Origin of the sequence: Brevibacillus choshinensis, assembly GCF_001420695.1 — a bacterium.
Classification (GTDB): Bacteria; Bacillota; Bacilli; order Brevibacillales; family Brevibacillaceae; genus Brevibacillus; species Brevibacillus choshinensis.
The window spans coordinates 346,030-403,700 of the sequence record NZ_LJJB01000010.1 but is presented as its reverse complement, the minus strand read 5'-3'; the positions used below and the strand labels follow the sequence as shown (position 1 = coordinate 403,700).

50 protein-coding genes and 3 pseudogenes (2 of these 53 only partly in view) are annotated in these 57,671 nt (G+C 47.3%); 36 read left to right on the top strand and 17 right to left on the bottom strand.

Annotation, left to right across the window (positions count from 1 at the left end):
• The 3 genes from AN963_RS12215 to AN963_RS12205 form a co-directional block, all read left to right on the top strand.
• Positions 1-704, top strand: the 3' portion of a protein-coding gene (locus tag AN963_RS12215) for a putrescine aminotransferase (RefSeq protein WP_055744873.1). Its footprint begins 673 nt before the window's first position; the window shows 704 of its 1,377 coding nt (coding positions 674-1,377); its start codon lies off the left edge, out of view; the stop codon is at positions 702-704.
• 111 nt (positions 705-815) lie between these two features.
• Positions 816-2,954 carry a sigma 54-interacting transcriptional regulator gene (locus AN963_RS12210; RefSeq protein ID WP_055744872.1) on the top strand — a complete coding sequence of 713 codons (2,139 nt, stop codon included), beginning with the start codon at positions 816-818 and terminating at the stop codon, positions 2,952-2,954.
• The gene (locus AN963_RS12205) at positions 2,938-3,168 is read left to right on the top strand and encodes a biotin/lipoyl-containing protein (protein ID WP_055744871.1); all 231 of its coding nucleotides are present in this window, start codon (positions 2,938-2,940) and stop codon (positions 3,166-3,168) included. Before AN963_RS12210 ends, AN963_RS12205 begins: the two co-directional genes overlap by 17 nt.
• 279 nt (positions 3,169-3,447) lie before the next feature.
• Here the strand turns inward: AN963_RS12205 and AN963_RS12200 are convergent, their stop codons facing one another.
• Complete coding sequence (locus tag AN963_RS12200) at positions 3,448-4,341, bottom strand: AraC family transcriptional regulator (RefSeq protein WP_055744870.1); 894 nt, start codon at positions 4,339-4,341, stop codon at positions 3,448-3,450.
• Between the two features lie 166 nt (positions 4,342-4,507).
• Between AN963_RS12200 and AN963_RS12195 the strand changes: the two genes are divergently transcribed.
• The 3 genes from AN963_RS12195 to AN963_RS12185 all read left to right on the top strand — a co-directional run bounded on the left by AN963_RS12195 (position 4,508) and on the right by AN963_RS12185 (position 8,244).
• Positions 4,508-5,713, top strand: coding sequence for an MFS transporter (locus tag AN963_RS12195; RefSeq protein WP_055744869.1), 1,206 nt, complete (start codon positions 4,508-4,510; stop codon positions 5,711-5,713).
• Positions 5,714-5,732: 19 nt separating this feature from the next.
• Positions 5,733-6,584, top strand: coding sequence for an aldo/keto reductase (locus AN963_RS12190; protein WP_055744868.1), 852 nt, complete (start codon positions 5,733-5,735; stop codon positions 6,582-6,584).
• Positions 6,585-7,311: 727 nt separating this feature from the next.
• Entirely contained in the window at positions 7,312-8,244 is a 933-nt protein-coding gene (locus tag AN963_RS12185) for an aldo/keto reductase (protein WP_055744867.1), read from the top strand.
• A gap of 186 nt (positions 8,245-8,430) precedes the next feature.
• Here the strand turns inward: AN963_RS12185 and AN963_RS12180 are convergent, their stop codons facing one another.
• From AN963_RS12180 to AN963_RS12160, 5 genes are all read right to left on the bottom strand, one after another.
• Positions 8,431-9,321: a hypothetical protein gene (locus AN963_RS12180; protein ID WP_236707969.1), complete on the bottom strand. Its 891-nt coding sequence runs from the start codon at positions 9,319-9,321 to the stop codon at positions 8,431-8,433.
• Between the two features lie 248 nt (positions 9,322-9,569).
• The gene (locus tag AN963_RS12175; RefSeq protein ID WP_055744866.1) at positions 9,570-10,016 is read right to left on the bottom strand and encodes a ribosomal maturation YjgA family protein; all 447 of its coding nucleotides are present in this window, start codon (positions 10,014-10,016) and stop codon (positions 9,570-9,572) included.
• A 376-nt stretch (positions 10,017-10,392) separates the two neighbouring features.
• Complete coding sequence (locus AN963_RS12170) at positions 10,393-10,848, bottom strand: putative iron-sulfur cluster-binding metallochaperone (protein WP_055744865.1); 456 nt, start codon at positions 10,846-10,848, stop codon at positions 10,393-10,395.
• 253 nt (positions 10,849-11,101) lie between these two features.
• On the bottom strand, positions 11,102-12,481 hold the full coding sequence (locus AN963_RS12165; RefSeq protein ID WP_055744864.1) for a TcaA 3rd/4th domain-containing protein: 1,380 nt from the start codon (positions 12,479-12,481) through the stop codon (positions 11,102-11,104).
• Between the two features lie 27 nt (positions 12,482-12,508).
• Positions 12,509-12,991: a DUF3574 domain-containing protein gene (locus AN963_RS12160; protein ID WP_236707968.1), complete on the bottom strand. Its 483-nt coding sequence runs from the start codon at positions 12,989-12,991 to the stop codon at positions 12,509-12,511.
• Positions 12,992-13,505: 514 nt separating this feature from the next.
• Here AN963_RS12160 and AN963_RS12155 point away from each other — a divergent pair.
• The 3 genes from AN963_RS12155 (at position 13,506) to AN963_RS12145 (ending at position 16,069) form a co-directional block, all read left to right on the top strand.
• Positions 13,506-14,063 carry a nitroreductase family protein gene (locus AN963_RS12155; RefSeq protein WP_055744862.1) on the top strand — a complete coding sequence of 186 codons (558 nt, stop codon included), beginning with the start codon at positions 13,506-13,508 and terminating at the stop codon, positions 14,061-14,063.
• A 167-nt stretch (positions 14,064-14,230) separates the two neighbouring features.
• Positions 14,231-15,151 carry a helix-turn-helix transcriptional regulator gene (locus tag AN963_RS12150; protein WP_055744861.1) on the top strand — a complete coding sequence of 307 codons (921 nt, stop codon included), beginning with the start codon at positions 14,231-14,233 and terminating at the stop codon, positions 15,149-15,151.
• A gap of 72 nt (positions 15,152-15,223) precedes the next feature.
• Positions 15,224-16,069, top strand: a complete 846-nt coding sequence (locus tag AN963_RS12145) for a DUF2785 domain-containing protein (RefSeq protein ID WP_055746265.1) — start codon at positions 15,224-15,226, stop codon at positions 16,067-16,069.
• Between the two features lie 113 nt (positions 16,070-16,182).
• Here the strand turns inward: AN963_RS12145 and AN963_RS12140 are convergent, their stop codons facing one another.
• On the bottom strand, positions 16,183-16,974 hold the full coding sequence (locus tag AN963_RS12140; protein WP_055744860.1) for a DUF2935 domain-containing protein: 792 nt from the start codon (positions 16,972-16,974) through the stop codon (positions 16,183-16,185).
• Between the two features lie 383 nt (positions 16,975-17,357).
• Positions 17,358-18,854: a MocR-like pyridoxine biosynthesis transcription factor PdxR gene (pdxR, locus tag AN963_RS12135; RefSeq protein ID WP_055744859.1), complete on the bottom strand. Its 1,497-nt coding sequence runs from the start codon at positions 18,852-18,854 to the stop codon at positions 17,358-17,360.
• A gap of 201 nt (positions 18,855-19,055) precedes the next feature.
• On the opposite strand from pdxR, the gene AN963_RS12130 reads away from it, so the two are divergent.
• The 7 genes and pseudogenes from AN963_RS12130 (at position 19,056) to AN963_RS12105 (ending at position 25,693) form a co-directional block, all read left to right on the top strand.
• Positions 19,056-20,255, top strand: coding sequence for an aminotransferase-like domain-containing protein (locus tag AN963_RS12130; protein ID WP_055744858.1), 1,200 nt, complete (start codon positions 19,056-19,058; stop codon positions 20,253-20,255).
• On the top strand, positions 20,252-20,812 hold the full coding sequence (locus AN963_RS12125) for an NADPH-dependent F420 reductase (RefSeq protein WP_055744857.1): 561 nt from the start codon (positions 20,252-20,254) through the stop codon (positions 20,810-20,812). Before AN963_RS12130 ends, AN963_RS12125 begins: the two co-directional genes overlap by 4 nt.
• A 234-nt stretch (positions 20,813-21,046) precedes the next feature.
• Entirely contained in the window at positions 21,047-23,095 is a 2,049-nt protein-coding gene (locus AN963_RS12120; protein ID WP_236707967.1) for a peptidoglycan D,D-transpeptidase FtsI family protein, read from the top strand.
• 239 nt (positions 23,096-23,334) lie between these two features.
• Positions 23,335-23,439 (top strand): annotated as a pseudogene (locus AN963_RS32275) (TetR/AcrR family transcriptional regulator); the annotation flags it as partial.
• 12 nt (positions 23,440-23,451) lie between these two features.
• On the top strand, positions 23,452-23,904 hold the full coding sequence (locus AN963_RS12115) for a TetR family transcriptional regulator C-terminal domain-containing protein (protein ID WP_236707966.1): 453 nt from the start codon (positions 23,452-23,454) through the stop codon (positions 23,902-23,904).
• Between the two features lie 10 nt (positions 23,905-23,914).
• Entirely contained in the window at positions 23,915-24,778 is an 864-nt protein-coding gene (gene cyoE / locus AN963_RS12110; protein WP_055744855.1) for a heme o synthase, read from the top strand.
• Between the two features lie 150 nt (positions 24,779-24,928).
• Positions 24,929-25,693: a GNAT family N-acetyltransferase gene (locus tag AN963_RS12105; RefSeq protein ID WP_055744854.1), complete on the top strand. Its 765-nt coding sequence runs from the start codon at positions 24,929-24,931 to the stop codon at positions 25,691-25,693.
• Here AN963_RS12105 and AN963_RS12100 read toward each other — a convergent pair.
• Both AN963_RS12100 and AN963_RS12090 read right to left on the bottom strand, forming a co-directional pair.
• On the bottom strand, positions 25,680-26,534 hold the full coding sequence (locus AN963_RS12100) for a DNA/RNA non-specific endonuclease (RefSeq protein WP_055744853.1): 855 nt from the start codon (positions 26,532-26,534) through the stop codon (positions 25,680-25,682). The two genes, AN963_RS12105 and AN963_RS12100, sit on opposite strands and share 14 nt — an antisense overlap.
• A gap of 911 nt (positions 26,535-27,445) precedes the next feature.
• A complete protein-coding gene (locus AN963_RS12090) occupies positions 27,446-29,140 on the bottom strand; it encodes a PucR family transcriptional regulator (RefSeq protein WP_055744851.1) in 1,695 nt (564 codons plus the stop codon).
• A 397-nt stretch (positions 29,141-29,537) separates the two neighbouring features.
• Between AN963_RS12090 and AN963_RS12085 the strand changes: the two genes are divergently transcribed.
• The 9 genes from AN963_RS12085 (at position 29,538) to AN963_RS12045 (ending at position 40,592) form a co-directional block, all read left to right on the top strand.
• A complete protein-coding gene (locus tag AN963_RS12085) occupies positions 29,538-30,146 on the top strand; it encodes an ankyrin repeat domain-containing protein (RefSeq protein WP_055744850.1) in 609 nt (202 codons plus the stop codon).
• A 6-nt stretch (positions 30,147-30,152) separates the two neighbouring features.
• Entirely contained in the window at positions 30,153-31,061 is a 909-nt protein-coding gene (locus AN963_RS12080) for a DUF2877 domain-containing protein (RefSeq protein ID WP_236707965.1), read from the top strand.
• Entirely contained in the window at positions 31,043-32,587 is a 1,545-nt protein-coding gene (fdrA, locus tag AN963_RS12075) for an acyl-CoA synthetase FdrA (protein ID WP_055744848.1), read from the top strand. The genes AN963_RS12080 and fdrA overlap by 19 nt, the downstream gene beginning before the upstream one ends.
• 6 nt (positions 32,588-32,593) lie before the next feature.
• Entirely contained in the window at positions 32,594-34,018 is a 1,425-nt protein-coding gene (locus tag AN963_RS12070; protein WP_055744847.1) for a YlbE family protein, read from the top strand.
• Positions 34,019-34,123: 105 nt separating this feature from the next.
• Positions 34,124-35,596, top strand: coding sequence for a cytosine permease (locus tag AN963_RS12065; protein ID WP_055744846.1), 1,473 nt, complete (start codon positions 34,124-34,126; stop codon positions 35,594-35,596).
• Between the two features lie 62 nt (positions 35,597-35,658).
• Positions 35,659-36,609 (top strand): carbamate kinase, encoded by a 951-nt coding sequence (gene arcC / locus AN963_RS12060; RefSeq protein ID WP_055744845.1) that lies wholly within the window; start codon positions 35,659-35,661, stop codon positions 36,607-36,609.
• Positions 36,610-36,633: 24 nt separating this feature from the next.
• Positions 36,634-37,086: a nucleoside deaminase gene (locus AN963_RS12055; RefSeq protein WP_055744844.1), complete on the top strand. Its 453-nt coding sequence runs from the start codon at positions 36,634-36,636 to the stop codon at positions 37,084-37,086.
• A 220-nt stretch (positions 37,087-37,306) separates the two neighbouring features.
• The gene (locus AN963_RS31925) at positions 37,307-38,857 is read left to right on the top strand and encodes a SulP family inorganic anion transporter (protein ID WP_055744843.1); all 1,551 of its coding nucleotides are present in this window, start codon (positions 37,307-37,309) and stop codon (positions 38,855-38,857) included.
• A 166-nt stretch (positions 38,858-39,023) separates the two neighbouring features.
• Entirely contained in the window at positions 39,024-40,592 is a 1,569-nt protein-coding gene (locus AN963_RS12045) for a CehA/McbA family metallohydrolase domain-containing protein (RefSeq protein WP_055744842.1), read from the top strand.
• A gap of 254 nt (positions 40,593-40,846) precedes the next feature.
• Here AN963_RS12045 and AN963_RS12040 read toward each other — a convergent pair whose 3' ends face one another.
• Complete coding sequence (locus AN963_RS12040) at positions 40,847-41,764, bottom strand: class I SAM-dependent methyltransferase (protein ID WP_407922544.1); 918 nt, start codon at positions 41,762-41,764, stop codon at positions 40,847-40,849.
• A 769-nt stretch (positions 41,765-42,533) separates the two neighbouring features.
• Positions 42,534-42,665 carry a hypothetical protein gene (locus AN963_RS32270; protein ID WP_269084395.1) on the bottom strand — a complete coding sequence of 44 codons (132 nt, stop codon included), beginning with the start codon at positions 42,663-42,665 and terminating at the stop codon, positions 42,534-42,536.
• A gap of 156 nt (positions 42,666-42,821) precedes the next feature.
• Here AN963_RS32270 and AN963_RS12025 point away from each other — a divergent pair, with 156 nt between their 5' ends.
• The gene (locus AN963_RS12025) at positions 42,822-43,328 is read left to right on the top strand and encodes a hypothetical protein (RefSeq protein WP_055744838.1); all 507 of its coding nucleotides are present in this window, start codon (positions 42,822-42,824) and stop codon (positions 43,326-43,328) included.
• 12 nt (positions 43,329-43,340) lie between these two features.
• Here the strand turns inward: AN963_RS12025 and AN963_RS12020 are convergent, their stop codons facing one another.
• Positions 43,341-43,523, bottom strand: a complete 183-nt coding sequence (locus AN963_RS12020; protein ID WP_055744837.1) for a hypothetical protein — start codon at positions 43,521-43,523, stop codon at positions 43,341-43,343.
• 112 nt (positions 43,524-43,635) lie between these two features.
• Complete coding sequence (locus tag AN963_RS12015) at positions 43,636-44,328, bottom strand: Crp/Fnr family transcriptional regulator (protein WP_055744836.1); 693 nt, start codon at positions 44,326-44,328, stop codon at positions 43,636-43,638.
• 47 nt (positions 44,329-44,375) lie between these two features.
• On the opposite strand from AN963_RS12015, the gene AN963_RS12010 reads away from it, so the two are divergent.
• Genes AN963_RS12010 through AN963_RS12000 form a run of 3 tightly spaced genes read left to right on the top strand, consistent with a single transcriptional unit; the run spans position 44,376 to position 47,620 of the window.
• On the top strand, positions 44,376-45,515 hold the full coding sequence (locus AN963_RS12010) for an aminotransferase class V-fold PLP-dependent enzyme (protein WP_055744835.1): 1,140 nt from the start codon (positions 44,376-44,378) through the stop codon (positions 45,513-45,515).
• A gap of 10 nt (positions 45,516-45,525) precedes the next feature.
• Positions 45,526-46,161 (top strand): YitT family protein, encoded by a 636-nt coding sequence (locus tag AN963_RS12005; RefSeq protein WP_055744834.1) that lies wholly within the window; start codon positions 45,526-45,528, stop codon positions 46,159-46,161.
• A 46-nt stretch (positions 46,162-46,207) separates the two neighbouring features.
• On the top strand, positions 46,208-47,620 hold the full coding sequence (locus AN963_RS12000) for an amino acid permease (RefSeq protein WP_055744833.1): 1,413 nt from the start codon (positions 46,208-46,210) through the stop codon (positions 47,618-47,620).
• A gap of 51 nt (positions 47,621-47,671) precedes the next feature.
• On the opposite strand, the gene AN963_RS11995 is transcribed toward AN963_RS12000, so the two are convergent.
• A complete protein-coding gene (locus AN963_RS11995) occupies positions 47,672-48,481 on the bottom strand; it encodes a helix-turn-helix domain-containing protein (protein ID WP_055744832.1) in 810 nt (269 codons plus the stop codon).
• 165 nt (positions 48,482-48,646) lie between these two features.
• Here AN963_RS11995 and AN963_RS11990 point away from each other — a divergent pair, with 165 nt between their 5' ends.
• The 7 genes and pseudogenes from AN963_RS11990 to AN963_RS11975 all read left to right on the top strand — a co-directional run bounded on the left by AN963_RS11990 (position 48,647) and on the right by AN963_RS11975 (position 54,060).
• A complete protein-coding gene (locus AN963_RS11990) occupies positions 48,647-50,698 on the top strand; it encodes a copper amine oxidase (protein WP_236707964.1) in 2,052 nt (683 codons plus the stop codon).
• 37 nt (positions 50,699-50,735) lie between these two features.
• Positions 50,736-50,927: a copper amine oxidase gene (locus AN963_RS31920; protein ID WP_236707963.1), complete on the top strand. Its 192-nt coding sequence runs from the start codon at positions 50,736-50,738 to the stop codon at positions 50,925-50,927.
• Between the two features lie 39 nt (positions 50,928-50,966).
• Positions 50,967-52,438 (top strand): annotated as a pseudogene (locus tag AN963_RS11985) (aldehyde dehydrogenase family protein).
• 249 nt (positions 52,439-52,687) lie between these two features.
• Positions 52,688-52,861: a hypothetical protein gene (locus AN963_RS31160; protein ID WP_161827276.1), complete on the top strand. Its 174-nt coding sequence runs from the start codon at positions 52,688-52,690 to the stop codon at positions 52,859-52,861.
• An 86-nt stretch (positions 52,862-52,947) separates the two neighbouring features.
• A pseudogene (locus tag AN963_RS31915) lies at positions 52,948-53,051 on the top strand (NAD(P)-dependent alcohol dehydrogenase); the annotation flags it as partial.
• A 25-nt stretch (positions 53,052-53,076) separates the two neighbouring features.
• A complete protein-coding gene (locus AN963_RS11980) occupies positions 53,077-53,544 on the top strand; it encodes a DinB family protein (RefSeq protein ID WP_055744831.1) in 468 nt (155 codons plus the stop codon).
• An 87-nt stretch (positions 53,545-53,631) separates the two neighbouring features.
• The gene (locus tag AN963_RS11975) at positions 53,632-54,060 is read left to right on the top strand and encodes a small multi-drug export protein (protein ID WP_055744830.1); all 429 of its coding nucleotides are present in this window, start codon (positions 53,632-53,634) and stop codon (positions 54,058-54,060) included.
• 74 nt (positions 54,061-54,134) lie between these two features.
• On the opposite strand, the gene AN963_RS11970 is transcribed toward AN963_RS11975, so the two are convergent.
• Together AN963_RS11970 and AN963_RS11965 are read right to left on the bottom strand one after the other, a co-directional pair.
• A complete protein-coding gene (locus tag AN963_RS11970) occupies positions 54,135-57,263 on the bottom strand; it encodes a hybrid sensor histidine kinase/response regulator (protein ID WP_407922552.1) in 3,129 nt (1,042 codons plus the stop codon).
• A 127-nt stretch (positions 57,264-57,390) separates the two neighbouring features.
• On the bottom strand, positions 57,391-57,671 hold the final stretch of the coding sequence (locus AN963_RS11965) for an arginine--tRNA ligase (RefSeq protein ID WP_055744828.1). Its footprint extends 1,582 nt past the window's final position; 281 of the gene's 1,863 nt are visible here — the last part of the coding sequence; its start codon lies off the right edge, out of view; the stop codon is at positions 57,391-57,393.

Sequence of the window (57,671 nt, the reverse complement as noted above, 5' to 3'; positions counted from 1 at the left end):
CTTTTGAAGCGTGTGCTTTAGTCGGCGAAGAGATTGCAGGTGTGATTCTGGAGCCGATCCAAGGGGAAGGCGGCGTCAATCTGCCGCCGGAGAACTACCTGAAACAGGTTCGCGAGCTGTGCGACCAATACGGGGCTCTCTTGATCCTAGATGAAGTCCAAACCGGCATGGGACGCACGGGGAAAATGTTCTGCTGCGAGCATTATGATGTAGTACCGGATATTCTTTGCCTCGCGAAAGCATTTGGCGGCGGCATCATGCCTGCGGGAGCAGTCGTGGCTACCGAAGAAGTATTCAAAAGCTTTTTCCCCAACCCATTCGTCCAAACCACGACATTCGGGGGCAACCCACTGGCGTGCGCAGCAGCAATCGCGACTTTCAATGTCCTAATCGAAGAAAATCTACTGGATCGTTGTGTGGAAATGGGAGAGTATTTGCTAAAAGGCTTACGTGAAGCTGCTGCAGACCATAGCGACAAGGTGCAGGAGATTCGCGGAAAAGGATTGTTGATCGGTGTCGAGTTCCACAATGATGAGATCGGCTACGAGGTGTCCAAAGGACTCTTCGACAATGGCGTGCTCGTCGCGGGTACCCTGATCAACGCCAAAACGATCCGGATCGAACCGCCTCTCACCATCACCTACGAAGAAGCGGACCAAGTGATCGAAATGTTCAAAAAAGTGCTTCCACAAGTGAAAATATAAGCAGCTGCTAAGGAAAAGAAGACTGTCCACCCGGTCTTCTTTTCCGCTTTCCCGCCCATGGGAGCCCCGCGTATAATAGTAGAAACAATCCAAGCAACTTCGGGAGGACCTATGGTTTCGAAATGGTTTGTCAGAAAAGCGTACACTGTGTCGTTTGAATCTTCCGCCAACGATTTGTGGAGCATCATGTCACGCTTCAACGAACGCTACGTGTTTGTCACGGATGCCGAACAAGACGGAAATATTGTGGCTTATATACGAAATACAGACATCATGCCGTCCCTGGAAGATCCAGATTGGATGAAACAGCAGGTGCGCCAGCTACCGTATCACACAAATCTCACGTTTTTCCAACAGGAAGCGGACATGTTAGATTTTTTCAAAGTATTCGGGGAAGAAGTCGTCGTCATCCAGAACCGGGATGGCAAGCCAGAGGGGTATTTGCACCGGGAAGATATCCTCTATTATCTTTTGACCAATCAATCTGCCCATACCGACTGGATTCGCTCGCTGTTGAACTCCATCCCGATGGGCATTGTCATTGCAGACGTGCATGGACGGATCGAGAACTTCAGCTCCGAGGTGCTGAGGATGGTGCGGGTCACACCGGAGGAGCTCCGGCAGCAACGAGTAGGGGATTTGCTCGATCCAGACGTTTTCCATAAGGTGGTGGAAAACGGAGAGGCCATCCTGAACCATATCATCGTCAATGACCGAATCGGGGTACTGGCTGATTTCGGGCCGATCCGCAATCAGCATGGCCACGTGACAGGCGCTATCATCGTACTGCAGGATTTGCCTTTTATCGAAAAGATGGCGATGGAGATGGAGTATGTTAAAAATCTCAACACGGATCTTCAGGGAATCCTTTCTTCCATCTACGACGAGATCCTGGTTCTGGATGAAAACGGCGTCTTGCTGCGCTACAGCGGCAACTTGATCAAAGACTTCTGGGAGATCGACAAGGAACAGCTGATCGGACTCAACCTGATGGAGCTGGAGCATGAGGGGACATTTTTCTCGGCCATCGTCAAAATGGTGATCGAGCGCAAACGAAAAGTGTCTGTCACACAGGAAAGTCGATCGGGCAAGAACGTGCTGGCTGTCGGCAATCCGATCTTCGATGAGAAAGGGAAGCTGGAGCGGATCGTTATCGCTCTGAGGGACATTACTGAGACTGTCCAACTGAAGGAAGAGTTGTTGCATGCCAAAAAAATGTCCGAGAAATACAAGAAGGAACTCGAGCATTTGCGCGATATGAAACAGTACGGAAAAAACCGCCAGCTTATCTATGCCAGTGAAAAGATCGAAAAGCTGATGAAATACATCCACAAGATTGCCAATACCTCTTCGACCGTGCTATTGACCGGGGAATCGGGAGTGGGGAAAGAAGTGTTTGCCCGTACGATTTATGAATGGGGACCGCGCAGCAACAAACCGTTTGTGAAAGTGAACTGCGGGGCTATCCCGGAGACACTTTTGGAAAGCGAGCTGTTCGGTTACGAAAAAGGAGCTTTTACGGGAGCAAATACCAACGGAAAACCCGGCTATTTCCGAATGGCGCACAAGGGTGTCCTTTTTTTGGACGAGATCGGAGAGATGCCGCTCAATCTCCAGGTGAAGCTACTGCGGGTGCTGCAGGAGCGCGAAATCATCCCGATCGGCGGGTCCGAAGTGGTGGAAGTAGATGTGCAAATCATCGCTGCTACGAACAAGAATCTGGAGAAGATGGTGGAAGAGGGGACGTTCCGCGAAGACCTTTACTACCGTCTAAACGTCATACCAGTCGCGATTCCTCCGCTCCGAGAACGGTCCGAGGATATTCCGTTGATCGGGCTTCACTTTCTGCAAACCTTTAATGAAAAATATGAACGTGCAACCCAGCTGTCCCAGGATGCCCTCGACGTGTTGGAATCGTACTCCTGGCCAGGCAATGTGCGTGAGCTGCAAAACATCATCGAACGTTTGGTGGTCACGGCGGATGAAGATTTGATAGAAGCTCATCACATTACTCCCTTGCTGAAGAAAGGGAAGAAACAGTATCTGAAGCAGCGTTTGACCAAGATTATGCCGCTGAAGGAAGCGACCAGAGCGATGGAGGAGCAGCTCATCAAAATGGCGATGGACGAGTACAAAACGACTTCCCTGGCGGCAAAGATGCTGGGAGTGAGCCAGTCCACCATCAGCCGCAAATATCAGGAAATCCAAGAGAAAATAAGTCGGGGTGAGCAGATTGGCTTTAAAGTATGACGTCATAGCTCCCTTCGCCGGAACGATTGAACGCATTCGATTCCACGCAGGGGACAGGGTCGAAGAAGGGGAAGTGATCTTCACGCTGGTCGGGGTCGGCAAGTCGGTGGACATCCTCTCGCCCGTGACTGGCCATGCAGATGGACTCGAAGTGGAGCAGAGTGAAGTGGTGATTGCGGGGATGATTTTGATGTCGATCATGTGCTTGGAATGATGTGATAGGACATAATGAATCGGACTTGCGACAAAGATTGTCGGACTGATGAGTTTTTAATAATCTTATAAGAATTATCTTGTGAGTATATGTGTTCAGGGAATATAAAGTATTAGTCCGATCCCAAAAATAGAAACAGCGGCAGCCATGGATGAGAGAATAAAGTCCTAGACTGCCGCTGTTTTATTGAACTATCGAACCCGTTAGTTTAAACCTCGAAATTAATTTAGCCATGCTCACAGCCGTGCTGGACCTTTGCTATTGCTGGCTTCGTTTTTTTTATGCTTTCAAACGCTTAATATCCTGTCTAGGCGGAAAGCCAAACATTCGAGAATACTCGCGGCTGAATTGCGAGGGACTTTCATAGCCTACACGAAATGCCACATCTGTGGCATCTGCTGACTCGGTTAATAATAGACGTCGGGCTTCCTGAAGCCTCAGTTGTTTTTGGAACTGAATCGGACTCATGGCAGTTACTTCTTTAAAATGCCGATGAAACGAAGAAACACTCATATTCGCTATTTCGGCAAGTTCTTCAATCCGAAATGAACGAGCATAGTTATTGGTGATATGTTCGATAACGTCTTTGATTTGATTAGCGGAGCTACCTTCTACTGCAATTTGCGCGAGCGTAACGCCCTGCTGTCCTTGAAGTATCCTATACAGTATTTCTTTCGTAAACAGCGGCGCAAGTATTGGGATATCCTTCGGGGAGTCCAGCAAACGAGCTAACCTGATAACCACATCCAACAATGGCATCTCCATCCGACTCACAAACATACCACGTTTCGCATTCTCTCTCGGACGTATACCGATTTCTGAATTACCCAAAACCTCTAGAATTTGATTACTTGTAAATTCAAGTTTAAACCCTAGATAAGGAACATCGAGGGTGGCTTCAGTCACTTGGGCTGTAACTGGCAAATGAACGGATGCAACAAGGTAATCGGAAGGACTATACCTAAACCGCTCTTGGCCAAGCCATACCTCCTTCGCCCCTTGAACCACCATACAAAAGGAAGGTTTATAAATTCCGTGTCTTGGTACAGACGCATTTGAATCGCGCATGAAAAATAAGGACGGAATAGCGGTTTGGTGAACTCCGTCCGTTTCTGCATAACGCTCAATGATTTTTAGGATCTCGTTATACTGTTTAATAATCATTTCAGACATTTGATCCTCCCCGTTCCGTCATTCTTAATATTCGATTATAGACCGTATTTGTCTAATACATAAGAGGAAGTGAGAGGATTAGGCAAACATTTGGCACGAATGGGATAACGGTCGCTTTGTCATTCGGGGCATAATAAGAATGTAAAAGGGGGACAAATACAATTCAGTGAACAATTCTTGGAAAATTTATCTGCTGACACTAATCAGCTTTTTGGTTGGTACGTCCCAATTCGTGATCGCTGGTATTTTAGATGATGTCGCTACTTCTGCTGGCGTATCGTTATTGGCGGCAGGGCAACTTATCACGGCATTCTCGCTTGCCACTGCCATCGGTACCCCTGTAGTCATGGTAGCGACAGCAAAGATGGGACAGCGTATGCAACTATTGCTGGCGCTTACTATCATTTTACTTGGTACCATATTGACAATCGCTTTGCCGGGTTTTGGCTTCTTGTTACTATCTCGTATTGTACTCGGGGTCGGATCAGGAGTTTTTGTCGTTACCGCTTATGCTACAGCTGCGAATCTGGCACCTGTCGGACGGCAAGCAGGAGCAATGTCCAACGTGGCAATGGGATATAGCGCCTCACTCGTTCTCGGTGTTCCGATCGGTCGTGTTGTTGCTGCTGCGTATGATTGGAAGGTCATATTCTGGGGGATTGGATTATTCACCCTGCTTGGAATTTTCGCCGTCGCAAAGGCGATTCCATCCATACGAGGAGAAGCATCCGTCCCTCTTGGCAAACAACTTGCCCTCTTGAAAAACCCTAAGATCTCTACTGCGCTCTGCGTGACATTCTTCGTGTTTATCGGATACTCAGTGGTTAATACGTATATGGCTCCATTCCTCACCTCCGTTATGTCGTTTAATGGAGGAGTGGTGAGTGTCATTCTTTTCGTATTAGGCATAGCGAGCTTAATCGGTTCTAAACTTGGTGGTTTTCTTGCGGATCGTACTGGCACCGCGCGAACGCTCGTCATCAGCTTGATCATACAAGCACTTCCGCTTGGGTTGCTAAGTATAGCTTTCGGGTCAAACTTAGTAGCCATTCCTTTACTCGTCCTTTGGACAATAGCAACTTGGACGTTCGGGCCAACGCAGAATTTCAACCTTCTTTCACTCGCTCCTGAGGCATCCGGTATCATGCTCAGCTTAAACAGTACTTTCGTCCAGCTTGGATTTGCAGTTGGCGCTGGTATCGGAGGAGTTGCGGTGGGAGGATCGTCGATATTCTCGATTTTCTGGATTGGAGCTGCTGCGGTCGTCATGGCGTCCGTTTCCTTCGGGCTTACCCGTAAGTTCTCGAAACGAGCGACCACGGAGCAAGTCTACTATCGATCAAGGATAATCAAATTCACTTATAAAAAGTAAAAAAACAGGGGGCTTTTAAATGCAAAAAGTAATTTTGAACAATGGTGTTGAGATGCCTATACTCGGTTTTGGTGTTTTTCAGATGACAGATCAAAATGAGTGTGAACAGAATGTTTATGACGCTATTATGGCGGGCTATCGACTGATTGATACAGCTGCCTCTTACTTGAATGAAGAAGCAGTTGGCAGAGCGATCAAACGGAGTGGCGTCCCAAGAGAGGAACTATTTATTACTACAAAACTCTGGGTTCAAGATACAGGTTACGAGAAGACAAAGATGGCATTTGAAAAATCACTGCAAAGATTGCAATTGGATTATTTGGATTTGTACCTAATTCATCAGCCTTATGGAGACGTGTTTGGCTCTTGGCGTGCTATGGAGGAATTGTATCGTGAAGGGAAGGTCCGTGCAATTGGCGTTAGTAACTTCCATGAGGATCGTCTGATCGATTTAATTATCCATAACGAAGTTGCTCCTGCCGTAAACCAGGTTGAAACGCACCCTTTTAACCAACAAATCGAAAATGCAAAATTCATGAAAGAGAATAGTGTTCAGATCGAATCCTGGGCGCCTTTTGCGGAGGGGAAAAATAACCTGTTCCAAAACGAGGTATTGGTATCCATAGGTGAAAAGTATAATAAATCCGTTGCTCAGGTCGTTTTACGTTGGTTGACACACAGAGAAGTCGTTGTGATTCCAAAGTCTGTACGTAAAGAAAGAATTATCGAGAACTTCAATATCTTTGACTTTGAATTAAGCCAAGAGGATATGGAGTCGATTACTACTTTAGATACGAAACAAAGCCTGTTCTTTTCACATCGTGATCCTGAAATGGTGAAATGGCTTGGTACAAGGAAACTTGATATCTAACCGTACTACGCAAAAAAGAATTGAGACTTAAATGGTCGATAGTATGATAGTTAGTACTAAAAATGTGGAGCAGATGCACTTAGGCGATCTGCTCCCATTTCATTTGCAGTATCCGGGTATTATTAAGCAAATCTGCCCGTTAGTTGAGAAAAGGCAGCCAATCTCCTGATCGGTTGTCTTTGTTTATTGAGCTATTGCATCCCGTTAGTTTACTCTAAGTTGATTTTGATCGTAACAATAGAATACCAAAGAGGTTTTTTAGTGAAACATCCACATATGCAAATACATGAAAATCAATAGTTGGATTCATTTCTCAGATGAAGGCATTTAAGGACACTAGTGTTGCTAAAGGCAACATAATTTTCCCATGTACCAGGGCAAAGGGCCATTAGGCTCCAGGTCCCTAAAGAAAAACACCATTTTCATGCAAATATTCAAAAAAATCCATTTTGCACTTGAAACTTACGTAACGTAATGAATTATGATGTAGATACCGGTAAAAACCTCGCGCGAAAAAAAGGGGATGATCATGAAACGGGAGTGGAAAGTTGGAGAACTTGCGAACTTCGTTGAATACGTTGTTTACAGAGTTAAGATAGCACGTAAATAAAGTAACATTATCTGCGAAATTCGTTACTTTGTTTACTATGAATAGCATGGATTAAGCCAGTTAAGATAAACGCGGAAAACGTACGCTAAGCTTAAAAATGAGAGGGAGTTGAAGAGAATGACGAAACAAACACGAATTGGTAAAACAGATTTAGTTGTCGATCCAATCGGACTTGGAACAAGCGCTGTAGGTGGCCACAATATTTATCCTAATTTAAATGAAGAAGTAGGAAAAGATTTGGTGCGGGCTGCGATCAACCATGGAGTGAATTTTTTAGATACAGCGTTTTTTTATGGAACAGGACGTTCAGAGGAGCTAATAGGTGAAGTGATCAAAGAAGCAGGAAAGCGTCATGAACTCATCCTTGCAACAAAAGGTGGCCTTATACTTGTCGGCAATGATGTTACCATGGATAATTCGCCTGCTTATTTAAAACAAGCCGTTGAAGATAGTTTGAAAAGGCTACAAACAGATTACATAGATTTATTTTATATTCATGCTCCAGATCAGGATACACCAAAAGATGAGGCGGTTGGAGTCTTAAAACAGCTAAAGGACGAAGGTAAAATTAGAGCAATTGGCGTTTCTAACTTCTCACTTGAACAATTGAAAGAAGCAAATAAGGATGGTTATGTCGATGTATTACAGGGAAACTACAATTTGCTGCAGCGAGAAGCGGAACAAGAATTCTTTCCATATACGACAGAGAATAATATCTCGTTTATTCCATACTTTCCACTAGCATCAGGCTTGCTTGCCGGTAAATACAATAAGGATATGACATTCAATGATCTACGCAAAGATATGCCTCACTTCCAGGGCGATAAATTTATAAAAAATCTAGAAAAGGTAGAGCAGCTCCGTAAAATTGCAAATAAAAAAAATGCCGAAGTTGCTCATATAGTCCTTGCTTGGTATTTAACACATGATTCAATTGATGTTGTCATTCCCGGAGCACAAAGAGCAGAGCAAGTGCTGGATAATTTAAAAACATTAGACGTCCACCTGACAGAAGAAGAAATCAACGAAATTGATCGTATTTTTAAATAGGTTCTCTGTGGCGAACCTTCGTACTACTGCCCTTTCGTATTATGAGGTTACCCAGTTTTTACTGGTTGACCTCCTTAGTTAAACAACTTTACCGTTACTTGTGATACGGTTCACCGTACATGATCTTAAACTATTGAACCCGTTAGCTTAATGAACTGTCGTACATTCGGTTTAAACATAATCCGTTCACAGAATGCGTTGAAACGATCGAAAATCGGATGGACTGCGGCCCGACATTCGGCAAAGTCTCAGATAACTGTACGCATATTTATAATAATGGCCATGCCTGCTTTCAGCTAATGCCTGTTCCCAGAAGGAAGGTTCCAATGGATTCAACTCGGATTCCGTAACCGCCGAATCGGATTCAACCCGATTTTCCTCGAGTGTATTTGCATAAGTCAAAATGTTGATTCTTGCGTAAAAGGCCGGATCGAGGTTATCGTGTACATAATTGCGATAAGCTTGTTTCATTTCTACAATAGCGTGACCATGCGTTAGGATATGTCCCAACTGCATATCGCCTTTCTCCATTTGCAGCGGTCTCTGAAAGTTATGGAGTAAGTCAAGCACAGTCTCCGGAGTCAGTTGTAATCTTAAACCTGTATTTGGTATGCCGTCAGGATCAATGACGATATTCTCCCCATTCACAGTAACAAAACCAGGACCTGATTCTGCGAAACTTCTAACAATTTTTCCTATGGCATCAAACAATTCGGCAGTTGCCGGAATATCGGAACGAGAGAGCGTACTCAGCAAAAAGAAAGTGTAAATCACGTCATGACCAAGAGCATGGCATGAATGGTTATCTTGGACAAGCAGCCTCATCATTTGAGCAGTAAAGCCTTCGTATTCTTTGTTTACCCGATACTGCTGTTCGTTTGCATGTTCATCCACAATTTTGACAAGATTTTTACGAATCAAATCTTCCAACAAGGCAGGTACAAGTTTTTCTTCCAAGAGTTGAGTCAAGGCTATAACCGCACACGCCAAATGTCCTTCCCACATATTGCTTTGTGACGATTCGATCATTTTTTGGTAAGCCCATTTCCTATAGAAATCGATATCCAAATCAATCATCACCTCTCACTCTGATAGAGCCTATTTTGGTAAAAAAAGTTTTACAGTCATCTTATCAAAGATTTTATACTTAGTAAACAAATATGAATCTTAAGTCTGTTTTAGACTCAATTCAACTGCCCGTTAGTTGAATGCCAGTCTAATATACTTTATTAATCGGTCTAAAACTTTGTTATCTCTGCACACATGCTGGCATTGTAACTCATCCGGTAGCTAAAAGATTGAATTAATCGGACATCCGCCAAAAATCACGAGCGCTTACGCCAAGGCCAAGATAGGTCGAGCAGGGAAGAGACGGCAATTCCCGCAGTGTACCGCATAAGGTCCGCCGCCAAAAAGCCTTTTCCTAATACCAACGCCCCAAGGGTTGTCTCCCGGAGGTAATTGATCCAACCGGCCTGATACAATTGGCTACCCTCGATCGCAAAGCAAAACGAGAGGCTGCACCACAGCGCGAAAGAAATCTTTTTATGCGCAAAACAAGTGCGAAAGCCGAAGTAGATCATGCACGCCCATAATGCATCGCCAAAATGCTCAGCTACAAAGACAGGCAACATATCGGCGAACGCTCTGGACCCTAAGCCCAAAGCCATGACAGCAAAAACGGCCACGATATAGGCGACGCTGGCTCTCCATCGACGCACGGAGCGCTCGTTACATGTGCTCAGTCCGGTCAGGCTTTGTGCATACACCATCAATCTTCCTCTTTTCTTTATCAATTTTTTGATTAGGGTAATTCCTTAAAAGCGAGCCAGCTTACCCGGGTAGCAAAGCGGAGTCTATCCCCAGTTTCTTTCTATTAACCTGCCTATACAGAGAGATTATTTTTCATGGGTGTGTAATTGCTCGCAGTTAGTCTAATGTTCAGGAAATATAAAGTATTAGACCGGATGTGTTGATCCCAAGCGGCTCTTCCGATTACAAAACCGTCCAACTCCGTAAAATAAGTATTAGACTGATTCCAAAAATAGAAACAGCGGCAGCCATGGTTGAGAGAATAAAGTCCTAGACTGCCGCTGTTTTATCGAACTATCGAACCTGTTAGTTGAATCACACCATAATGTTTCCTACTTACACCTCTTTGAGACCCCGTACAAAAGCGTTCACATTACCTAAGCAACAAGCTCCTTGGGGGTTGTTTACCTCACACCCACATCGCCCCGCCTGAACATGTGCTTTGATTTGGTCAGCAGGTTTTTGATCATCGGTGCCATTGGCTTGAAGGAGCCGCTCTCTCGTCCAATCAAAGCAATAACACACAGGTACATCAGCACTCTGTTTTTTTGGGTAGACTGGCACCTTTAGGTCATTCTCCACAAACGTTTGCGAATGGTTCCCGGTGAAGTAGACGATAGGGCAAGAAGAGTTAGAACAAAAAACGTAAAAGTTCTCGGGTTCAATGGTTTCTAATGCCGACGCTTTAAGCTGGGACTTGAGCGTTATGAGTTGAACTTTCTTGCCATTTTCACCGCAGGAAGGGCACTCCGTTTTTACGTCTTCCGTATTAGTTGGTGCACAGCAATCCATTTGAAATCACTCCCTACGTAGATGAGTTAATTATAATTATTTTCGCAGTCTAATTCATTATTTTTAGTGAACAGTATGATTCAGCTGTCAGTAAACCTAATCCTATTTCGATGAGAGATACGTCGCCTAAATGCAGGCGGTTGGCATCGTGAACAACCATTCGTTGTCGTGCTGCTGTTATGGCCGCCAATGTTTCAAAAAAGAAAACAAGACCGCTCCAACTACTCGTGAAGTGGTCTTGTTATGTACCTTGCTACAGGATGCGCAGCACTACCCATTTGCCATTTTCGTACGTCACATGTATGTCGAGCATCTGCTGATTAGCGGTATCATCTACTCGCCCATCGGACATGGTCAATGCGTAAAGAGTGTACATGTTGTCGATTTCCACTACGAATCTTTTCGATTCATGGTCATAGGATACGCTGACATGCTCCAATGGATTTTCTCTGTATCCAAATGAAGCTTCCTTCAACGTAACTGCTTTTAGCGAATAATCCGAAATGCTGGCAAAATGATGGAGAGCACCAAGCTTTTTCTGTGTTTCTTGCAAGATATCGCCACCATAGCTGCTATGATGCATTTTTTGCAATGCGTTTGTATCTTTCGTTTCGTATGATTTTGCCCTTGTCTCCAAAAACTGGCGGACAAAAGCAAGCACTTCCTCTTTTGTTTGATCAAGCAACGGTGGTGTCAGACTATACGAATCGGATAAATTGGTAATGCTTACAGCCTCGCTTCTCGACTCTCCCCAAGGGAATTTTGCCACTCCTTGAATGGTTTGAGAGCCGTTGGAAAAAGCAGGGTAAAAATACTCACTATCTTCATCGCCCAGGACAAAAGGAGTGGGTTTATCGTTTACATAGACTTCTACTCCGTCAAGTGAGCTCGTAATCTGTACTTGATCGCCTGTAATAAAATAAGACTTCTCGGCAACAGGTTCAAATCCAAACAAGCTGACCGTCTCGTTTTGCGTAATATCTTGATTCGCGTAATCGAAATGGGTCACGAGGCTGACATCATACTCACCTGGGAATAAGGGGCCTAACTTTGCTTTATGGTTATCCTTACTTGCCTTCATGACCTCCTTGTTATTCACTTTCACGATTCCGTTGTCGTTTTCCAGCGTAATCTCCAAGTATTGAGGACGTACCCCAATCGCATAGGAATCGGAAAAAAGCCCGGATTCTTTCTTCAAATAAAACTCGCCTGCGCCGAGCACTTCAGCGGGAGAGTGTTTATCCAGTAACCCCGTATTGATATTTTCCGCATTCTCGTGAAGAGCTTGTTGGGCAACCATGAATTCCAAGGTTTGGTTCAAATACTTTGGATGTTCTTTCGCATACTTTATGAATTGCCCTAAGTACTCAGTTTTTACTTCCATTTGCCGATCATCAACAGACACGAGCTGTTTTAATGCATCCACATCTTCTGCAGCGACTGCATTTTGGAACTTTCGCAGCACCTCTTTTGAATTCGAACCGTTTGATGACGCAAACAAAGCGATGACAAGGACCACCACCGCCAATATAGCCAATACGGCGATAAGAGGTTTTTGCCTTGTTATTTGAGCCGCTTTTCTGAAAAATTCACCAGCATCAAGTTTTGCACTTTTTTGCGGTTCCAGCACCATCCTTTTCCTCCTCAATAAACTCGCCTATTATTCTATGAAATACATTTTGCCGTCCACTTCGAGGGAGACAGAGGATTGCGTCATGTCTTTCTTCAATTGTTTGGCGTAGGCCACGACTTCATTCAGCGACTGATTGTCGAGCTTCTCGGCAAAGCTGTAGACGATTGTTACCTTTTCCTTAATCAGCTTCTTGTCTTCGTCCACCCAAGCGCCGGTTCCGGCAATCGCGGTCCCTCCGCCAAAAAGATCGGAGAATTTCGTCAGTGCCTGGTCGACAAATTGGGCATGAACTTCATCCGTAACTGGTGTGCTTCCGTTCATCGTGGAGGGGACATAAATTTTGACTACATGACCCAGGTGGAACTGACTCTGCAAAGCATTGTTTGCCTTTTCCGGTGGTTGTGCCTCGGTTGCAAAAGCCTGCAACGGGTTTGCTGCCGAATACAGAGGGAGAATCAGAAGCGCCGCCATACACATACAGAACATTCCAACCATCCATTTTCTTCTCACTTGAACACTCACTCCCATTGTTTGGATATAAAAACCAATTTATATTGTAAATTATAAAAGTCACCAATAAAATACTCCTATGGTATTAAATTGAAATATGGAGAAAAACGAGCCGCTCCTTGTTCCATGCAGGGAGGAGCGCCACGTTTTCTTATAAGTGTAAAAAGACGTTTGTTGTTCAGGAAGAATACACTGTTCTATGGGTCTATAGTACAATTGGAGTGATTTTGTGTGCGTGCATTTATTCAGATTGAAACAAGCTTGTCGTTCTTCCGTATACCGTAGTAAATGGAATAGGAGAAATTACCAATGAGTCTGTTCCAATTTTTATTTTCGAGACACAAATGCCTGCTCAGTACGATATCTATGTTATGTTACAAAAGAGGATGAGCACAAAGCCCAGATCGCGATTCATTCCAACTAAGATTTGGAAGAGATTCTATGCTTGTAAGGGTAGCTTGTATATAATGGGTGTAAAATTTGCCCTGTTTTGAATCAGAGGAGGAGCTACATCATGTCAGTACGTCAATTATTGAAAGAAAGAAGAGCCGTGAGAAATTACCTCCCCAAAGAGGTGGAGACAGAAAAGATTCAGGCTTTGCTAGATTACGCGGTCCTCGCGCCGAATGACCGACTGCGTCAGCCTTGGCACTTTTACGTGATTAAAGGCGAGGCCAAGGAAAGGTTCGAAGGGATCGCCCAAGAGTTTTTGCTCGAGCGTTTTCCGACCAAGCCCAATCTGATAAAGGAATCACTGGCAGTCTTGGAAAAAACACCGCTGGTCATCGTCGCGACAGCAGACATCATCCCGGGCGATGAAGCGTCGTCGGAAGATAACGAATATGCAGTATGTTGCGCGATTCATTCGATGTGGCTCGCTGCAAAAGAGCTAGGTCTCGGAATGGTTTGGCGCACGAGAGGTGTGGGCTTGGTACGGGACGAGAGATTGATGAAGTTCCTCGGGGCGCCAGAAAATAAGAAAGTCGTCGGCACCTTGTTTATCGGCTATCCGGAGGCGGATGTCCCATCTACGGATCGTGCAGCTGCGGAGGGTAAAACTACGTGGCTGTAAACAGTGAGAAAAGCGGAAACGCGCAACGAGCAAGCTCAGTGCCGTTCCGCTTTTTTTCATCATCGTCAGCGCAGTGACCGCCAATGAGCTATTCTATATTACATCAATGACTAGAAGTACCAATGTAGAAATCAAGGAGGAAACGTTGCAAGCCAACGACATAAAACATGCGTGTAGATCGATTGCTTTCCATGCTACTCATCATCGCAAAAAAAAGTACAGTTACAGGCAAAGAACTCGCTGACCATTTTGAGGTATCCTTGCGAACGATATACAGAGATATTGATAAATTGGGTGAAGCAGGGATTCCCATCGCCTCCATCGGTGGAAAAGGTGGAGGGTATTACCTTATGGAAAATTATCATGTGGACAATCTTTTTTTGAACAAAAAGGAAGCCCATACAGTTATGGATGTAATGAACAATCTAAGTCTCCTATTTGGGAAGGACAAGGAGTTTCATGATCTTGTTTTAAAGATAGAGAATACGTATAAACGGGACAAAAATGCGGATAAGTTGAGCATCAATATGTCTCATTTCAGTATGGAACGTGAATTGAAAGAATACCTGTTTCTGACTGACAAAGCCATCGAAGAAAATAAGCTGTTGGTATTCGATTACATCAATAGAAGCATGGAATATTTCGAGAGAACAGTAGAACCGGTTCAGATCGCTTTTACTGATGGTCAATGGTACTTGATTGCTTTTTGCAGGAAAAGAAATGACTACAGAAGATTCAAGCTGGTACGGATCAAGAATTTGCGGATGGGCAACATCTTCGACAAAAGAGACACTTCCACAGAGGAAATTCAGAAGATCATTGAGGAAAGCTATCAGGAGCGAGGCATAACGGTCACTTTAAAGTTTTCCAGCAGAATGGGAGAACAGCTACCCGAGCATTTTCAAAAAGAAAATATCCATCAAACAGAAGATAACCAATTTATCGTTGTGGATCAGTTCCCGTACGAGGAAGGCTTGCTCAAATTTATTTTAAGTTTTGGCAAAGAATGCGAGATAATAGAGCCCCGTTATTTACGAGAAGAGTTCATGGAATATGTAAAAGAATTATTGCTTCCCTACAATGGCTGACATACAGGTGTCAGTCATTTTGCTTTATGATTGGGGGAAATATTGGACGATGATAAAGGGGACATGGGGAAAGTGAACGATACGCGAACAACATTCATGCTCGACTTGCAAAGGATTGAGAGCGAGGATTATCAGCTTCGTGAAGGGGAACACCAGCAGGATTTTGTGAGGCTGATGCTGCAATACATCGGAGATCCTCTACCCGAATTGCGGGATGATCTTATCTATCCAACTTTTTATGCGTGGATTAAGGAGCAGAACCGGTTTACTGATGCGGAATTGCGCAGCCTCCTAGCAGTGCTTACCGATGAACAGCATTTATTTTATCAGATCGGAAGCGAGAATGATCAGACGGTATTTACGAGGACGTTTTCTGCCTTACCCGTCGCATTGATCTTACAGCGCCACAGGCAAGAGGCTTTTCTGGATCAGGTAGAGTTCCAGCACGTCAAGCATGCATTGCTCCGCTACTATCAGGAAGAGAAGGATTTGCGCGGTTATGTGCCCGATGGAGGCTGGGCTCATGGTGCGGCCCATGGTGCGGATGCGCTGGATGAGCTGGTACAATGCCCACAAAGCGATGAAACGGTGCAGCTTGAGGTTCTTGCCAGTATTCAGGGGATGCTGCACAATGGGATTCACATTTTCAGCGAGGAAGAGGATGAGCGGATGGCCACAATTGTGGATACGATGATCGACAAGGACCTGCTTTCACAGGAAAAGATCGCTGATTGGATCAGCGGCTTGGCAGAATGCAGGGATTGGCCGAGAAGCCGCGCTCAAGTGATTGCCCGTGTGAATAGTAAGAACTTTCTTCGCAGCCTCTATTTTAGAAGGGGGCAGGGTTGCCAGAGGGAGAGACTGCTCACTGCCTTGTTAGAAGCTGATATGAAATTGAATAAGTTTGCTACAAAGTAAGGGTTAACATTGTCTCGGTAGAAGTAGAATATCTAGCACATCTATGAAACGTAAGGCTGCCGGGGAGAGTACGGCAGCCTTACCTTACGAATTACCGCAAAGTGGAAGAATAGCTACCTTGACATCGTTAAAGCACTCTCGAAAGAATCCAATATTTCCAGGAAATGCGAGGCCTCTCTAAAAACATGATCGGCGAGTAAAGGAGGGATAAGGCTTTTAATTTTGCATTCCTCAATGAGTTCGTGAGCCGTTTTTTTGAAGTCGCGTAATTGACGGACTGAGACTCGATTCTGATCGACAAACTGATTGAGCAGGGGCTGCGTTTGTGATTGTGGCCTCATGGAGTCAAGATCTTGTGCTTGAAATAATAGTTGATCAAAATCATGGCTAAAATCTCTGGCCTGTTCTACTAGTTTTCTTTCGGATGGGTCGAGTAAATGGTTAATAAATTTGGCATGGTCTGCCATGATGTGAAGGAAAAAGACATTTTCATTAATAACGGCGTCTGGTAATGGATCTAGGGTTCCCGTATTAAGTTGTTCGAGCCGATTCCTGAAGTAAGCAGCTTCCCTGCTTACATGATCTACTAGCAATGGGAAGTTATTTCCGCCAATTTTGCATTGAATAATGAATCCAAGAACTTTGCGTTTAAAGGCCCAGATGTGAGAAACAGCATTATGAACAATTCGATTGAAATCATAGATTCGTTGAGGATCAACATCTAGGGAGAAGGCGAGCGCTTGGTTTTCAATATCTTCAAAGATGCTGTAAAAACGATCGGCTTCCTGAATTAATTTGGTGTCATCACAATTAAACCCTAATTTAAGAAACAGAGAGTGCTCTTTCATGATTCGAGACCAAAATCGAATCTCTTCTAATGATCTTTCAACGAATACATCAGCCATGGAAAACCTCCAAAATAGCTTTTTTTATGGTCTATAAACGATGCGGCCTTTTTAACTGAAAAACTTGAGACAATCTATCTTTAAGTGAACATGATGTATTACTATGTGTTTACCTATTCCTTTGAATAGGCATTCGCCCAAAATCCACAAATGAAATGAGCCTATTTCGTATAGAAGGGCGCTAGGGATTGTCAACATGCACGGTGATAAATCAACGATGGAGATTGCAATAAAAAAAAGAAACGATCCAAGGGTGATACACCTGGATGTTTCTCATTTTTCTGCTATGAGGCTGAGCTTCCGACAATGAAATTACATGGGTACTTGCGGTTGCTTTGCAAGTAGATCCTATGTTTGTTACAAATCACAATTAACAAAAGGATTCACATATGCATGATCTGCTGCGAATGGCGATCTGACTGAACAAAGTCATGCAGCAACCGACAAAGAGTAGCGACAGATTGTTCGAGCAGTGGAAGATCCAGATAAGAAAAACTGATGCGAAAATGGTGGTATTGCTGTTGAGTAGGATAACAAACGTGACCTGGCAAAAAGGAGAGTCCCTCTTTTAGGGCACATGTATGCAAGTCATCCGCATTCAACGCATGTGGCAGTGTGATCCAGATATTTAGTCCACCATCAGGCTTGGTCCAATGCACGCCTTTTGGCGCTGAGCGATTCAAAATGCGCAGAACTAAGTCCCGGCGTTCCTTTAGCTTTTCCCGCAATGGTGGCAAGTGTTTTTTAAGTTGATTGGACGAAAAGAAGGGTAAAATGGCTTTCTGTGTGATCAGCGGCGATCCCAGGTCACTGATTCCTTTGGAACCGACGAGGCGAGCGATGAACGTGCCGTCGGCAATCAAGAACCCTATGCGGCAGCCAGGAGAAATGAATTTGCTGATGCCTTTCAGATATATGACGTGACCGTGTGTATCCATGCTTTTGATAGACGGCGGGGGCTCTGATCCGAAATAAATATCGCTAGTCGCATCATCTTCGAGAATGATGGAATGGTAGCTCTGGGCCAGCTCCAGCAATTGTGCTCTGCGCCTTGCACTCATGACGGTCCCGGTAGGGTTCTGAAAGGTCGGATTTGTGTAGATCAGCTTGGGAGGACGAGAATCGCATAGCATCGCCAAACGGTCAACCTGCATTCCTTCCTCGTCAATCGGGATGGTATAAATGGTGGCCCCGCGCTTTCTGAACACATCGATGGTGCAAGGATAGACGGGCTCCTCGAGTACAACGCAATCACCGGGGCCAACAAAAGTAGAGGCGACCAGATCGATCCCTTGCTGAGAGCCATTTAGAATCATGATTTCATTTGGACTCGTCATGATGTTTCTTTCCCGAAAATAAGGGATGACGGCCTCGCGTAGCTTGCTATCCCCTTGAACAGGACCATATTCAGTCAAGAGTGTGGGATCGACCTGAGCGTATTGAAAAAATTGCTTGGAGATCCATTCGGTAGGGATCAAGGATGTATGGAGTGCAGCCATGGATAATTTTGCGACATCCAAAAGTGGAGTCTGCATCATCCGCCAATATTGGGCACGGGGCAAATAGTCGGCTACCGTGTTCTGCCAGTCCAGCGATGGTTTCTCCGCACGATCCTGCTTATGCTGATCACTGGATCGGGTTGATTTTCCTTGAACAAATGTGCCCTTCCCCTGAATCCGTTCGATAAGCCCTTCTTGCTCCAGTATTTCATAAGCGTGAAAGACCGTCATCAGGCTCACCTCCAGGAGCCGGGAGAGATTTCTCACGGATGGAAGCTTTTCCCTCTCCTGCAACAAGCCAGACTGAATGCGATCCGCTATCGATGTTCTAATCTGTTCTGTTAGTGTTATACCTGAGTGTCGGTCTAAATCGATATGCATCATAAACCTCCTCGTCTATCGACTTGCTTGCTTGTTCCTTTCGTAACCTGAAAATAATTACGAACAGTGTATCGTATCGAGATTGAAAAGGATATAGTTCATTTTTAATTTTTTGAAAAGTGTTATAATGTGATGTTTACTGTTATGGTGACTACTCCTTATGCTTGCTCTAAAATAAACGAGTTGGTAGGAGTGGTCCATGTGGCATATCCATTTGCAACGCGTGTTCAATCAATTACCTCGTCAGCAGTTCGAGATTTGCTCAGCATGATTCAAACAGGTGACGTCATTTCTTTTGCGGGTGGACTTCCTGACGAAGAACTGTTTCCCCTAAAGGAATTGGAGCTGGCCTATCACAAGGCATTTCGCTCAGGAGGAAAAAGTCTGCAATATGGCCCGACAGAAGGGGACAACGATCTGCGACTGCTCATTCAAGAGAGGCTACAAGACAAAGGGATTCCGGCCTCTCATGACAAGATTCTGGTTACGACAGGATCGCAACAAGCCATTGATTTGGTGGCAAAGGTGTTTCTCTCTCCAGGTGATACCGTTCTGATAGAAAATCCATCCTATCTGGCAGCACTACAAGCTTTCAACATGTACGAAGCCAACATCATTGCGGTACAAAGCGATTCGTACGGTATGATTCCTGAGGAGCTGGAAGAAAAAATCATTACCTACCGACCAAAATTCATCTACGTAGTTCCCACTTTCTCGAATCCACAGGGGAAAGTGTGGAGCAAAGAGAGGCGAGAAGCCTTGGTGAATTTGGCAATGAAACATGATTTGCTGATTGTAGAAGATGACCCGTACTCTGAGTTGCGCTTTACGGAGGAGGAGCCGATTCCTTTAGCAGCGATAGATCCTTCGGGAAAACAGGTGATCTATACCAGCACCTTCTCCAAAACGGTAGCTCCCGGCGTCCGCATCGGTTGGTTGACAGGGCCGAAAGAGGTGGTCCGTAAGATAGCTTTAGCGAAACAATCGACTGATCTGCATACCAGCTCCATCGATCAGCGGGCGCTGTGCTATTTCCTGCAGGATTTCTCGATGCAACAGCATTTGCACAGACTGAGAGAGCAATACAAACAACGTCTAGACGTGATGCAGACTTTCTTGATGAAGAGCGACCCGAATCTATTCCAATGGGTGGAGCCAAAGGGAGGCATGTTCTTATGGGTGACAATCAACCGCTCAATCGATACGGCTGATTTATTGAAAGTAGCTGTGGAGGAGGGGGTGGCCTTCGTACCTGGTGCCCCTTTTTTCAGCGGCCAACCCCAAAAGAATACACTCAGGCTCAACTACACTCACTCTTCGCCTGAGGTGATCGAACTGGGGATGAGTCGTTTCATGAATGCCATCGATAAGGTATTGGCTAGCAGGGTGTATGAACGATGATCGCGATCATTGCCGATGGAAGATGGGGGAGAAGGATTGTCCACTATGTGCGTGAACGATTTCCAAACGAGGCGGTAACTTGGGGCGTTCGTTCGGTAGCCTTGGCAAGGGAGCTGCTGATGGAGGAGACGAGGGTGAATGTCTCAAGCTATACGGAAGCGATCAATGCTCATCGGCTGATCATTGTGGCAATGCCTTTTCAGGACCTGCTACCATGGGCAGACGTCTACGCACCCTGGTTGAATGGAAAAATCGTGATTGACCTGTCCATCCCGCAAACTAGCGAAGATCGATTGCTATTCGGCTGGCGTACTTCCGGTTCAGAAGAATTGCAAAAGAAACTGCCCAAGAGCAGAGTCGTCGGGGCAAAAAGTGCTGGAATTCATAGGAATACGAGAATAGAACAGGGAGTCCCATCAGCGATTTACGTAACCAGTGATGATGAAGAGGCCAAATGTCAGGTTATCGAGCTTTTTGGGGGAGCAGGCTATCAGATTGTGGATGCCGGGACCTTGGAGGAAAACAGGGCGATTGATCGGATGATTAGCGTGAGATAGGTTGGTAGCAAAAGGATAATAGACATCGTCGTAAAATATATCGCGTAACGAAGCCGAGGCAATCGTCTCGGCTTTTCATTTTAGTGCGGTTCGGCTCTCTTGTAAAAAGGTCGTACAAAAAAGTGTCAATATAAAGATGCGAGAATAACTATTTCCTTGATGAGCAAAGTTGTATACAGTAAAAAGCGGTTGTTCTCTAGGTAACAAATTGAACGCAAAGGGGGGAGTAAGGTAGTGAAGAACCAAGAAGATCAACAGCAGAAAACCATGCTCTCGAAGCGTTTGAATATCCTATTTTTCCTCGTCTTTCTGATCTTTTCCGTCGTGGTACTGCGCCTGGCAGATATCCAGATCGCCCAAGGCCATGACTATGCGAAGCAGGCGAGCAAGCAAAATTTCAAAGAAACACCGATCACGGCTATACGCGGAGATATCTACGATAAGAACGGAAAAGTGATCGTAAACAACCGTGCTTCGTTCACCGCCGTCTTTCATGAACTCGACAATATGACGAGCAACGATTATTTGAACCTGGTGACCCATTTAGAAAAGGTACTGGCAGGAACAAATAAAGTATCGTTGTTAAAAAAGATGGATGTGGGCTACGAGCTGAAGGACGGAAAAATGGAAAGAACGATGCGTCTTTCCCCGAAATTGACGGAGAAGGATCTCAAATATGATTTGTCCCAAAAGGAAATCGCCTATCTGGAGGAGCACTTGAGCGACTTGCCTGGGGTTGCGGTAATAACGAAGCCCATCCGCGTCTATGATCCAAAAGAGGTGGCTGTCCAAGCGATTGGATACGTGCGTCCCTATCACGTAGCGGAAAATCTCGGTTCCGATTTCTATCTCCAACAAAAGGATCACTATCTGTCGAACCAAATGGTAGGGCTGGATGGAGTGGAAAGAAGCTACGAAGAACAGCTGCGGGGCGAAAACGGATACCAAAAATATGAGGTCACCTCCGACCAGACTATCATAAAAATGCTAGAAGAAAAGGCACCGACAAAAGGCGACGATCTGTATCTCACCATCGACGAGGATGTCCAGCTAGGGATCCGCGATTTTATCAAGGATTTCATGCCGGATTTGAGGCGAACGGTGGACAAGGCTTCTCAAGCAAAAGGCGCATACGTCGTCGCTATGGAAGTGAAAACAGGAAAAATCGTCGCGATGGTCAGCTATCCCGAATATGATCCGAATGTATGGTCGATGGGTCTGGACGGCGACACCTATGACCAAATTAAATATTCGGTTACGAACGGCACGATCAAAGAAGCTCCCTATGATGTTCGTCCCAAGACGGGCAAAGCTGCTGAAGCGGAGAATTACAAGCATCCCCAGTCAATCGTGCCAGCAGGGTCTGTCGTGAAGCCAATCACGGTACTCATGGGCATGGCGGAGAAAGTGATCAGCCCGAATGACAGCTGGATTGATCCGGGCGCTTACCACTATGGACGGGGTACGGACACGATCAATAACGACCAGCATCACAATTACGGTGTCCTCACTCCGCAAAAGGCCTTGCAGAAGTCCTCCAACACGTATATGGCCCGAGTCGGAGAGCTGATGTCCAGCAAGTACGGCAAAGAAGCGGTATCGGTCATGCAAAACTACTACCATGCATTCGGTTTAGGGGTTCAAACGGGAATTGATTTGCCTGGCGAAAACGAAGGCAAGGAAGACTACCTGGTCATGAACAAGGAATACGGCCCGCTAGCCGCTATGGTCCAATCATCCTTTGGTCAGCAAGTCCGTTTGACCACCATGCAGCTTGCCCAATACGCAGCGACCTTGGCAAACAAAGGCGTGAGGATGCAACCGCAAATCGTGGACAAGATCAAGGATAGCAAAGGAAATGTGGTGCAATCGTTCACGCCAAAAGTATTAAATACGATCAAGCTTCCCGACCTTTATTGGAATATCGTCCATAACGGGATGTATTTGGTCACGCAGCCAGGGGGAACCGCGATCAACGCATTTGCGGGATTCCCATACAAAATCGCGGCCAAAACGGGAACCTCTGAACAGGATATTTATACGCCAACCACAGTCGTAGATAAGAAAACAGGGAAATCGTCCGAAAAATGGTCGAGATACGCCCGTATTACAAATGGCGTACTGATTTCGTTTGCTCCCTTGGAAAATCCGAAATTGGCTGTCGCAGTAGTCGTACCGGAAGGCGGCTATGGCGGCCGTTCCGCAGCCAATATTGCCAGGGCAGTCTACGACATTTATGACCAGAAGGTGGGACTGGTCACACCGGTAAAAAGTGGAAAGTGAAGAAGCGCATAGGCAATGAATCTAGTGAAGGGGTCGTCCTTGTATGGAACGAGGAAAGGCCCTTTCTTCATGGAATTGTACCAAATCGTCCATTCCTTTACCCATAAGCTGTGTTATTCTTCAATAGACCGACCGTTCTGTTTGGTAAGAACGTAGGGAGGAGATGAACGATTATTAGTAAGAAAGTCTCCCGAGGCAATACAGAGACAAAGAAACGTATTGCACTCGTTTCAAAAGATTTGTTTTCCCAAAAGGGTTATCTCGGAACATCCATAGAAGACATCATCGTAGCCTCTGGAAGTAGCAAAGGCAATCTCTATCACCACTTTAAAAGTAAGGAAGGCCTGTTTCTTTATTTGATTGAAGAGCAGGTCGACGAATGGATTGAGCAATGGTCTTCCAAGGAAAAGCAATGTCAGACGGTATCTGAGAAATTATATGGTCTCGCTGATCATGTGGCCGACGAGTTAAAGAACCCTCTCACCAAAGCGGCCGAAGAGTTTCGAGGGAGTGAGACCGCCAATCCTGAGGTTGTCAAACAAATTATGCTTGCTGTTCAGAAGCAGCGGGAGGTTTTCCACTCGGTCCTGCAAGAGGCAATCGACAAAGGGGAGATAGGCGGCTATGACAAGAACCAGCTCGCCTTCATTCTGTACGCCCTCTTCGCAGGATTGGGAGCAGCACGGCATGAACGGAAGATGGAAGAGCAAATCGAGCTACATCGTATGGCGATATCCATTTTTTTGCATGGAACAACTATTCAACCAGACTGTCCACGGAAAGTGGCAGTATCACTGAAAGAAAACTAGGAGGTACACTGTGCTAAAAGATCTTGTGGCCCTCACCAAGCCGCGCATTATCCGATTGAACTTGATTGCGGCATTTGGTGGTTATTGGGTCGCTTCACGATGGGAGATTGACCTGTGGGGATTGCTGTGGATGCTACTTGGCTCCGCTTTGACTATGGCTTCTGCTTGTGTATTCAATAATTACCTGGATCGAGATTTTGATACGAAAATGGAACGTACGCGTGACCGTGCTCTTCCACAAGGGCGGATGAAGCCCCAAGCTGTGTTACTGTACGCGATCGTGCTTGGCGTAGTCGGTTCTTGTGTGTTATTTGTACTTGTCAATGAATTGGCAGGGTGGTTGGGTCTATTAGGTATTTTCGTCTATGTAGTCATCTATACAATGTGGCTGAAAAGAAATTCAACCTGGAGTACCTCTATTGGAGGGATTTCTGGCGCGATGCCTCCAGTCATTGGCTATTGCGCAGTAACTGGTGAAGTGGATATGGGGGCATGGATTATGTTTGCCTTGTTGTTCCTCTGGCAACCTGCCCATTTCTGGTCTCTCGCTATTCGACGTGTAGAGGAATACAGAGCAGCGGGATTTCCGCTCCTACCTGTCGTTAAGGGAATTACGCGGACGAAATGGCAGATGGTTCCGTATATTGTGCTGCTCGTTCCTGCCTCCGTCTTGCTGTACACCTATGGATATGTCGGTACCTATTTCTTGGTACTCTCAGTGGTATTAGCCGTTGTGTGGCTTGGCCATACGGTAGCTGGATTCAGGGCCAAAAACGATGAGAAGTGGGCGAAAACAAACTTTATTATTTCGATCAATTACTTGATGATTATGTTCCTGACGATGATTTTGGATACGAATCGTATAGTAGGATGATCTCAAATTGACTGCAATGGACCAAAAGAAACCTCGACCTTTCCAAACTAGGAAGGATCGAGGTTTTTTATGTTCTCCAAAATGAACGAAAAATTGTATATTTATACGTATTTATGAATTAATATTAATAAGAGAGGGAGCTGATAAGTGATGAATGCACAATTGGAAGAACGATCAATCAACGCCTGGCCTGCATTGGAGACGATGGTAGACGATGGCTGGCTACTGCGTTTTGCCGACGGTTATACAAAAAGAGCGAACTCCGTCTATCCGCTTTATCCCCCGACAATTACAAACCTCGAACAAAAAATAGCAGCATGTGAAAGACACTACGAAAGTAAAGGGCTCCCCACGATCTTCAAACTGACACCGTACTCCCAGCCAGCTGGCTTGGACGCCCTTCTGGAACAAAAAGGATATGCCCTCCATGCAGATACGAGTGTGCAGACGGTTTCGCTTGAGAGGATGGCATCACCTTCCATTCAGACCGTCCAAGTCTATGAAGCATGCACGGATGAATGGGTGAATGCTTTTTGTCGACTATCAAGAAAGGATGATGAAGAGAAGCGGACGATGTCACAGACGCTGCGAAAAATCATACCGTCCACTTGCTATGCTGCTCTGGTTCATGAGGGGAAAGTCGTTGCCTGCGGTCTAGGTGTTTTGGAAAGAGAATACATCGGCCTCTATGATATCGTGACAGACCCTTCCTACCGCAAGCGCGGATTTGGTGAGCAGCTGGTCTTGAGCATTTTGCAATGGGGAGTAGAACACGGTGCCAAGCATTCCTATCTGCAGGTCGTGCAAGATAATACACCAGCGCTCAGACTCTACGAAAAACTGGGGTACAAGGAAGTCTATCCGTACTGGTATCGAATACGCGACGTGGGCGTGGACAGGTCTAGCTCCACTTGATGTCTGCTGCCCGGTGGATCGGGATCTGCTCCGAGACAGTCTGTTCACGTCCGCCAGCGATCAGACGCGGCTTTGCGAATAGAGGATTGCGAGGATAGAGACTCGCGTCAAATTGCAGACTGGTTTCCTTGGCGATCGTCTCAAGCGGTACTTGATAGGTGACGAGCCTTTGGTACTCACAGCGTTCCTTGGATTGCTCCGAACTTTGCCGGATGAGAAACGAGAGACCATTCACCTGTAGTTGTTGTTCGTCTACATACAGGACGCTCTTCCAAAAACCAAAAGGAACCTGAATACCGCAGCCTGGTTCTCCACGTACGCCACAGTACTCTTCATCCTCGTCTTTGTGGATCGGTCCGGTGAGGATGATCAGTCTTTTTGCTGTGTTCAATCGTTGAATGACCCAGTCCTCCAGGCAGTTCCAGATTCCGGTGTTGAAGTTATGGTGCTGCAAGGCGATATTGGCGTAGCAGAACGAGTCGTAGTTGGCTCTTTCCGCTTCTCGTCGCTCTCCCCAGCAAATGTCCTTTCGGCGGGTGAGATGACCTTTGTCATAATCGTTTTCGGCATAATACTCGGGCCCGACCTGATTTTCCTTTCGGATCCGATCGTCAAAATGCCAGGACGTGTTATCACGCTCGATGTTCGTGGATCGACTGATGTCTACGCAGGCTGCAGAGATAATGGCGAATCGGGTACGCTGGTTCATAACGATAGAAAAGTGCGTAAAGTCAAATACGCTCCCGTTGTCCAATGCATCTGTGGCGGTGCGGCCCTGCGGTAATGGCAGTGGAATGTGGTGCTTTTCACTGAGAAAAAAAGGATCGTAGCCTGCTTTCATGAGTCCTCTCCTCCTTGGAAAATAGCTGGTTTCCACGCACAACATGTTGTATGAATATTCAGTCGTAATCGTATTATACTAGAATCGGGCAACTTGGCACACAGTCGGTCGTACTATTGGTAGTGAGGTCAAAAAGCCCAATTTGAGGGAGAGTTTAACAACATAGCTGGGGTGGGGAGAAGCAGGTTTCCGATCTGCGCTCCGGTCTTTACCCACCGAACACAAGCTAACGCTCGCGTTCGGCGGGGCCCCGTTTACACCCTGCAATGGAGTATAGACTGTCCGCTCCACAACGATTCACGGGGAAGCGGTAAAGGAGTAGCCGCTCCGAAGCGGATACAGAGGTACCGCTTCTGGATCCCGTGAATTCGTTGTTCCGCTTAGCTGGGTTCCGGAGTCGCTCCGCCAGGAAACCTGCTTCTCCTGCGAGCTGTTGTGGTTTCTAGCTACCTGGTGTTAAGGGGTCAAGGGAGTAAAAGCTTAGTTTCCCAATCTTCGCGCTTCGAAGGATATGGGTTAATCAAGTGAAAAACGAAGACATCCAATATGTCCGTTCGACGTGTCACGGGAGCGAATGAATAGGGAGAACCAAGCTTTCGTTCTTCTTTGGTATTGTCCCACGAAGGGTTTTTTTCAAAGAAACTCCGTGGAAGGCTCTCAAGAAAAGGCAGGCAAGTGGAAGAGCCAAAGCTGGCAGAGGAAAAGGGAGAAAAAAGCGAAGATCTTTGGGACAGGATCGGCTACTTTGGACGCGGTTTCTCTTTTTTCATGGAACCGTACAGGGATGACCCCTCAGCAGGGGACCCAAGAAGCTGGAGCGTTTTCTCCATTTTCCTCCACTCCACTACAGTCTGACCAAGTGCAAAAAAAGGACGCGGGTGCACTTCAATTTCCCGCGTTTTTCTTTTTTCTTACTCTTTTTGCAAAAGCTTATAGATTTTCAAAGCGAGCTGAATTTGCAGGAGCTCCTCGGAATGCTTCAGATCGGTGCCAAGAATTTCTTTGATTTTATCGATCCGATAGATGAACGTGTTGCGATGAATAAACATGGCCTTTGCCGCTTCGCTCACATTTTGGTTGTGGGCAAAGTAACCCTCCAAAGTCGTCATGAAGCTGGTGCCAAAACCAAGATCGTGCTCATGGACTTTCCCCAGACGTTTCAGAAAAAAGTCCTCCAGCTCACTCGCCTTGATATTCGATTCGAGAAAGTGATAGATCGAATAATCCTCAAAGTGAGAGACTGATCGTTTTCCGTCAAACTTGTGCATCAGCCGGATCGCTTCATGGGCTTCGGAAAAGCTCTTGTGCAAGGAAGTGATCGTTTTGTACTGACGGCCGATCCCGACAGAGAACGTCGTTTTCTTGATTTTTGCCAGCAAAGTCTCGTACAGCTCGTCGGCAAACTGCTTCGCTTCATTGACCGTGATAGTGGGTCTGTATTCATTTTGCCCGATGAGGACGATGATCCGGTTGTTTCGGTAAAAACACATCAGTTCTCCGTTTGCTTGACTGGCATGCTCGTAGACGAGATCCACGCATTTTTTGGCGATATGATCTTGCTCATATTTTCTTACGACCATATCCTCCAGACTGCCCAGCACGTCCGGTTCGATCGTAATGACCATGCAGTAGTACATGTAGCTGGCGTTGATGCCGTGCAGATCGCACAATGGCTGGATGGAATCGATAGAAGTCAGCTTTCCGGTGAGCAAGTCATCAAAAAAGTCCTGCCGGATCGTCAGCTTGACCTCCTCGATCTCCCGTGCCCGGATGCGCTCTAGGGCCAAGATGGTAGAGGATTGCTCCAGGACAATATAGTCAAACTCGGTCAGCTCCCGAACCGTCTGCCACACGATGATATATCCGTAGATGTAATTGGCGACCGCGACAGGAAGAATGCGACATTTAATTTCGCGACCTTTGGAATAATAGATTCGTTTGACTGATTTTTTGATCTGACTGATGTTGCGGGGAATCGTCTCCGTAAAGTCTTTCGTAAATACAGGACGATTTCTCACCAGATGCAGACAAGAGGAGAGTGGCACAGGATTGTTCTCGACTTCTGTATAGTGGAGCAAGTTCCAGTCCCGGTCCAGAAAGAGGATCGGGTTGTTGATCGTGTCAGACAGCTCAGCGGAAATCCGGTCGATTCCCCCGCCCTCCAGCGCGATGCGAAACAGGATGTTGTGCATGTCCAACGACTTTCGGTTGAGCAAGTCATATCTACCCGATGCCTTTTCATTGATGATCGCGATCACTTTGGACAAGGTGTATTCAAAGGGGATCGTCAGCAGCGGGAGTCCAAGCTGGTTGGCCAGATCGATCATGTTCTGCGGGATTTCGTCGAAGTAGCGATGCATTTTGATGCACAGACCCGAGCAGTTGATTTCCGCGAGCTCCCTGATGATGCGATTTTGCAATTCTTCATTGTCTTTAAAAATATAGCCGGTAGAAAGGAGCAATTCATTGGGCATGAGCCAGTCGAACGCATCGGGATTTTCCATGATATTGACGATAGAAACGACGTTATCGACGCCGTTTTGTCCGGCAATAATGCGCATCCCATCGATCGATTTAATGTGGAGTAAGTCTTTAATCGTCAGCATTCGCTTCCCTCCCTTACCGCTTTCCAAGCATTTTGTAAAATTGTGCATCGTGCACAATGGAGAGTATCTTTTTTTAGTTTGGATACACAATGACGGCCACTCGTATCCTGTCTACAATAATGCTGCAGGGGGTGTTATATGTCGAAAAAGGCGAGTTTTATGCCTTTTTTTGCTACAAGCCCCGCTATTTCACCCGGCTTAGCAACCAGAATCGTGAATTATACCAGTCAACTATATCATAGGGACCTGATTGTGCAATCTGTTCTTTTTTGTACGATCGGATACTAAGGAAATTCTAAGGTTGATAGTATAAGCGCAACTAAGGCTTCACCTGTGCCGGGGGCTTGGCAAAGCCAAGTTTTCTAAAGAGGCTGACTAAGATTATAGGAGGTACTACATGTCTGATAATCAACTCGTACAATCGTTCCTTGAGGCAGCAAGCCAGGGGGATGTCGCAGCACTCCAATCATATGTAGCGCAAGGCGTCGATCTTAATGCACGGAACAAGCAGAAACGAACGGCGATCCTGCTCGCGGCGATGAACGACCACTATGACGCAGTGGCGTATTTGATCGAGGCAGGGGCAGATATCGACCTGCAAGACGAAACCTGCTTTAATCCGTTCTTATTTGGCTGCGTCAATGGAAAATTAGAACTCGTGAAAATGATGGTTAAAGCCAATACAAACGTGGAACTCGTCACTCGCTTTGGGGGAGTGGGTATCACACCTGCGAGTGAAAAAGGTCACGTGGAAATCGTGCATGAGCTGTTGACGACGACGGACATCAATGTAAACCACACCAATACGTGCGGATGGACTCCACTCATCGAAGCAATCATCCTGAACGACGGCGGAGAAAGACAGCAGACAATCATAAAAATGCTCATCGAACACGGTGCTAATGTTCACATGGTAGATAAATACGGCGTGACACCGCTGACGCTCGCCAGACAAAAAGGCTACACTGAAATCGAACAAATTTTGCTGGAAGCCGGAGCGAAGTAAATTTGTGTGAATCATGCTCAAGCATTGTCGGGCGATGCCGGTTTTGTAAAGAGGATCGCGAGCAGCAGGTTCAGCGGGATTGTACACAGCATCTTTGACAAGACCATCAACATTCAGTGTTCGGAAAATGGTGAGTTGTATACGATTGCCTGTAACCAATTGGATAACGGGCCCAATACGCTAGTGGTTGATCGTAAGCGCTTCCAAAATAGTGGTATTGCCGTGAATGACCAAGTGCTTGTCAGCGATGGCATGGTATCCGTGGGAAAGCAGTTCACCATCTCCTGTCAGGATCATGTAGTCAGATGGGAATGTGTGCTACCTGCTTATCCTTCTGATCAAGGAAGTCTTTTGGGAAATGTGGCAGTCATGAAGGATTACCTGGCCGCTCACGGAAAGACAGGCGGCATGAAAAAGGTGCTCCAACCAGCCAATGTATTTGAAGCGGAAGTCTCTCGGCTGTTGGTGTCACGGTCGAGCCAGCTCGTCGAAGATCTGGCTGCGCTCAGATGGTCTAAGGCGCACGAGCACTCCATTGGACTTGTCGGTCTTGGACCTGGGCTGACACCGTCAGGAGACGATTTCTTAACGGGATTGTTTAGCGTTTACCACATGCCGAACATCCCGCGTTGTTTGCCACATTCATTTTTCGCAGAGATCGTCCTAGCCTCTGCTCAGCGGACGAATGAAATCAGCTTCATGATGCTAAAAAAAGCGGCGATCGGCCACGTAAGAGAATCGATCGTCCGTCTGCTCCAATCCATAATTAGTGGAACCACAGAAGAGGTGGTTCTCTCTTTGGGCCATGTCCTGAACATTGGCTCATCGTCTGGCACAGACATGGCGCTAGGGCTGCTCAGTGGATTGGAACTCCAAATAGAAGCGGGAGGTAACGTATGTCTATCAAAGTCGTGATCAAGAAAAGCACCTATTTTGATTCGGTTTCGTTGATGTCTCTATCGACCAAGGCGAACCAGATCGCAGGTGTGGAACAGGCGGTTATCGCCATGGGTACGGAAATGAACAAGGAAGTGCTGCGCAACGTCGGGCTTTTGACGCCCGAATTGGAAGAGGCGAAAAGCAGTGACCTGATGATCGTCGTCAAAGCAGAGACAGACGAGCTTTGCGAGAATGCATTCACAGGCATCGAGGAGCTGTTCACGAAAAAGGGCGAAACCAAAGGGGCGAGCGAGATCAAGTACGCCACCATTGATTCCGCGGCAAAAAGTATCCCCGAGGCGAATCTGGCGATCATTTCCGTCAACGGTGCATTCGCAGCGAGAGAAGCCCGGAAGGCACTGGAGAACGACTTGCACGTCATGTTGTTCAGCGACAATGTCAGCATCGAAGACGAGATCGCTTTGAAGCAATTCGCACACGAAAAAGGCTTGCTGTTGATGGGACCTGACTGCGGGACCGCGATTATCGGAAATGTAGCTCTGTGCTTTGGCAACGCTGTACGCAAAGGAAACATCGGTATCGTGGCAGCATCCGGAACGGGCAGCCAGGAGGTCAGCGTTCGCATTCACGATTTTGGTGGCGGTATTACGCAGCTCATTGGTACCGGTGGGCGTGATTTGAGCGAGCAGGTGGGCGGCATCATGATGCTGGATGGCATCAAGGCATTGGACGAGGATGAGGCGACGAAAGTCATCGTGCTCATTTCCAAGCCACCTGCACCAAGCGTGGAAGAAAAAGTGCTGGCACAAGTGAAACAATGCAAAAAACCGGTTGTTGTTTATTTCATTGGTGGTAAAGAAGAAGCGGTACTTGCAGCAGGCGGGCATTTTGCCAAAACCTCGAAAGAAGCTGCGCTCAAAGCCGTTGTTCTGGCAGGAGCCAACGAAGACGAAATCAACAAACGTGCATTGAACTGGCCGCTGATCGAAGAAGTGCGTGCCAAATTGACAGCGGAGCAAAAATACGTTCGCGGACTGTTCTGCGGCGGTACCTTGTGTGATGAAGCGATGTACATCGCAATGGAAACGTTTGAAGACGTATACAGCAACATTCAGAAGAATCCGGATTACAAGCTGAAAAACCTGCATGTGAGCCAAGCCCACACCTTCCTGGATATGGGTGACGACGATTTCACGAACGGCAAGCCGCATCCGATGATCGATCCATCCACGCGCATCGCTAGATTCTTGGAGGAAGCAAAAGATCCATCTGTGGGTGTCATCCTCATGGACTTTATCCTGGGCTTCGGTTCCCACGAAGATCCAGTAGGTGTCATGCTGCCGGCGATTATCGAGGCGAAAAAGCAGGCAGAAAAAGACGGGAGACATCTGGAAATATTGGGCTATGTAATGGGTACAGATCTGGATTCGCCGAAGCTGGAAGATCAGGTGGGCAAGCTGATGGCCGCTGGAGTGACGATTGCCAGCAGCAGTACCAATGCAGGTCTTTTGGCCAGAGAATTTGTTGGGAAAGGGGCGTAACCAACCATGAGTAAAATCAATGAGCTGTTCTCAAATAAAATACATGCCATCAACGTAGGGATCGAATTCTTTAAAGATGACATCATCAAGCAGCAAGGAAGTGCGACGCATCTGGAATGGAAACCGCCAGGCGGTGGAAAGCCTGAATTAATCGCCGCTCTGGACAGACTGGAAAATGCTGCACTGGCAGAAAAAATCGAAGCAGCAAACAAGCTGGCAGTCGAGCGAATCATTCAATCGCAGCCGATGCTAGTTGGCTTCGACCAAGCAATCAATGTGGTTCCAGGCATGACGAAGACTACCATCCTGCACGCAGGACCACCGATTACGTGGGACCGTATGTGCGGAGGGATGAAGGGTGCCGTGACTGGCGCTCTCGTGTTCGAAGGCTTGGCAAAAGATATCGAAGAGGCCGAGAAGGTAGCGGCGTCTGGGGCGATTACTTTCTCCCCATGCCACGAGCATAATTGCGTAGGCTCCATGGCGGGTGTCACTTCTGCTTCGATGTACATGCATGTCGTCAAAAATAAAACATATGGCAACGTGGCTTATACAAACCTAAGTGAGCAAATGTCCAAAATTCTCCGAATGGGTGCAAATGACGAAAGTGTCATTACACGTCTGAACTGGATGCGCGACGTGCTCGGTCCGATGCTGCGCGAGGCGATGAAAATTGCCGGAGAGATCGATTTGCGCCTGCTGCTCGCCCAAGCGCTACACATGGGTGACGAGTGCCACAACCGGAATAATGCGGGTACGAGTTTGTTGATTCAAGCGCTGACGCCGTACATTTTAGAAACAGATTTCACCAAGGAGCAAAAGCGCGAAGTCTTTGATTTCGTCGCGAGCAGCGATTATTTCTCCGGTCCGACCTGGATGGCCTTGTGCAAATGCGCACTTGATGCGGCACATGGTATCGAACACAGCACGATCGTCACCACGATGGCCCGCAATGGCGTAGAATTCGGAATCCGTGTGAGCGGTATGCCAGGAAATACATGGTTTACGGGTCCGGCTCAAAAGGTAGTAGGGCCGATGTTTGCAGGGTACAAGCCGGAAGATTCCGGTCTGGATATCGGAGACAGCGCAATTACAGAGACATACGGTATCGGCGGATTCGCGATGGCAGCTGCTCCAGCGATTGTCGCATTGGTAGGCGGAACCGTGGATGAAGCAATTGGTTTCTCGACCAAGATGAAGGAAATCACGACAGCAGAGAACCCGAATGTAACGATTCCGATTCTGAATTTCCAAGGGGTAGCGACGGGTATCGATATTCGCAATGTGGTGCAAACGGGGATTCTACCGATCATCAATACAGCGATTGCCCACAAGGAAGCTGGAATTGGCATGATCGGAGCAGGGATTACGTACCCGCCTGCTGAGGCTTTTGAAAAAGCACTCCTGACCTTAAGCGAACGCATCAGCTAACAAGTTTTTTCCTGCGATCACGCGACTTTCGCAGTACAGGGGACAGTTTCTCATGACGCTGTGAGAGTCGAGTGTGAGGGGAGGGCTTGATGAAGGAGATGGAACATGGCACAGGTAGAATGGAAAGCAGCACAAGAAGAAGCAGCACGTGAAGAGTGGAAATCCTATGGGTATTCCGAAGATATTTTACCGAAGTCAACTGCACAAAGAGACTGGGGTACGTTTTCTTACATTACGGTCTGGATGGGCGCCGTTCATAACATCATGTCGTACATGACAGTAGCCGGGTTTTTCGCTCTCGGTCTGAGCGTGCCAGAGGTTTTTATGGCCGTGATGCTGTCTGCTATCATCGTTTCGGCTGGTTATGTGCTGAACGGCTACTCAGCTTCCAAGTACGGGATTCCGTTTGCGATGCTGTTGCGAGATTCATTCGGTGTAAAAGGTTCTGTCATTCCTGCGCTATGCCGCGGACTGGTGGCAGGGGTCGTCTTCTTTGGAGCAACGACAGTAGTAGGGGCGCAATCATTGAACGTGATTTTTGCGAAAATTTTTCCGGGCTACATGACCTGGGGAGCTGGATTTGACATATTCGGCTTGGATTTTCCCACGATGCTCTCCTACATTCTTTTATGGCTGGTCACGGTTTTATTGTTTTTAGGTGGAATGAACATCTTGAGTGTATTTAGCAAGTATTCGTCGCCTGTGGTGTACATCTTCATCATCGGGGCAGCGATCTGGGCCATCTGGATCGCAGGTGGTATCGGTCCTATTATGGACTATGTGCCAGTCAAGCCAATGGAGAATGGGCTCGTATTCATCGCATGCGTGAGTGCCTTGGTATCCAACTGGGCAGGTCCAATCGTCAACATCGCAGACCTGACACAACGGGCCAAAACGCCGCGAGCGCCGATGATTGGTCTTCCGATCGGGATGATCGTTTCTTATGTACTCTTTGCCATTACGTGCATCGGGCTGATTGTCGGAACCGAAATCGCATTTGGACAGCCGATCTTTAATATCGTCGACGCGATTGGCAAAATCGAAAATCCGTTTGCAGTCATCGTGCTGATTCTGGCCCTGAATGTAGGCGCTACTGGCTTTGTGGTATTTGGTAATCTGTTGCCTGCTGGCCTGCAAATGACGGCGCTCCTGCCAAAATGGTTTACGGTCAAGTCTGCAGGTATCTGGACAGCAGTGATTGGCACGCTTATTTTACCTTGGAAGCTGGTGTCGAGCACGGAGACGCTGTACTTGTTTTATAGCTTCATTGGCTCCATGTACGGACCGATTGCAGGGATCATGCTCTCGAGCTATTACATTGAACGGAAAAGAAGATTGAACTTGTCCACGATGTACGTGAAACCAGGTGATAACGGCGAGTACTCCAATGGATACAACGTCGTGGCCTGCACCATCATGGCAATCAGCTTCATTCTTCCGATGTCCGGCGCATTTCTCAAGAATGTCCCTCTGCTGTCTACGCTGAATCAATTTGCCTTTTTCAGTGGGCTGATTCTTTCCTTCGTACTCTATACACTTTGCCATCGCATGAACAAACCGAACGGAAGCGTTTCCTGACAGCATGATCTCATTGCCGAGTGAAGCGTAGAGTTGATATCACTTGAAAGAAGGGTATACGGATGGGAGAACTTGTTATTGTAGCCATCGGAGGCAACGCATTAGTCAGAGAAAATGGACGTGATTCGATTCAGGATCAGTATGAAGCTGTGAGAGAAACGGTCACCCATATTGCAGATATGATCGAGGAAGGCTACAAGGTAGTCGTAACGCACGGCAACGGTCCGCAGGTCGGATTTGCGATGCGCCGTTGCGAGATTGCCAACGAAATTACCGGGATGCCTACGATTCCTTTGGTCAATTGCGTGGCAGAAACACAGGGTGGAATCGGTTACCAGATCCAGCAGGCGCTGACGAACGAATTTGCCAAGCGCGGGATGAAACAAAAAGTAGCGAGCGTCATCACACAAGTGGAAGTCAGCATCGATGATCCAAACTTCCAAAATCCTACGAAGCCAGTCGGCTCCTTCTTTACCCTGGAACAATCAGAAGCGATGAAGGCTGAGCATCCAGACTGGGTCATGGTGGAGGATTCCGGTCGGGGCTATCGTCGAGTCGTTCCTTCTCCGCGGCCGATTGATATCATCGAAAAGGATGCAATCAAGTCGCTGATTGATTCCGGCTACGTGGTGATTGCGGCAGGTGGAGGAGGCATTCCAGTCGTGAAAAAAGGCGACAATGAGTATGACGGGATCGATGCCGTCATCGACAAAGACTTTGCCACGAGCTTGCTGGCAGAGCAAATTCACGCTGAGACACTGATCATCACCACAGGAGTTCCTCGCGTCTGCATCAACTTCGGAAAACCGGATCAAAAAGCGTTGGAGCAAATCAGCGTGGAAGAAACCAAGAAGTATATCGAGCAGGATCACTTTGCCAAGGGCAGCATGCTGCCGAAGATCGAGGCGAGCCTGAGCTTTTTGGAGAAAAACGGGTCCAGAGTCATCATCACGAACCCGGAGAGCCTCAAGGAAGCAGTCAACAACAAGGCAGGCACTCACATTGTGAGATAAGAGCATAGTAGGAGGCACAACACGATGGATTACATGAAGCTGGCAGTAGAAAAAACGATCGAAGGCATGGATAACAACATCGGAGGTCCATTCGGCGCAGCTATCGTCAGAGGCGACGAGATTATTGTCGTCTGCAGCAACCGGATGATCGCCGATAACGATCCGACTCAGCACGCAGAAATGGTGGCAATCCGTGAAGCCTGCAAAAAGCTAGGGACTATGAATCTGGAAGGCTGCGTCATTTACGCCACATGCGAGCCTTGCCCCATGTGCGTGGGCGCCATCATGTGGGCAGGAATCAAGGAAGTGTACTACTGCTCGACGAACGACGATGCTCATGAGCACGGCTTTTCCGACAAGCATCTCCGCGATTATTTGTCGGGCAAAGACAAGAGCGCGCTGAACATGATCAAGGTAGAGAAGCGTGCCGACTGCGATCACTTATTCACGCATTTTCATAAAAAAGCCAACGTGTAAGAGACAAAGGAAACGATGAGGTAACGGTGTCAGTAGATAGGAACCATGATGGGGGCTGTTCTTCTGGCACTGCCTTTACCCTTTTCATTCATGCTTCAACCTGTACCATTCGGCTCTCAAAACAAACTCCATGATTTGCTCTCTTTTTTTGTAGGTAAATTTCAGAATTATTCGAGTTTTTGAGTGATCATCCATCTTTCATAATAGGAGCTGAGCGGAAATGGATAACGTACGAGGATTGCTTTGGAAAAAAGGCGACTGGGCCGCTTATTTTGGTCTACTCGCCAACAACCTGACCAATCTGTTGACGATGATTGCCCTACTGTTATTCGTCGTAGGCTTTCCGAAAGAAATCGTGTATGGGCGAGTCGTCCCTGCGTTTGGACTAGGAATATGCTTGGCCAGTATCTGCTATTTCGTGTTTGGTTATTATTTGGCAAAGAAAACGGGGCGAAGAGATGTAACGGCTCTGCCATCTGGGCCAAGCGCGCCCTCGATCTTTACCGTGACCTTTTTGGTCATTTTGCCAGTGTATTTGCAGACGAAAAACGCAGAATTTGCTTTCCAGATCGCACTCGTCTGGTGCTTTTTTGAAGCAATGATTCTCGTCGTCGGTTCGTTTTTGGGTGACACCATCCGTCGAATGATCCCGAGAACCGTTCTGTTGTCGTGTCTGTCAGGTCTAGGTCTGTTGCTTCTGGCCATGAACCCGATGCTGCAATCGTTTGAGACACCACTCGTGGCATTTGCTGTCCTCATCATCATTTTCCTCAACTGGTTTGGAAAATCACCTTTGTTTGCAAAGATTCCAACAGGCTTTCTCTTGCTCGCCACCGGAACCGCCCTGGCGTGGATCTTCGGCTTACAAGATCCGGCGGCGATCGCAGCCGCTATGCAGTCGTTTGGCTTTAACCCACCTTCCGTGCACATCGACAGCTTGATCCAAGGAATCCCGCATGCCCTTCCTTATTTGGCATCTGCCGTTCCGCTTGGCCTCGCGAATTACATCTTTGACCTGGAAAACATCGAGAGTGCACATGCCGCTGGTGATGAATACAATACGCGCAAAGTCATGCTGGCCAATGGAATCTCCTCGATTATCGGATGCTTTTGCGGCAATCCGTATCCCGTTACGGTGTATGTCGGTCACGCAGGATGGAAGTCACTTGGGGCTGGTATTGGTTACACTGTAGCAACGGGCTTGTCGATGTTTATCATTTCACTCTTTGGACTCGGCGCCTTTTTGCTGGCAGTCATTCCGGTAGCAGCGATTGTTCCCATCCTGGTTTACATCGGGATTGTGACAGCCAATCAAGTCGTTCGAGAGACTCCTAAGATAGAGGTGCCTGTCATCTTCATCTGCCTGTTCCCATGGATCGCCAACTGGGCGTTGACCATGGCAAATAACATACTCTCTGCGGCTGGAACGACGAGTAAGGCGGTGGGGGCTGCCGCTATGGCCAACAAGGGCGTTTATTACAACGGTCTCGTCCATTTAGGAAATGGCGCACCACTCAGCAGTATGGTGTGGGGCTGCATCGCGATATTTGCCATCACGGATAAGCCTTTGCGTGCCGCCATCGCAGGCGCGACAGCTTCCCTCCTCTCGCTCTTTGGGATCATCCACGCTCCGACCGTTGGCTTCGCGCAAGCTTCGTCCATGCAGTTCGTTTACGCGTATCTCATGATTGCCGCGATCTTCGTGGGGAAATACATGATTGATCGCAATGCGCCAAAAGTGCAGTTGCAGGAGTCGAATGTAAAAGCATAGCCCTATACGTCAAAAAACCTCTCCTGAAGGAGGGGTTTTTTTGCGTTTTCGAGTGCAGTTCAAGAATGCTTTACGAAAAAGTTACCATCACCGAAAACGGGCTTAATCTTTTTGTTTTAAAGTCAGAGGTGTTCAAAGGTACAAGACTTCGGAGGTGTATACAAACATGTTGCCTAGATTCAAAGCGATCACCGTTTTGGCTCTCAGTATGAGCATTCTTGCGCAAGGTCTGCCTGTAGCAGCAAAAGAGTTAGAGGATAAAGATCAAAAGAACGTGCATGGCAGATGGATGAAAGGGGAGTATCACGCTCATACTTTTCAATCCGACGATGCACAGCAGTCGCTAGAAAGTGTGCTCGACCATGCATTCACATATGGTATGGACTGGATCGCGATTTCCGATCACTTGAGAACATCTGCAAGAGATGACGAAGGGAACGCGATCGCGGGTGGACCCATTCCGTTGTCGCAGGGGATCATTCAATATCAAGCACCAAAAATAAAACAGCTACAGAGCGAGGGCAAGTACCGTAATAAAATCATCTTCTCGGGATTTGAATGGGACATGCCTACTTACGAGCACGTCGGGATTGGTATTGTCGGTGACAAGTCGGGATCCGAGAAAAGCTTGAAAGCTGTCAATCAGTTCGAGTATTTGTTTACCAACAGAGACGAGAAGATGTTCGATCCAAGGGACGTAGCTGCTTGGGAAAAGAAGGATCAAAGAGCCTACACCACAGCTCAAGACGCTCGTACCGCACTCGCATGGCTTGAGAAGAATTATAAGAAGAGCAGCTACGCCATTATGAATCATCCCTCTCGAAAAAAGGTGTATACCATTTCGGATTTCCGCGATTTTAACAATATTGCACCCAATGTCGCATTCGGTTTTGAAGGCATGCCCGGAAACCAAATGGAACCAGATCGAGGCGGCTTGAATTTGGACACGCCTGAAAATCGGACGTACGGCGGTTCCGATTACATGCTGGCTAAGGTTGGCGGTTCTTGGGATGCCCTTCTTGGAGAAGGACGACACTTCTGGAACTTTTCCAATTCGGACTCCCATTTCGAAATCAGTGATAACCGTCTCTACTCCAGTGGTTACTGGCCCGGTCAGTACGCGAAGAATTATACGTGGGTAAACGGAACCACCATGCAGTCTGTACTGGATGGCATGAGATCTGGCAAATCATTTTCTGTCTATGGAGATCTGATTGACGCATTGGATTTCCGAATTCAAGGTGGCGGCAAGGAATCCGAAATGGGCCAAGAACTTATTGTCAAAAAAGGACAAAAGGCGGAGATTACGATCCGCTTCAAGAGCCCGAAAAAGAATAACAACGGCGATCCTGTTCGTGTGGATCACGTGGATCTGATTGCAGGAGATGTAACCGGTAAAGCAGTGCAAGGCACACCTGCGTATAACAAGGCCACAAACGATACAACAAAAGTCGTGAAGCGCTTCACAAGCAAGGATTGGAAAACCGATCGCAATGGTTACAACGTCATCACCTTTACCTGGAAAGCGGATAAGAATCAATACTTTCGCCTCAGAGGAACCAATCTAGGGGTGAATGTCCCAGGTGAGACGAGCAACGGAGAGCCATTGATGGATCCCAAGACAGACATTGCGGACAACGAGACGCGATTTGCCGAGATCAACAAACGGAATTATCAAGACTTGTGGTTCTATTCCAATCCTATTTTTGTTACTGTGAAACCTGAGAAGAAGTAGGGGACAACTTTTTTAGGATGCAGGGGTTCGATTATTTACAAAAGGCAGTGGCTGTCTAGGACTTCCTTCTCGTCCGAAGCAGCCACTGCCTTTGTCTTTGAGCCGTACTTTTCGTCCTTCGGATATTGCCAAACCATTAGGGATCGGTACAAGCTCGTTGAGAAATTATGAGGTGCGGGGAATCGTACCTCCTGTCGGGCGGCAAGTGTGGGGGCATAAAGCGAAGAAGCACCCATAAGGGGCGCTTCGTTTTGCTATGGTAAGTCCAGTGCTGTCTGGATATTTTGTTGATCCAGCTGGATCTGTTCGACGACATTCCCAAAAGTGATTTTCATGCCTGCCGCATAAGTCGCCGCAACAGAAGGAGTAAACGCAGTTGATAGCAGCTTTTCAGCCTCGTATTGCCGGTGTGCTTCTTCCGGCAGCATCCCACGTTCGATCAGGCATTGAATGAAGGGCTCGATGTCTCCAGGGTCAGTAAATGTAATCGCTTCGTATAGCTGTGCGGCAATTTCGCGATCCACCTCAGGATCTAGGATGTTCACCTTATCACTGACCCGGCACTGAACGTCACTGAGTCCAATGCGATTGAAGTACAGAGGAAGTTTTAAGCCGATGTTGCCATCCTTACCGTATCGTTTGGCATCTCGTTCAAATAACTCTTGCAAAAGCCCAAGGGGAATGATTCTGGACTGATCAATTCCTTGGAAATGGTGGCTGGCCATATTGCCATTCCAGTGAGGTTCAAACGCGATTACTTTCCCACCAGTCTTAACACTGTCAACCATTTTCCTGAGCATTCGCATCGGCTCAGCCATATGAAGCAGCACTGCATGGCAAACCGCCAGGTCATACTTCTTATTGATGGGGAGGGAGAGGAAATCACCAACCACAAATTCAACTTCGTAGGGCAAATTTTTAAATAAATGCCGAGCATGATCAATCAGCTTTGTGCCAGCGTCGATCCCGGTATACGTCGATCCCTCTTTTAGAAAGGGGAGTAGCCGAAGCCCCAAATGACCAAACCCACAGCCAAAATCGATCATATGAACAGGCCTATCGATCTTCCATACCGTATCGACGAGAAACTTTAGATAATCGTCGTTGTAGTAAAGACTGGCCGACTTGTGCAAATACGCGATTTGACGATTCCAATAATATGGCTCCTCCACAGTCATTCTCCTTCCTATATTTTGGTGTTCCGTAGCCCACCATAAACATACAAGGATTTTTCCAACAACAATAGACTTATGTTAAAATTTGTAATAAACTATGATGTATCTATGTCTCAAATAAACATTCTTTTTTCAAATAATAGATGGAGTAAAAAAAGCAGATCGCCATGTGCATCTGCTTTTTCTCATTTAAGAAGATTTTTAATTCAAGTGGCACTATGAACCGTAGCTTTTTTCTCCGTTTTCCTAAAAGAAATAACCGCCTCCATAATGGAGACGGCATTCATCGAGCTCGTAGGTTTTAGGGTGTTACCGATTATCACGTGCGACGCATCTACCTCCGTTATGAAGTTAGAAGCCTACAACTGTGAACGGTTTCCCTTACTCGCTTGGGTGTTGTCTAAATCATCCATGGCACATCGCCTCCTAAAAGACTAAAGCCTGTTTGAAAACAAACACACCACCGAGCTCGATGACTTTATTATGGATCATCCCGATATTTTTATACGCATCGATTATCTTCTTCTCCAACACCAAGCAACAGCATGCAGTCGGTGGAGGACGGGGGTCCGTCGCTTTCAACAAAAGTGCAAGGAGCAACCAGAAAGTACGGGCAAAAAAGGCAAAAGGAAAACGAAGAGCAACCGGCAAGCAAAGGACTAATTCAAAAGGAAACGCGAAAATCAAAGGAAGTCGCAAAAAACGATAACCCAAAAAGAGCCATCATCCCTAGGGGAAAATGGCTCTTTTGTTGTTCGAACGCAGATTAATCGTCGTCGCGGACGGTTACTACCAGCCTGTCGCCAGGGCGAAGCGTGATCCGAAAGGTTCTGGAGTTGTTCCCGTTGTTCCAGTTATTCCAGTTACGACGTTTGGCACGGACGTTTTTCTTTTTCATGAAAATCCCCCCTTTGTCTATCTCCTTCCAGCATATGCAGGAGGGCAAGCCATGCTTGGATATATGGAATCGGACAAGTAAATCAATTTTTTGAGGAAGGATTATTAGTAAAAATATGGAAAAATATTAAAAGTGAAGAAGAAAGAGGGATGCTCATTGCGAAAAGGAATCCACCTCGTTGCTCTGTTGATGACGATGCTTCTGCAGGCGTGTAGTTCAGACACTGACATCGGAGCTTCCAACCCAACCATACATGAAAAAGAAAAAGAAAAATCCGTCCCCACCGTGGAAGCCAAAGTCGAACATTTTCTTTCATCCGATGACATCTCCATCTTCGTACAGAAGAAAGAGGGCAAGCCAAATGAACTGGTGATCTATTCGAGCTTGCCGCCGCGAGGACAGGAGCTGGAGAGAAAAATATTGGCCCTACGGATAGTGAATCAAGTCGTCCGTGATTACCCGAACACAACTTTCTTCAGCATTTGGGACGATAAAGAGGCAGCAGGCGTGATCGCAGCAAACGGTGACCGCGAATCGTCATGGGATGGCTACCTCCATCAAGTCGCCTTTGCCATTAAAAATGCGAAAGGTGTACGAGTATCTTACGCTTTGAGCATGGACGATTTTGAAAATATCTCTTTTGGAATGTCTCCCGTCGACTAGAGGCATTCCTTTTTACACATCCGTCCTGTTAATCGTATCCCGTGTATCCTGCAGCAGTTGCTCCGTGTACGTTTGATCGTACTTGCCCGGCTTCACGGGTACCCTTCTTTTCGACCGTCGAGAGATGGATTCGTAAAGAACCCCAAACAGCAAAATCCCACCGATCACAAGCGCAAGAAAAACCCACAAAGTCATCGAACACTCCTCCTTTTTTCCAACCCTCTGTTGTCAGAAATTTGGCTCGAAATGCGAAAAGTGTAAAGTGCTTTACTGATTCCATCTGAACTCTTCCTGTATCGTGAAGGTATTACAGCGATAGGCCATCTAAAACGGAGCGGTACAGCTGTGCTTCGTCCTCAATGACATACAAGCCGCCTTCCTTGGAGAGGATGTGCTTTCGTTCGAGTTCCTTCATCGTGTTGGCCACGGTCACACGCGAAGTGCCGACCACATTGGCCAGCTCCTGATGAGTGAAGCGGACGGTGATGACTCGTTTACCGTTTCCTTCTTTCCCGTACGTACTACCCAGTTGCATCAGGGTAAAGCAAATCCGCTGTGCAGCGGAGTAAAAGCTGAGCTGCATGGTGTGCGACGCGAGTATCCGGTTCTTTCCGTCGAGAAAACGGAGGACGTTGTGAGCGATGGTAAGGTTTGTTGAAAACGCTTCCTTGAACCGTTCGACTGGAACCTTTAGCAGGGTTGCCTTGCTGGCGGTAATCGCCCCGTTGTTGAAGGTGGGATGGTCAAACAGCCCGCATTCGCCGAGTAGTCCGTTTCGTCCAATGATGGCGATTGCTTTCTCATCACCAGAAGGGGTAGTCAAAAAGAGGCGAATGCGTCCCTGCAGAACCATGTACACGTGTTTCGCAGCATGGTCCTGATGAAAAATGGTTTCGTGCTTTTGGTAAGGGATCGATTGCCCGAGGGAGTAAACGTCTCGCCAGTCATAGGGGAGGTCCTCCATCCAGGGTGAGGTCTTGTCGTCGAAGAACGAAATCATGGTAAGTATCACTCCACAATCATTGAACAATAGAAAGAGGGATTGTTATGACGTTTCCATTTGCTAAGGAAAGAGAATATTTTCCGATTCTGAACGAGAAAATACAGCTGTCCAGCTGCTCGCAAAGTGCTCTCGGCCGCCCGGTAGAGGAAGCGATTGCTGCATACGTGGACACGCTTCGTTATACCGGGATGGACTGGAATCTGTGGATGGACAAGGTGGAGGAAGCAAAAGGACAATTCGCCCGTCTGATCAATGCCTCTCCTGAAGAAATTGCCGTCCTGTCTTCCGTTTCCGATTGTGCTTCCTCCGTAGCTACCGCTCTGGATTTCTCAGGAGAACGCAATCAGATCGTGACGACAGAGATGGATTTCCCAAGTATCGGCCATGTGTGGCTCGCTCAACAGAAGAGAGGAGCACACATTCAGTTTATTCCAGCAGCTGATTCGGTCATACCGCTAGAGTACTACAGCCAGTCGGTAAATGAACAGACCCTGATTACCTCGATACCGCATGTTTCGTATTACAATGGCTTCAAACAGGATGTGCGGAAAATCGCCGATATCGTACATGAAAAAGGTTCGTATTTGTTTGTGGATGCCTACCAGTCGGCGGGGAGTGTAGCCATCGACGTAAAAGAGATGGACATTGATTTCCTTACAGCTGGTGTTCAAAAGTACATGCTGGGAATCCCGGGAATTGCATTCCTTTACGTACGTAAGGAGCTGGCAGAAAAACTGGAGCCTGTGGTGACCGGCTGGTTCGGACGCGTCAGCCCGTTTGCCTTTGACATCAAACATCTGGATTATGCGCAGGGAGCTCGTCGCTTTGAAACGGGAACACCTCCGATGATCAATGGTTACGCGGCAGCAGCAAGCATTGGACTGCTCAACGAAATTGGGGTAGAGCGGATCGAAGCCTACTTGCAGAGCTTGTCTCATACCGCGATCTCCTATGCGGCAGAAAAAGGGCTGCGGGTCATGAGCCCACTCGATTTAAGCCAAAAGGCAGCCAATACCGCTATTTACATCCCGCAAGCGTCCAAAGCGGAAGCCATTCTCAAGAAAAAAGGAATTCTCGTATCCGCACGCAACGATGTGATCCGTATCGCTCCGCATTTTTACAACACGGAGGATGAGGTGAAGGCGGCGATCGACGCATTAGCTGAGCTGCCTGCCAGCCTGTAGGAGGGAACTGATGACTACTGCGTCCCAAGTAAAGACGATCGGGAAGGAATGGAGCATGATTTTGGCTGGTACAGCACTAGTCGCACTCGCGTATTACCTGTTCATGCAGCCGAATGAAATCACCGCTCCAGGCTTGGGGGGAGTAGCTGTCTTGCTCAGTTACTTTCTCCCCCTGTCACTCGGACTTATTTATTTTCTGTTGAATGTCCCGCTATTTCTCTTAGGCTACCGATTTGTCGGGAGAAAATTTGTCATCCATAGTTTGGTCGGCATGGTGAGTTTGTCATTGTTTCTGTGGTTATTTGCTTTCTTGCCTGGTTGGCATCAACCGCTGGCAGGGACGCTTCTCGGCGGGATCGTGAGTGGTGTAGGAATTGCCTTGGTTTTGCGCGCCGGAGGAACGACAGGTGGCGTAGATATTGCTTGCGTTGTGATCAACAAAATATGGCCAGCCCTCACCATCGGCAGAATGATGATTGCCATGAATGCATTAATCGTGATTGCTTCGTGGCTGGTGTCGGATGTTCTTCACTCCATTTTCACGCTCATCTCTCTTGTGGTGGCAGGGAAAGCAGTCGATGTCTGCATGGCATGGGGACAGCCAAAAAGAAGTGAATCCCATTCTGAGGTTAGTACGACGAGTTAATTCGCAATATTGCAAATCGAGAGTCATGAAGGGGAGGCGTACACGTATGAAGGATAAGGACAACTTTATCGAGCGTGAATCAGGTCTGCACCGAGGACTAACCAAGAACCAGCTGACGATGATCGGACTCGGGGGAGCGATTGGAACCGGGCTCTTTATGGGGAGCGCGATCGCCATCAATTACGCAGGGCCGGCAGTAATCCTCAGCTATGTGATCGCAGCATTTATCGCCGTTATCATGATGTTTTCACTTTCGGAAATGGCGGTCGCACATCCAACGGCGGGATCGTTTGGGGTGTATGCCGAAAAGTATTTGGGAGGTTGGGCTGGTTTTACCTCTCGTTGGACGTATTGGGCGGCACAGGTCATCGCGGTAGGCGGAGAAGCAGTTGCGGTCGGGATTTACATGACGTACTGGTTCCCTGACATTCCCGTCTGGGTCTGGACACTCGGGTTCGGAGCGGCCCTGATCTACGTCAACTCTCGCTCGGTTGAAAACTTTGGCAGCATTGAATACTGGTTCGCCATGATCAAAGTAGTTGCTATTATTGCCTTCATTATTTTCGGTGTGGCAGTCGTGTTGGGGATTGGCACGCCGGCAGTTGGCCTTGAGAATTTCACCAAGCACGACGGATTTATGCCGCACGGATTTGGCGGCGTATGGATGGCTGTGCTGATGGCGATCTTTAGCTTCGTAGGGGTTGAGGTAATCGCAGTGACGGCGGGAGAGGCAAAAGATCCGCGCTCGGCTGTCCCGCGTGCGATGCGGACGATGGTTGTGCGCCTGATCGTGTTCTACTTCCTCGCGATGGGCATCATGATTGCCGTCGTACCCTGGATTAATGCGGGTGCAAAGGAAATTGCCCAAAGCCCGTTTGTGCTCGTCTTCAATCACGTGGGGATTTCAGCTGCGGCAGGTATCATGAACTTCGTCGTCCTGACGGCGGCATTATCCAGCATGAATACCAATCTCTACATGACCTCGCGGATGATCTTTTCTCTGTCGCGTAGTGACTATGCACCGGAGGCACTCGGCAAACTGACCAAGAATGGGACGCCCGTCAATGCGCTCCTGCTGTCCAGTATCGGGGTGGCGCTGGCCGCTCTCATATCCAAAATTAGCCCGCTCGCTTACAACTATTTGTTTGGGATTGCCCTGTTCGGTGCCCTATTCGTTTGGCTCCTGACGCTACTCTCTCATCTGAAGTTCCGCAAGCAATGGGAGCAAAATGGAGGCGAAAAGCTTCCAGTCCGGGCTCCTTGGTTCCCAGTCCTGCAGATCATCGGGATCGTACTGATTGCGGCGATTTTGATCACCATGGGGCTGGATACAGAGTTCTGGAACGTCTCCTGGATTATCGGGGTACCATGGTTGGTGTTTCTCACGTTGATCTACTACACCAAGTATAAGAAAAAGCTGACGCAAACGCAGAAAGGTCAGTCTGGCAAAACGGCATAAAAAGCAATGACTTCAGTCCACCTCATCTTAGGTGGACTTTTTGTTATGTGGTTAAAAAGGGGGAGTCTGTAACAGCATGATAATTTGCATGGGGGTGAACAGGCTGAAATGCTTGAAATCTTTGATGAAATGGGCTTGATCGTAGTATCCGTGTTCGCTGGCGATATTTCCGGAGGTGGTCGTACGGTTCATCATAGACGAAAGTGTATTTTGAAAGCGAGTAATGCGGCTGTATTGTTTCGGCGAGAGTCCGAGCGTCTCTACAAACTTCTTGCGAATGTAGCGGGTAGAGAAGCCGATATCATCCGCTAGCTGATCGACGGAGACATTCCCTTTGGATTGATAGATTTGCTGCAAACAGTAGGGGAGCCATCCGTACGGTTGGTCATTCGACAGCAGCTTGGGCAACAAAAACCGTTCGAAATGGGCGATTCTCTGGGAAAACGAAGCTTTTTCCGCGATGTCATCACAGAGGCTGCTGACCCCGTGAACCACATCTCCCAAATGAAGCTGTCTGTCGATCAATTCTCGGAACGGAGTAGGAGACAGATGCAAGCTTTGCAAAGGGGTGAGACGAACCCCGAAATACGTGGCGCCTGCATGAAAGGGAATGCTTTCTCCTTGCAGGATGGTACCGCAAATCAGAGAGTGCGGCCGCTTGGGGTCACAGCAGATGAGCACGTCCATACAGCCATCAGGCACGACACGAATCGCGTCAACGGTCTTGCCCATGACGACGTATTGATAGAAAAGAACAGTTTGACCCAGATAGGGGACGAGCCTCTCTTGATAGCTACTAGTCTCCAGCCGAAAACCGTATTGGACAGGAGGCAAATTGGCGGCAATTTCAACGCGATTCATTCATCCATAACCACCTTTACAAAGTCATCGGGTATTCACAACAAGCAGTTACCTCTAGTATGAACCAAATGAAAGTAAACTGATAGTTCCGAAATTTACAATACAGCGTCCGATTCCTCCCCATAAAATGGACGTGCAAAGAGTTGAAAATGCGGGGGGATCTTCATGCAGAAAAAAATCATCATGTCCACGGCAGTATTCATGACAGCGCTAACATTTGCGACGGCGCCTTCTGTGCCGTTCGTTGAAAGGGTCAGCGCGCACGGAGGAGAGGCGGAATACCTTCCTCTCAAGCCGATGGTCGAGGAATTTGGCGGAACTGTCGCTTGGGATAGCAAGACGCAGACAGCGCAGGTCAAGAGGGACGGAACCATTGTAACACTAAAGCCCAATATGGTAGAGGTGCAAGTCAATGGTAAGACAGTCAAGCTGGAGGCTCCTGTCGTCAATAAAAACGGAACGCTCTATGTATCCCATCACTTCCTCAACGAAGTCTTCCAGTCACAGCTGGATCAGACGGTCTCCGTCCAAAAGGAAGAACACCCTCTTAATCCACTGACTGCCGAAGAAATCAATGCCGTAGTGAACGTCGTCAAAGCATCCGATTCCTATAAAAAGAGCCTGCGTTTTACGCAAATATCGTTAAAAGAACCTGATAAAGCCAAGGTATGGAGCTGGGTGTACGGGCAAAAGCAAGCATTCGAGCGGTCAGCGAATGTGGTCATGCTGGACGGAAAGAAAGTCATCGAAAGCGAGGTAGATCTCGTCACGAAAAAGCTCGTCTCCTGGAAGGAAATAGAGGGGGCACACGGGATGGTGATCCTGGATGACTTCCAGACCGTGCAGACAGCCATCGAGGAAAGCCAGGAGTATGCGGATGCTCTCAAAAAGCGGGGAATCAACGATGTGAAAAAGGTGGTCGCCACGCCACTCACGGTCGGATACTTCAATGAGGCGGATGGCTTGAAGCAAGATTTGCGGTTGCTGAAGGTCGTTTCCTATCTGGATGTGGGAGACGGAAACTACTGGGCACACCCCATCGAAAACCTCGTAGCAATCGTAGATCTGGAGCAAAAGAAAGTCATTAAGATCGAGGACGCCGGAGTGATTCCGGTACCGTTGAAGCCGACCCCGTACGATGGACGAAATCAGCAGGACAAGCAGAGCGTGAAGCCGCTCACCATCACAGAACCGCAAGGGAAAAACTACGGGCTCGAAGGTAACACCATTCACTGGGGCAACTGGGATTTCCATCTGCGTCTCGATTCCAGAGTAGGTCCCGTGCTTTCTACGATGACGTACAACGACAATGGCATCAAACGAAAAATCATGTACGAAGGGTCACTGGGAGGGATGATCGTTCCTTATGGCGATCCGGACGTGGGCTGGTATTTCAAAGCGTATCTGGATTCCGGTGACTATGGAATGGGCGTATTGACGTCTTCCCTACAAAAAGGGACAGATGTGCCTGACAATGCACAGCTTTTCGATGCCACCATTTCAGACAATGACGGAAATCCGTACACCATTCCAAAGGCTATAGCCATCTTTGAGCAATACGCTGGACCCGAGTTCAAGCATCAAGAGATGGGCAAAGACAACGTGAGTCGTGAACGCCGCGAGCTGGTCGTTCGCTGGATCAGCACGGTGGGCAACTACGATTATATTTTTGACTGGATCTTGTCTCCGAACGGCACAATCAAAATCGATGTCGGCGCGACAGGTATTGAAGCAGTAAAGGCAGTCAAATCGTCCACCATGCACGATGCGACGGCCAAAGAAGATACCCGCTATGGCACACTGATCGACCATAACATTGTGGGGACGACCCACCAGCACATTTATAACTTCCGACTCGATTTGGACGTGGATGGCGAGAGCAATGTGCTGACAGAGCTCAACCCACAGATCGAGAAAAATACGGCAGGCGGACCACGCAAGAGTGCTATCGTAACCGAACAAAAAACGGTCACTACTGAGCAGGATGCCATTCAAAACTTCGATCCTTCGACCATCCGTTTGCTTAGCAATCCAAATAAAGAGAACAAGGTGGGCAATCCGGTATCCTATCAAATCATCCCGTATGCAGGTGGGACCCATCCAGTAGCAAAAGGAGTCATGTTTAGCAAGGATGAGTGGTTGTACAACCGAGTAAACTTCATGGATAAACAAATCTGGGTAACGAAATACAGCCAGCCCAGACGAGCGATTCCCTGAGGGAAAATACCCGAATCGTGCCAAGACGGATACCGGTTTGAAGGAGTTCACCGCCAATAATGATTCGATCGTGAACACAGACAATGTGGTTTGGATGACGACAGGCACGACCCACGTCGCCCGTGCGGAGGAATGGCCGATCATGCCTACGGAGTGGGTGCACGCGATGCTGAAGCCATGGAATTTCTTTGATCAGACTCCTACCTTGGACTTGCCTGAAGAGAAGTAATTCCACGTTATATCAATCAAAGAATCGGGGGAGATAAAGATGGCACAAAACTACCAAATGTTCATTGATGGAAAATGGGTACATGCATTGTCAGGCAAGACCTTTGATTCGCTCAATCCAGCTACCGGGGAAGTAAATGGTGTGGTAGCAGAAGCTGGAGCAGAAGATGTCGATCTGGCTGTAAAGGCAGCCCGAAAAGCTTTTCAAACGGGACCATGGGCTGAGATGGCACCTGGGGATCGCGGTAGATTGTTATATCGCGCCGCACAAAAAATGTGGGAAAAGCTCGATTATCTCGCAGAGGTAGAATCCAGTGACAATGGTTTGCCCATCAACGAAACCAAGTACATCGCGATGCCTGCTACGATTGATGTGCTGGAATTTTATGCGGGGCTGGCGAACAAAGTGCAAGGTGAAACGCTAGCCTCCCAGGCAATCGATTCAACTATACGTTGCGTGAGCCAATCGGCGTTATTGGTGCCATCGTGCCTTGGAATTTCCCACTCATGCTGGCGATGTGGAAGCTGGCTCCAGCATTGGCAGCTGGGAATACCATCGTCATCAAACCGGCGGAGCAGACCCCGATCAGCATGTTGGAATTAGCGAAAGTCTTTCAAGAGGCGGGTATTCCCGATGGGGTTATCAACGTCGTCCCAGGCTACGGCGCGGTCGCGGGGGATGCATTGGCAGCGCATCCGGATGTGGACAAGATCGCTTTCACCGGTTCCACAGCGACAGGTAGATTGATCATGCAGGCAGCGAGCAAGCATCTCAAACCAGTTTCACTGGAGCTTGGCGGCAAGTCTCCGAATATCGTTTTTGCCGACGCCGAACTCGAAGACGCAGTCAACGGCGCACTCTTTGGAATCTACTTTGCCCAAGGACAGGTGTGTGCCGCTGGATCCCGTCTATTCGTGCAGGATAGCGTGTACGATCAATTCCTGGATGCATTCAGCAAAAAGGCGCAAACCATTCGGGTAGGAAATCCCCTGGACCCGATGACGCAAATGGGACCACAGGTATCCATGACGCAGCTGGAACGAATCGAGCACTATGTGGAGAAAGGCTTGGAAGAGGGAGCCAACCTCGTTCTAGGAGGCAAGCGTAATCCGCAGGCAGGGACGGGGTACTACTTTTCCCCAACCATTTTTGAGAACGTCACGAATGACATGACGATCGCGCGTGAGGAAATATTCGGGCCTGTCATTTCCGTCATTCGCTTCAAGGATGAGGAGGAGGCAATCAGGCTGGCCAACGACACGACGTACGGTTTAGCTTCCGGTGTCTGGACCAACGACTTGAAGCGGGCACATCGCATGGCTCGTGGTTTGCAGGCTGGCACCGTTTATATTAATACGTACAGCATGCTCGACAGTACGACTCCATTTGGCGGCACGAAACAAAGCGGTTTCGGTCGTGAGCTGGGGATGCAGGCGATGGATATGTATACACATACGAAGAGTGTCTGGGTGGACTTGGGCAAGCAAGGGTTGAACTGGTACGGAGTGTAGCATACAAAATGCATACGGAGTGGAAAGAATCACGGGGCAACCGTCTGTACGACGGTTGCCTGGCTGTGTTTATAAAAGGCAAAAGATGTTCCCAAGGTCGGATGAATCAAGTTTTGCAACTTCCTATATTTGTAAGCGTATAAATCCTATAAGGGATAGAGGGGGGATGAGTATGAAGTTGATTTAACAAAAACAAGCCAATCTACAGGGAATGTAGATCATCCCAATTTCGCAGAAGGATATATTGAGATGTTTCAAGACATTCCTAATACAGAGCAGCATCAAAAGGAATTTAAAAAAGGGGTTAACGAAAAGGAAGTGAAAGACTTTTTTGGAGATTTTCCTGTTTTCCATCTTACATGGAACGATGAGCTAGGTGAACATTCAGAAACCTTGACACTAAAATTTGTCGAACCAAAATAGATTTCAGTAACGAGACATAAGGAGCAGTAGGCACTCACGGAGCTATTCATTCATTGCAAATTAAGGTTCAGAGGGAAGTCAATGAGAGAGTTCGAAGTTTTAACAGTCCTATCTTGTACTGGGTACTCATGCGATTATTTTAGGTCTCAGAAAACCAAGAGACCCTATTCTAGGTGTGGAGCTAGCCGGGAAAGATATTACAGGGGGAGAAAAAAGTGAAAGAGTTGATAGAAGAGTACGGTCATGGGTACACGATGCTGCGACAAGTCATCGAAGGATTGAGTGAGGAGGCGCTTCGATTCAAGCCTGCACCGGACAAATGGAGTATCCATCAGATTCTCATCCACGTGACGGACTCAGAAATTTTGTCAACACATCGGTTGAAAAAAGTCTTGGCTGAGGAAGAACCACTGCTGATTTCATTTGACCAAAACGCTTGGGCGAATAACTTGGGGTATGATCTGCTGGACCGTGAACAGGCCTTGCTTCTATTCCAAATGCTGCGTTCCAGTATGCAGACTATACTGGTCCACCTGACGAGCGAACAAAGCGAGCGGGTAGGGGTGTACGCGGATGCGGGACGGTTTACCTTTACGCAATTGCTGGAATATCGCGTCAATCATGTTCGTGACCATCTTGCCCAGATAGAACGGGTGAAGGAGGCGTATCGTCTTTCTGTCTAATTTCCCAATAATGGTAACTTTATACCCTCTTTTGCAGTCTTTTATATGATTAGCAAAACGACAACGAGAGGGGACAGAGCAGATTATATGGAAATGGTCTGGAAATGGGGAAGTGTAATCGGAACAAGCATGCTGGAACTCTGGGCGGCAATCCCGCTGGGGTTTGCCTTGCAGCTTTCCGCAGTTGTCACAGGAATCCTAAGTGCGATCGGAGCAATGGCTAGTGCCGGGATTGTCATTTTCTTGGGAGGATCACTTCGCAACTGGTTGGTAAAACGGATGGAAAAAAAGGGGAAAAAGCGAGGGCGCATGGTCCATATTTGGGAGAAATATGGAGTGATCGGCCTGGGATTAGCCTCGCCGTTACTAACGGGAGCCCCTTTGGGAGCGGCCATTGGCATATCGCTGGGTGCGCCTACGGGAAAGCTAATGTGGTGGATGTCGGTGGGTATCGTCATATGGAGCGTAATTTTGACCACTGCCGTATCCTTGGGTCTTCTGCAGTTCTTGAGTTAATCTTTTCCAACAAATAACAGACCGGAGAGCATATTTTACAGGCTCTACTCGGTCTGTTTTTTAATAAGAGAAACCTACTTTATTCGACTATCGGGAATGACAAATGAGACGGTTGTTCCTTCGTTTGGCTTGCTGAGAATGGACAGGCCTTGACCGTACAACTGTATCAATCGTCGATTTGTATTGGAAAGTCCGATCCCGCCTTTTCCCTTCATCGCTGGACTCAAAAGCTGGAGAACCTTTTCTTGTTCCATTCCCTTGCCATTATCTTTGACTTCGATAAGGGTGGAGCCTCCCTGACGAGTAATCCGTATATGAACCGTACCGCCATTTTTCTGACTGAGGATCCCGTGCTTGACAGCATTTTCAATCAACGGCTGGATCGAAAGCGGAGGGAGAAGCAAGTCGATGTTGGGGTCAACTTCCCAAATGATAGACAATCTGTCCTCAAACCGTTCTTTTTCAATATACAAGTAGGCTTCAACAAGCTCCAGCTCATGGGAAAGCGCGACCAGTTCATTCGTATTTAGAAAATCAAAGCTGATCCGTAAAAAGGAAGCAAAAGCATCCCCCAGATTCTGCATTTTCTCCGTGTCTATATCACTCAAGGCCATAATGGAATTAAGCGTGTTGAATAGAAAATGAGGGTGAATTTGTGCCTGCAAGTAGGCGGCTTCTATGCGTAAGCGTTCATTGATAGATTGCTTTAGCGTGGTCAATGCCCTGATTCGGTATTTTAGTTCTAGCGCATCTACTGGCTTGGTCACATAATCGTTCGCTCCTGCCGAAAATCCGGTATAGATATCAGCAGGCTGACTACGTGCAGTGAGTAGCAAAACGGGAAGCTCTGATACCGAGTAATGCTCGCGTACTCTCTGCGTCAACTCGTAGCCGGACATGTGCGGCATCATGACATCGGCAATCAAGAGATCCCATTGCTGTGTGCCTAGCAATTCCAATACTTCGCGTGCCGAATTCGCTGTTGTGATGGTATATGGTTCCGTCGACAGGATTCCCACGAGCACTTTCAGATTTACCGGGTCGTCATCCACTGCAAGAATGTTCACCTTTCCATCACTTAAAAGAGGTGGGGTAACTACGGTCGTAGCCAATTCGCCAATTGCGCTGTCTGGAAAAATGAATCCAAGGGACCTTTCTTCCGCTCCATCCGCTATATGTTGGGAAGGAAGAGCGTCTTGTGACAAATGGACATCCGACAAGTTGGCGATTGGCAAATCAAAACTGAATACGGAACCTTTACTCAACTCGGAGCGAATGGTAAGCTCACCACCGTGCAATTCTACCAGCTGTTTGCAGATGCTAAGGCCCAGTCCGATTCCTCTTCCGTCGCTTACTCCATAAGAGCCCTGTTCATAAGGGAGAAATACACGCGCCTGTGTCTCCTCATTCATGCCGACCCCGGTATCAGAGACATGAATGACAACTCGTCCCTCTTGAATCTCGGCGGCAACGGAGATCTTTCCTTCTTCTGTATATTTGAGAGCGTTATGCAATAAGTTATACAAAATTTGCACGAGTCTTTTTTCATCGGCCATGACAGGCTGCATCGATTCTGCTATGTCCACTTGTAGATGGATTGGCCTGCCATCTACCATGAACTTCAACATGGCGATTACACCGGGAACGATTGATTGAATTTTTAAGGGCTCTTGCTGCAGGACAATACGGTGTTCCTGGAGGCGTGCGACATCGAGAAGATCGCCAAGCATATGTGACATGCGCTTGCTTATGGTGATAAGCAGTTCCATGTCTTTAAGGCTTTTTGTACTCATCTTCTCTTTCTCATTCGTTACAACGGTCTGAGCGATGTTCATAATACCGTGCAAAGGAGTTCTCAGTTCGTGTGACGTATTGGCGAGAAATTGGTCTTTCAGCTTGTCAGCTTGCTTTAACTGTTCGTTGAGTTTCGTGTTTTCCATAGAATGACGAAAGAATTTTTTGAACCAGTACGTAGAAAAACCAACAATGGCTGCAATGATATCGAATGGGTAGTAGACGACTGTAACCTCCCGATAATTATTCCATAAGCTCCAAAGAAGGTTAGACATAATGCCCGCTGCGCATAGTAGCAAGAAGACAGTGTCGATGTCTGCTTGCTTCCTGAAGATCATCGTTCCGATTACATAAACAAACCAAACAAAAGGGAAGGTATAGAAGAACATAAATATCCCTAATGCAACCGATCCATTCACCAATGGGGCAGTTGCAGCTAATAGAAATCCTGAATAAGAGACGAGCGCCCAAGTGTACACTCGCAACCATCCATTGTTCGAAGAAGCCGAGGAGAGTCTGCGAAAGACAAGAAGAATGAAAAACGTTTGCCATACGAGGGAGAGCAATTTGATCTTCAACGCCCATGTGTAATTGATCGGCAGCCACAGCAAGAGAATGTTATCATGACCAGCCACAACCGATACTGCGACCGCTATCGTCAGCAGGCCGAAAAGAAACAAGGCCCGTTCCCGAGGATTAAATAGATAGAGAATGAATGCGTATAAAGAGTGAAGCATCAAAACAATAAAAGTAACCAATTGAAACCCGATGGAATACCAGCGCACGTAATCTATCGACGCCTGAGAGCCAAAGCGAATGGAGCGTATAATCCCACCGTTAAAAGGATCTTCAAAGTTGGCTACTCGAATAAGTAATTCTATCTCTTCTGTACCTTCAACAGCGTACGAAGCTGTGTATGAGATATTTTTTGGGGAGTACTCCTGTGCATTCTCAGCAGGTTTTCCGATGTCCGCCTCGTTTTGACCGTTTATTTCCAGTCCGGATGAGGCTTGTATTCCACGAACCCAAAAGGAGACAGGCTGCTGTAGCGGATCTACTAGAATGCGTAGCCGATACGTTCCATGCCCATACGAGTGCTCCGCCCCACTAGACAGTGCGCTGCTCCAGTCTCCCGGAACCTGAATGTTGCGGAATTGGCTTTCCTTCAGTGGTACGTCCTGATGAGAGACGAATTGATTCGGTAAGAATTGCCACTCGCCATCCAGAGGGATCGTGGGTGAATTCTCTAAGTCCCAACCACGCATGTCAATTACACCCGTGACAGCACGAAGGTGCTCCCATGTAGAAAAGATCTCGGACCAAGACCATCTCAGGCCAAGGAGAACGATAAGGAATAGGAAAGTTGCCGCTATATATCTTAGGGTGGTTGGATTCAATATTCGCATCATCATACAAAGAAATTTGACTTAACTAGCGTTTATTCCTTTTTTCATGCTCCATGATTAGAAATAGTATAAAAAAAGCAAAAAACAACACAAGTAGGCAGCCGGCATAAGTGGACCGGCTGCCTTTCTCTTACATACGGTCAGGCGTAGGCAGCCCAAGCACCGTTAGGGCATCACTAATTGTCTCTTTGAATTGTAAGGTCAGCCATAGTCTCAATGTTTTTTGATCTTCGCTCGCTTTAAGAATGGGACAAGATGCGTAGAAATTGTTGAACAAGGTTGCCAACTCATGAGCATAATTGCACACGACGTTTGGAGACAATTCGGTATAGGCGACATATAAAGTATCTTGCCAGTTAGCTAAATGCCTGAGTAATACGTGTTCAGCTTTTTCTATCTGATTGATTTCGC

What these genes read in the sequence shown, in the direction of transcription:
- AN963_RS12210 (WP_055744872.1), top strand. Translation starts at nt 816, where the DNA reads ATGGTTTCGAAATGGTTTGTCAGAAAAGCGTACACTGTGTCGTTTGAA.
- AN963_RS12200 (WP_055744870.1), bottom strand. Translation starts at nt 4,341, where the DNA reads ATGTCTGAAATGATTATTAAACAGTATAACGAGATCCTAAAAATCATT.
- AN963_RS12190 (WP_055744868.1), top strand. Translation starts at nt 5,733, where the DNA reads ATGCAAAAAGTAATTTTGAACAATGGTGTTGAGATGCCTATACTCGGT.
- AN963_RS12185 (WP_055744867.1), top strand. Translation starts at nt 7,312, where the DNA reads ATGACGAAACAAACACGAATTGGTAAAACAGATTTAGTTGTCGATCCA.
- AN963_RS12180 (WP_236707969.1), bottom strand. Translation starts at nt 9,321, where the DNA reads ATGATTGATTTGGATATCGATTTCTATAGGAAATGGGCTTACCAAAAA.
- AN963_RS12175 (WP_055744866.1), bottom strand. Translation starts at nt 10,016, where the DNA reads ATGGTGTATGCACAAAGCCTGACCGGACTGAGCACATGTAACGAGCGC.
- AN963_RS12170 (WP_055744865.1), bottom strand. Translation starts at nt 10,848, where the DNA reads ATGGATTGCTGTGCACCAACTAATACGGAAGACGTAAAAACGGAGTGC.
- AN963_RS12165 (WP_055744864.1), bottom strand. Translation starts at nt 12,481, where the DNA reads ATGGTGCTGGAACCGCAAAAAAGTGCAAAACTTGATGCTGGTGAATTT.
- AN963_RS12155 (WP_055744862.1), top strand. Translation starts at nt 13,506, where the DNA reads ATGTCAGTACGTCAATTATTGAAAGAAAGAAGAGCCGTGAGAAATTAC.
- AN963_RS12150 (WP_055744861.1), top strand. Translation starts at nt 14,231, where the DNA reads ATGCGTGTAGATCGATTGCTTTCCATGCTACTCATCATCGCAAAAAAA.
- AN963_RS12140 (WP_055744860.1), bottom strand. Translation starts at nt 16,974, where the DNA reads ATGGCTGATGTATTCGTTGAAAGATCATTAGAAGAGATTCGATTTTGG.
- pdxR (WP_055744859.1), bottom strand. Translation starts at nt 18,854, where the DNA reads ATGCATATCGATTTAGACCGACACTCAGGTATAACACTAACAGAACAG.
- AN963_RS12125 (WP_055744857.1), top strand. Translation starts at nt 20,252, where the DNA reads ATGATCGCGATCATTGCCGATGGAAGATGGGGGAGAAGGATTGTCCAC.
- AN963_RS12105 (WP_055744854.1), top strand. Translation starts at nt 24,929, where the DNA reads ATGAATGCACAATTGGAAGAACGATCAATCAACGCCTGGCCTGCATTG.
- AN963_RS12100 (WP_055744853.1), bottom strand. Translation starts at nt 26,534, where the DNA reads ATGAAAGCAGGCTACGATCCTTTTTTTCTCAGTGAAAAGCACCACATT.
- AN963_RS12090 (WP_055744851.1), bottom strand. Translation starts at nt 29,140, where the DNA reads ATGCTGACGATTAAAGACTTACTCCACATTAAATCGATCGATGGGATG.
- AN963_RS12085 (WP_055744850.1), top strand. Translation starts at nt 29,538, where the DNA reads ATGTCTGATAATCAACTCGTACAATCGTTCCTTGAGGCAGCAAGCCAG.
- fdrA (WP_055744848.1), top strand. Translation starts at nt 31,043, where the DNA reads ATGTCTATCAAAGTCGTGATCAAGAAAAGCACCTATTTTGATTCGGTT.
- AN963_RS12070 (WP_055744847.1), top strand. Translation starts at nt 32,594, where the DNA reads ATGAGTAAAATCAATGAGCTGTTCTCAAATAAAATACATGCCATCAAC.
- AN963_RS12065 (WP_055744846.1), top strand. Translation starts at nt 34,124, where the DNA reads ATGGCACAGGTAGAATGGAAAGCAGCACAAGAAGAAGCAGCACGTGAA.
- arcC (WP_055744845.1), top strand. Translation starts at nt 35,659, where the DNA reads ATGGGAGAACTTGTTATTGTAGCCATCGGAGGCAACGCATTAGTCAGA.
- AN963_RS12055 (WP_055744844.1), top strand. Translation starts at nt 36,634, where the DNA reads ATGGATTACATGAAGCTGGCAGTAGAAAAAACGATCGAAGGCATGGAT.
- AN963_RS31925 (WP_055744843.1), top strand. Translation starts at nt 37,307, where the DNA reads ATGGATAACGTACGAGGATTGCTTTGGAAAAAAGGCGACTGGGCCGCT.
- AN963_RS12045 (WP_055744842.1), top strand. Translation starts at nt 39,024, where the DNA reads ATGTTGCCTAGATTCAAAGCGATCACCGTTTTGGCTCTCAGTATGAGC.
- AN963_RS32270 (WP_269084395.1), bottom strand. Translation starts at nt 42,665, where the DNA reads ATGAAAAAGAAAAACGTCCGTGCCAAACGTCGTAACTGGAATAACTGG.
- AN963_RS12020 (WP_055744837.1), bottom strand. Translation starts at nt 43,523, where the DNA reads ATGACTTTGTGGGTTTTTCTTGCGCTTGTGATCGGTGGGATTTTGCTG.
- AN963_RS12015 (WP_055744836.1), bottom strand. Translation starts at nt 44,328, where the DNA reads ATGATTTCGTTCTTCGACGACAAGACCTCACCCTGGATGGAGGACCTC.
- AN963_RS12010 (WP_055744835.1), top strand. Translation starts at nt 44,376, where the DNA reads ATGACGTTTCCATTTGCTAAGGAAAGAGAATATTTTCCGATTCTGAAC.
- AN963_RS12005 (WP_055744834.1), top strand. Translation starts at nt 45,526, where the DNA reads ATGACTACTGCGTCCCAAGTAAAGACGATCGGGAAGGAATGGAGCATG.
- AN963_RS12000 (WP_055744833.1), top strand. Translation starts at nt 46,208, where the DNA reads ATGAAGGATAAGGACAACTTTATCGAGCGTGAATCAGGTCTGCACCGA.
- AN963_RS11995 (WP_055744832.1), bottom strand. Translation starts at nt 48,481, where the DNA reads ATGAATCGCGTTGAAATTGCCGCCAATTTGCCTCCTGTCCAATACGGT.
- AN963_RS11990 (WP_236707964.1), top strand. Translation starts at nt 48,647, where the DNA reads ATGCAGAAAAAAATCATCATGTCCACGGCAGTATTCATGACAGCGCTA.
- AN963_RS31160 (WP_161827276.1), top strand. Translation starts at nt 52,688, where the DNA reads ATGTTTCAAGACATTCCTAATACAGAGCAGCATCAAAAGGAATTTAAA.
- AN963_RS11975 (WP_055744830.1), top strand. Translation starts at nt 53,632, where the DNA reads ATGGAAATGGTCTGGAAATGGGGAAGTGTAATCGGAACAAGCATGCTG.
- AN963_RS11970 (WP_407922552.1), bottom strand. Translation starts at nt 57,263, where the DNA reads ATGATGCGAATATTGAATCCAACCACCCTAAGATATATAGCGGCAACT.